Annotated in this window: 51 protein-coding genes (1 of these 51 cut by a window edge); 27 read left to right on the plus strand and 24 right to left on the minus strand. The window is 67.6% G+C overall.

The genetic code is table 11. The features are described from left to right. Window positions 1-855, plus strand: an 855-nt coding sequence (locus tag ACCD11_RS07780) for a helix-turn-helix domain-containing protein (RefSeq protein WP_413313362.1), incomplete at its 5' end; no start/stop codon positions are given. A 25-nt stretch (window positions 856-880) separates the two neighbouring features. On the opposite strand, the gene ACCD11_RS07785 is transcribed toward ACCD11_RS07780, so the two are convergent. The 8 genes from ACCD11_RS07785 to ACCD11_RS07820 form a co-directional block, all read right to left on the minus strand. Continuing rightward, complete coding sequence (locus tag ACCD11_RS07785) at window positions 881-1258, minus strand: nuclear transport factor 2 family protein (RefSeq protein ID WP_007829322.1); 378 nt, start codon at window positions 1256-1258, stop codon at window positions 881-883. Window positions 1259-1350: 92 nt separating this feature from the next. Continuing rightward, window positions 1351-2847, minus strand: coding sequence for a M81 family metallopeptidase (locus ACCD11_RS07790; protein ID WP_413313363.1), 1497 nt, complete (start codon window positions 2845-2847; stop codon window positions 1351-1353). Beyond that, window positions 2844-4100, minus strand: coding sequence for a Zn-dependent hydrolase (locus ACCD11_RS07795; RefSeq protein WP_413313365.1), 1257 nt, complete (start codon window positions 4098-4100; stop codon window positions 2844-2846). The genes ACCD11_RS07790 and ACCD11_RS07795 overlap by 4 nt, the downstream gene beginning before the upstream one ends. A gap of 34 nt (window positions 4101-4134) precedes the next feature. Continuing rightward, window positions 4135-4848: an ABC transporter ATP-binding protein gene (locus tag ACCD11_RS07800; protein WP_007829318.1), complete on the minus strand. Its 714-nt coding sequence runs from the start codon at window positions 4846-4848 to the stop codon at window positions 4135-4137. Further along, window positions 4845-5612, minus strand: a complete 768-nt coding sequence (locus ACCD11_RS07805) for an ABC transporter ATP-binding protein (RefSeq protein ID WP_413313367.1) — start codon at window positions 5610-5612, stop codon at window positions 4845-4847. The genes ACCD11_RS07800 and ACCD11_RS07805 overlap by 4 nt, the downstream gene beginning before the upstream one ends. Beyond that, window positions 5609-6568: a branched-chain amino acid ABC transporter permease gene (locus ACCD11_RS07810; protein ID WP_413313369.1), complete on the minus strand. Its 960-nt coding sequence runs from the start codon at window positions 6566-6568 to the stop codon at window positions 5609-5611. The genes ACCD11_RS07805 and ACCD11_RS07810 overlap by 4 nt, the downstream gene beginning before the upstream one ends. A 5-nt stretch (window positions 6569-6573) precedes the next feature. After that, the gene (locus ACCD11_RS07815) at window positions 6574-7434 is read right to left on the minus strand and encodes a branched-chain amino acid ABC transporter permease (protein WP_007829315.1); all 861 of its coding nucleotides are present in this window, start codon (window positions 7432-7434) and stop codon (window positions 6574-6576) included. A gap of 22 nt (window positions 7435-7456) precedes the next feature. After that, complete coding sequence (locus tag ACCD11_RS07820; RefSeq protein WP_413313370.1) at window positions 7457-8662, minus strand: ABC transporter substrate-binding protein; 1206 nt, start codon at window positions 8660-8662, stop codon at window positions 7457-7459. A 209-nt stretch (window positions 8663-8871) separates the two neighbouring features. On the opposite strand from ACCD11_RS07820, the gene ACCD11_RS07825 reads away from it, so the two are divergent. Continuing rightward, window positions 8872-9636: a FadR/GntR family transcriptional regulator gene (locus ACCD11_RS07825; RefSeq protein WP_413313371.1), complete on the plus strand. Its 765-nt coding sequence runs from the start codon at window positions 8872-8874 to the stop codon at window positions 9634-9636. A gap of 122 nt (window positions 9637-9758) precedes the next feature. Here the strand turns inward: ACCD11_RS07825 and ACCD11_RS07830 are convergent, their stop codons facing one another. After that, the gene (locus ACCD11_RS07830) at window positions 9759-10715 is read right to left on the minus strand and encodes a LysR family transcriptional regulator (protein ID WP_413313373.1); all 957 of its coding nucleotides are present in this window, start codon (window positions 10713-10715) and stop codon (window positions 9759-9761) included. A 106-nt stretch (window positions 10716-10821) separates the two neighbouring features. Between ACCD11_RS07830 and ACCD11_RS07835 the strand changes: the two genes are divergently transcribed. Continuing rightward, a complete protein-coding gene (locus tag ACCD11_RS07835; protein WP_413313375.1) occupies window positions 10822-12177 on the plus strand; it encodes an aspartate aminotransferase family protein in 1356 nt (451 codons plus the stop codon). 54 nt (window positions 12178-12231) lie between these two features. Then, window positions 12232-13671: an MFS transporter gene (locus ACCD11_RS07840; protein WP_413313377.1), complete on the plus strand. Its 1440-nt coding sequence runs from the start codon at window positions 12232-12234 to the stop codon at window positions 13669-13671. A 10-nt stretch (window positions 13672-13681) separates the two neighbouring features. Here the strand turns inward: ACCD11_RS07840 and ACCD11_RS07845 are convergent, their stop codons facing one another. Continuing rightward, entirely contained in the window at window positions 13682-14983 is a 1302-nt protein-coding gene (locus ACCD11_RS07845) for an SUMF1/EgtB/PvdO family nonheme iron enzyme (RefSeq protein ID WP_413313378.1), read from the minus strand. 176 nt (window positions 14984-15159) lie between these two features. Between ACCD11_RS07845 and ACCD11_RS07850 the strand changes: the two genes are divergently transcribed. The 6 genes from ACCD11_RS07850 (at window position 15160) to ACCD11_RS07875 (ending at window position 21378) form a co-directional block, all read left to right on the plus strand. Continuing rightward, window positions 15160-15699 carry a TRAP transporter small permease subunit gene (locus ACCD11_RS07850; protein ID WP_413313379.1) on the plus strand — a complete coding sequence of 180 codons (540 nt, stop codon included), beginning with the start codon at window positions 15160-15162 and terminating at the stop codon, window positions 15697-15699. Between the two features lie 58 nt (window positions 15700-15757). Next, window positions 15758-17299 carry a TRAP transporter large permease gene (locus ACCD11_RS07855; RefSeq protein WP_413313380.1) on the plus strand — a complete coding sequence of 514 codons (1542 nt, stop codon included), beginning with the start codon at window positions 15758-15760 and terminating at the stop codon, window positions 17297-17299. Further along, window positions 17296-17787 carry a hypothetical protein gene (locus tag ACCD11_RS07860; protein WP_413313381.1) on the plus strand — a complete coding sequence of 164 codons (492 nt, stop codon included), beginning with the start codon at window positions 17296-17298 and terminating at the stop codon, window positions 17785-17787. Before ACCD11_RS07855 ends, ACCD11_RS07860 begins: the two co-directional genes overlap by 4 nt. A gap of 213 nt (window positions 17788-18000) precedes the next feature. Next, a complete protein-coding gene (locus tag ACCD11_RS07865; RefSeq protein ID WP_413313383.1) occupies window positions 18001-18783 on the plus strand; it encodes a FadR/GntR family transcriptional regulator in 783 nt (260 codons plus the stop codon). Between the two features lie 118 nt (window positions 18784-18901). Then, window positions 18902-20314 (plus strand): amidase family protein, encoded by a 1413-nt coding sequence (locus ACCD11_RS07870; protein ID WP_413313385.1) that lies wholly within the window; start codon window positions 18902-18904, stop codon window positions 20312-20314. Window positions 20315-20373: 59 nt separating this feature from the next. Next, window positions 20374-21378, plus strand: a complete 1005-nt coding sequence (locus ACCD11_RS07875; protein WP_413313387.1) for a Bug family tripartite tricarboxylate transporter substrate binding protein — start codon at window positions 20374-20376, stop codon at window positions 21376-21378. An 88-nt stretch (window positions 21379-21466) separates the two neighbouring features. On the opposite strand, the gene ACCD11_RS07880 is transcribed toward ACCD11_RS07875, so the two are convergent. The 4 genes from ACCD11_RS07880 to xseB form a co-directional block, all read right to left on the minus strand. Continuing rightward, entirely contained in the window at window positions 21467-22546 is a 1080-nt protein-coding gene (locus ACCD11_RS07880; RefSeq protein WP_413313388.1) for a TRAP transporter substrate-binding protein, read from the minus strand. A gap of 110 nt (window positions 22547-22656) precedes the next feature. Beyond that, window positions 22657-24513, minus strand: a complete 1857-nt coding sequence (gene dxs / locus ACCD11_RS07885; protein WP_007829285.1) for a 1-deoxy-D-xylulose-5-phosphate synthase — start codon at window positions 24511-24513, stop codon at window positions 22657-22659. Between the two features lie 21 nt (window positions 24514-24534). Next, the gene (locus ACCD11_RS07890) at window positions 24535-25455 is read right to left on the minus strand and encodes a polyprenyl synthetase family protein (RefSeq protein WP_413313390.1); all 921 of its coding nucleotides are present in this window, start codon (window positions 25453-25455) and stop codon (window positions 24535-24537) included. Further along, on the minus strand, window positions 25452-25718 hold the full coding sequence (xseB, locus tag ACCD11_RS07895) for an exodeoxyribonuclease VII small subunit (protein WP_413313391.1): 267 nt from the start codon (window positions 25716-25718) through the stop codon (window positions 25452-25454). The genes ACCD11_RS07890 and xseB overlap by 4 nt, the downstream gene beginning before the upstream one ends. 277 nt (window positions 25719-25995) lie before the next feature. On the opposite strand from xseB, the gene ACCD11_RS07900 reads away from it, so the two are divergent. From ACCD11_RS07900 to ACCD11_RS07935, 8 genes are all read left to right on the plus strand, one after another. Continuing rightward, window positions 25996-27135: an aromatic ring-hydroxylating oxygenase subunit alpha gene (locus ACCD11_RS07900; protein WP_007829282.1), complete on the plus strand. Its 1140-nt coding sequence runs from the start codon at window positions 25996-25998 to the stop codon at window positions 27133-27135. 147 nt (window positions 27136-27282) lie between these two features. Next, on the plus strand, window positions 27283-28200 hold the full coding sequence (locus ACCD11_RS07905; RefSeq protein WP_413313528.1) for a DMT family transporter: 918 nt from the start codon (window positions 27283-27285) through the stop codon (window positions 28198-28200). A 40-nt stretch (window positions 28201-28240) separates the two neighbouring features. Then, window positions 28241-29149, plus strand: a complete 909-nt coding sequence (locus tag ACCD11_RS07910) for a sulfurtransferase (protein WP_413313392.1) — start codon at window positions 28241-28243, stop codon at window positions 29147-29149. Continuing rightward, on the plus strand, window positions 29146-29745 hold the full coding sequence (locus tag ACCD11_RS07915; RefSeq protein ID WP_007831140.1) for a DUF2796 domain-containing protein: 600 nt from the start codon (window positions 29146-29148) through the stop codon (window positions 29743-29745). Before ACCD11_RS07910 ends, ACCD11_RS07915 begins: the two co-directional genes overlap by 4 nt. Window positions 29746-29749: 4 nt before the next feature. Continuing rightward, on the plus strand, window positions 29750-30496 hold the full coding sequence (locus ACCD11_RS07920) for an ABC transporter ATP-binding protein (protein WP_042673075.1): 747 nt from the start codon (window positions 29750-29752) through the stop codon (window positions 30494-30496). Then, window positions 30493-31755, plus strand: a complete 1263-nt coding sequence (locus ACCD11_RS07925) for an ABC transporter permease (protein ID WP_413313393.1) — start codon at window positions 30493-30495, stop codon at window positions 31753-31755. The genes ACCD11_RS07920 and ACCD11_RS07925 overlap by 4 nt, the downstream gene beginning before the upstream one ends. A gap of 3 nt (window positions 31756-31758) precedes the next feature. Then, a complete protein-coding gene (locus tag ACCD11_RS07930; protein ID WP_007831145.1) occupies window positions 31759-32394 on the plus strand; it encodes a DUF3299 domain-containing protein in 636 nt (211 codons plus the stop codon). Between the two features lie 167 nt (window positions 32395-32561). Then, window positions 32562-34598 carry a DUF3300 domain-containing protein gene (locus tag ACCD11_RS07935; RefSeq protein ID WP_413313394.1) on the plus strand — a complete coding sequence of 679 codons (2037 nt, stop codon included), beginning with the start codon at window positions 32562-32564 and terminating at the stop codon, window positions 34596-34598. A 42-nt stretch (window positions 34599-34640) separates the two neighbouring features. Here ACCD11_RS07935 and ACCD11_RS07940 read toward each other — a convergent pair whose 3' ends face one another. Together ACCD11_RS07940 and ACCD11_RS07945 are read right to left on the minus strand one after the other, a co-directional pair. Then, window positions 34641-35900: a M20/M25/M40 family metallo-hydrolase gene (locus ACCD11_RS07940; protein ID WP_413313395.1), complete on the minus strand. Its 1260-nt coding sequence runs from the start codon at window positions 35898-35900 to the stop codon at window positions 34641-34643. A gap of 99 nt (window positions 35901-35999) precedes the next feature. Next, window positions 36000-36713, minus strand: coding sequence for a helix-turn-helix domain-containing protein (locus ACCD11_RS07945; protein ID WP_413313396.1), 714 nt, complete (start codon window positions 36711-36713; stop codon window positions 36000-36002). Between the two features lie 202 nt (window positions 36714-36915). Between ACCD11_RS07945 and ACCD11_RS07950 the strand changes: the two genes are divergently transcribed. From ACCD11_RS07950 to ACCD11_RS07985, 8 genes are read left to right on the plus strand one after another with little or no spacing between them, the layout of a single operon-like run. Continuing rightward, complete coding sequence (locus tag ACCD11_RS07950) at window positions 36916-38073, plus strand: NAD(P)/FAD-dependent oxidoreductase (protein WP_413313397.1); 1158 nt, start codon at window positions 36916-36918, stop codon at window positions 38071-38073. Window positions 38074-38124: 51 nt separating this feature from the next. Then, window positions 38125-39576: a M81 family metallopeptidase gene (locus ACCD11_RS07955; RefSeq protein WP_413313398.1), complete on the plus strand. Its 1452-nt coding sequence runs from the start codon at window positions 38125-38127 to the stop codon at window positions 39574-39576. Window positions 39577-39623: 47 nt separating this feature from the next. Continuing rightward, on the plus strand, window positions 39624-41216 hold the full coding sequence (locus ACCD11_RS07960) for an ABC transporter substrate-binding protein (RefSeq protein WP_413313399.1): 1593 nt from the start codon (window positions 39624-39626) through the stop codon (window positions 41214-41216). An 18-nt stretch (window positions 41217-41234) separates the two neighbouring features. Further along, complete coding sequence (locus ACCD11_RS07965; protein WP_007831166.1) at window positions 41235-42170, plus strand: ABC transporter permease; 936 nt, start codon at window positions 41235-41237, stop codon at window positions 42168-42170. 24 nt (window positions 42171-42194) lie between these two features. Next, the gene (locus ACCD11_RS07970) at window positions 42195-43088 is read left to right on the plus strand and encodes an ABC transporter permease (RefSeq protein ID WP_413313530.1); all 894 of its coding nucleotides are present in this window, start codon (window positions 42195-42197) and stop codon (window positions 43086-43088) included. Between the two features lie 10 nt (window positions 43089-43098). After that, complete coding sequence (locus tag ACCD11_RS07975; RefSeq protein ID WP_007831171.1) at window positions 43099-44139, plus strand: ABC transporter ATP-binding protein; 1041 nt, start codon at window positions 43099-43101, stop codon at window positions 44137-44139. Continuing rightward, window positions 44136-45134, plus strand: coding sequence for an ABC transporter ATP-binding protein (locus ACCD11_RS07980; RefSeq protein ID WP_413313400.1), 999 nt, complete (start codon window positions 44136-44138; stop codon window positions 45132-45134). Before ACCD11_RS07975 ends, ACCD11_RS07980 begins: the two co-directional genes overlap by 4 nt. A 16-nt stretch (window positions 45135-45150) precedes the next feature. Further along, window positions 45151-46608: an N-acyl-D-amino-acid deacylase family protein gene (locus ACCD11_RS07985; RefSeq protein ID WP_413313401.1), complete on the plus strand. Its 1458-nt coding sequence runs from the start codon at window positions 45151-45153 to the stop codon at window positions 46606-46608. 10 nt (window positions 46609-46618) lie between these two features. Here ACCD11_RS07985 and ACCD11_RS07990 read toward each other — a convergent pair whose 3' ends face one another. The 5 genes from ACCD11_RS07990 to ACCD11_RS08010 form a co-directional block, all read right to left on the minus strand. Further along, window positions 46619-46831 (minus strand): hypothetical protein, encoded by a 213-nt coding sequence (locus ACCD11_RS07990; protein WP_007831182.1) that lies wholly within the window; start codon window positions 46829-46831, stop codon window positions 46619-46621. Window positions 46832-46949: 118 nt separating this feature from the next. After that, a complete protein-coding gene (locus ACCD11_RS07995) occupies window positions 46950-47840 on the minus strand; it encodes a ZIP family metal transporter (RefSeq protein ID WP_413313402.1) in 891 nt (296 codons plus the stop codon). A gap of 108 nt (window positions 47841-47948) precedes the next feature. Beyond that, entirely contained in the window at window positions 47949-48845 is an 897-nt protein-coding gene (locus ACCD11_RS08000; protein ID WP_413313403.1) for a dienelactone hydrolase family protein, read from the minus strand. A gap of 103 nt (window positions 48846-48948) precedes the next feature. Further along, window positions 48949-49698, minus strand: coding sequence for an aspartate/glutamate racemase family protein (locus ACCD11_RS08005; protein WP_413313404.1), 750 nt, complete (start codon window positions 49696-49698; stop codon window positions 48949-48951). A 111-nt stretch (window positions 49699-49809) separates the two neighbouring features. Continuing rightward, the gene (locus tag ACCD11_RS08010) at window positions 49810-50700 is read right to left on the minus strand and encodes a transporter substrate-binding domain-containing protein (protein ID WP_007831192.1); all 891 of its coding nucleotides are present in this window, start codon (window positions 50698-50700) and stop codon (window positions 49810-49812) included. 186 nt (window positions 50701-50886) lie between these two features. Here ACCD11_RS08010 and ACCD11_RS08015 point away from each other — a divergent pair, with 186 nt between their 5' ends. After that, window positions 50887-52098: a D-amino acid dehydrogenase gene (locus tag ACCD11_RS08015; protein ID WP_413313405.1), complete on the plus strand. Its 1212-nt coding sequence runs from the start codon at window positions 50887-50889 to the stop codon at window positions 52096-52098. Between the two features lies 1 nt (window position 52099). On the opposite strand, the gene ACCD11_RS08020 is transcribed toward ACCD11_RS08015, so the two are convergent. The 3 genes from ACCD11_RS08020 to polA all read right to left on the minus strand — a co-directional run. Continuing rightward, complete coding sequence (locus tag ACCD11_RS08020; RefSeq protein ID WP_007831195.1) at window positions 52100-53002, minus strand: LysR family transcriptional regulator; 903 nt, start codon at window positions 53000-53002, stop codon at window positions 52100-52102. Between the two features lie 125 nt (window positions 53003-53127). After that, complete coding sequence (locus ACCD11_RS08025; protein ID WP_413313407.1) at window positions 53128-54402, minus strand: M20/M25/M40 family metallo-hydrolase; 1275 nt, start codon at window positions 54400-54402, stop codon at window positions 53128-53130. Window positions 54403-54443: 41 nt separating this feature from the next. Then, a protein-coding gene (gene polA / locus ACCD11_RS08030; RefSeq protein WP_413313409.1) for a DNA polymerase I crosses the window boundary here: on the minus strand, window positions 54444-56440 show its 3' portion. 820 nt of this gene lie beyond the right edge of the window; only the last 1997 of its 2817 coding nucleotides appear in the window; its start codon lies beyond the right edge, outside the window; the stop codon is at window positions 54444-54446.

Consider the following 56440-nt stretch of genomic DNA (forward strand, 5'->3'; position numbering starts at 1 on the left):
CCCTACCCCCGAAATTCCCCAACCGCCCCAAATCCCCCCGGAAGCTTCACCCCCGGGGCCACCCGGCCGGGCGGCGTCGCCGCCGCCAGCCGCCATGCGCGCGACATCGCGCGCGTCGGCGTCGACCTGTCGGAACGCGCCATCGGCACCAGCGCGATCGGCACCGCGCTGGCCGAACAGGAATCGGTGTGGCTGCACCGCGGCGAGCATTTCTTCGACGACACCAGCGTCTACAGCTGCGCGGGCGCGCCGCTCTTCGGCCCCCGGGGCGACTGCATCGGCATGCTCGACCTGACCGGCGTGCAGGTGGTCGAGCGCCCGGAGCTGCGCCACCTGGCCACCCTGTCCGCGCGCAGCATCGAGAACATGCTGCTGATCCGCGAGCCCTGCGAGCTGCTGTTGCACCTGGCCTGGCCGGGCAGCCCGAGCAGTGAAGCCACCGAGGGACTGCTGTGCATCGACGCTGGCGGTGGCATCACGGGCGCCAATGCGGCGGCCCGGCAGATGCTGCACCAGCCGCTGGCGCGCTGCGAACACGCATTGAATTTCAACGACCTGTTCGCGCTGCCCCTGCACATGATGTTCGACGCGGCCCGGCGCGGCGACGCGGTGCTCGAAGTGCCGCTCTGGTCGGGCTTGCGGGTGCAGGCGCGGCCCCGGCGCGGCGGCAGCTCCGAGGGTGCTTCCGCATCCAGCACCCGCCCGCGATTGCGCGACGTCGAAACCGAGCTGATCCGCAAAGCGGTGACCGACGCGCGCGGCAACGTGGCGGAAGCCGCGCGGGCACTGGGCATCAGCCGTGCCACGGTCTACCGCAAGCTGTGGCGCGGCCGCTCGGCCGGCATGCCGGACTGAGCGCACAGCGTTCAGCTTTCCTGCTTCAGGCCCCCACGGGTACCTTGTCCAGGAAGCCCGTGACCGAGCGGAGCTTGCCGGCATCCAGCTGGGCGAAGTCGGTGCCCTGGATCATGTCTTCCGCCCCGCTCGGCCCCAGCGTCCACGAGAAGCGCAGATGGTCGCCGTGCGCGTCCGCCTTGCCCAGCAGGTTGAAGCGGAAGCCCGGGTAGCGCTGGTGCACCGCGCCGACCAGCGCGCTGATCTGCTCATGCCCGCTGGCCTGCGCCATCGGGTCCACGTAGTGCGCGTTGGCGGCCCACCCGGCTTCGATCAGCGCGGCGCGGCGCGCGGCGTCGGTTTCGTTCCAGACGGCGATGTAGCGTTGGGCAATCGCGGTGGCATCGTGTGCGGCGGTGTTCATGATGACGATTCCTTTCGAAGGGTTCGGCCCGCAACATCGCGGGGTGAAGGAATGGTCGCGCCGCACGCGATTCGCGTCGATGACGTGGCAGGTTATGCGGCAAGCTCCATCGAGGCGTTCGCATCCAGCGGAAACACCGGCCGGCGCACCTTGCCGAAGGGGAACAGGCCGTATTCCGAACTGGTCACACCCGGGCTGTCGCACTCCACCAGCGCGGCCGACAGCGGCTCGAACACCGGCCGGCAGTACATGCGCGACTTGAGCAGCAGGAAGCGTTCCCTGCGCGGATCGAGCCCCGCGCACTCGAAGACGCCGATGTCCCACGGCTCCTGCGTGCGCTCGGTCACCACGATGCGCGCGGCGCCGATGTCGAACAGCACCGTGCGGCCCATGCTGCTGCGCTGGCCGGTGTAGGTGGGGCCGGTGATCACGTACTCGCCGTTGCCGATGGTGCGCACGGTGCCCGTCAGGCGCACCGGCGTTTTCTTCAACCCGATGCCTTCCAGCGAGACCTTGTTGCCGAGTGCGACTGTCGCCTCCGCACCCTCCCCCGCCGCGATCAGCTCGGCCACCGCTTCGGGGTCGCACAGCGGCCCCACGCCGATGCCGTGCAGCCCTTGCGCAAGCGCTTCCTGCAGCACGTCCATGGTGTCGCAGCTGCCGCCAGACATGCAGTTGTCGCCATGGTCGAGCAGCAGCACCGGACGGGTGGCTCCCTGGGCGATGAGCTTTGCGCGGGCCACCGACTGCGTGAGCGGCTCGCTGCGGTAGATGAAGGCTTCGCGCTCGCTCCACATCTGCATCGCGATGCGGTCGGCCGTGGCCTGCGCGCGTTCGGGCGATTGCGCGTCGACCACGATCACGCTCATGCACGGCGCCTCGATGTCCGACAGCGAGAAGCCCGCCAGGATCGACACCGCGAGCGACTCCGACGATTTCTCGGCTTCGCGCGCCGCCTCGATGGCGCGCTGCATCGCACCGGTGAACGAGGCGCTGCGCAGCGTGTGTGCCATCAGCGGCAGCCGGCGCCAACGCATCGCCGGCCTGCTGCGCCCGGCCAGCAGGTCGAACAGCAGGCGGCCGGCGTGCTCGCCGGTTTCGTACATGTCGATGTGCGGATAGGTCTTGAAGCCGACGATGACGTCCGCATTGCCGACCATCTCGGGCGTGACGTTGGCATGCAGGTCGAGCGCCACGCCGATGGGCACGCCCGGCGCCGCGGCGCGCAGGCGCACGAGCAGGTCGCCTTCGCCGTCGGCACTGTTCTGTGCGACCATCGCACCGTGCAGGTCGAGCAGTATGGCGTCGCAGCCCGGCGCCGCATCGACGATGCACTGCGTGAGCGTGGTGTAGGCCTGCGCGTCGACCGGCCCGCTCGGGTTGGCCGAGGCCGACACCGGCGTGACCAGCGTGGCGCCGGCCTGCTCCGCCAGGTCGATGAAGGCCGACATCGCCGTGCGCATGCCCTTGTTGTCCCGGTAGGCCTGCTCGCCGAAGGTCGGGCCGTCGGGGCCGAAAGCCGCGAGCGGCGTGGGCACGGGCGAGAAGGTGTTGGTCTCGTGGTTGAGACGCGCGATCAGCACCTTCATGACGACGCCACTCCCGCGCTTTGCAGCATGGCCTGCAGCAGCACGTTGCAGCCGGCCTCGAGGTGGTCGGGCTGCGCGTCCTCGATCTCGTTGTGGCTGATGCCGTCGAGGCAGGGCACGAAGATCATGGCCGTGGGGCAGACGCGCGCGAGGTACACGGCGTCGTGGCCGGCACCGCTGATCACGTTCATCCAGCTCATGCCCTGCGCCTGTGCGGCTTCGCGCACGGCGGACACGAGCTTGGGCGTGAAGGGCTGCGGCGGGAAGTAGACGACCTGTTCCACCGACATCTCGACCTTGCCCTTCGTCGCGATGCGCTGCACCGCTTCTTTCAGCTCGGCATCCATGGCCGACAGCACCACGTCGTCGGCCGCGCGCAGGTCCACGCTGAGCTTCACGCGGCCCGGGATCACGTTGCGCGAGTTCGGATAGTTGTCGATCCAGCCGACCGTGCCGCGCGCATGCGGCGCGTGCGCCAGCGCGATACGGTTGACCTCGATCACGAGCTCGGAGGCGGCCAGCAGCGCGTCCTTGCGCAGCTCCATCGGCGTGGGGCCGGCATGCGCTTCCATGCCCTGGACCACCACGTCGTACCAGCGCTGGCCCAGCGCCCCTTCGACCACGCCGATCACGCGCTCGTTGGCTTCGAGCACCGGGCCCTGTTCGATGTGCGCCTCGAAGTACGCGCCCACCGGCGACGCGGCCACCGAAGCAGCCGTGCTGCCTGCATAGCCGATGGCCGCAAGCGCGTCCGACACGCTCACGCCCTCGTGGTCGCGCTGCGCCAGCGCATGCTCGAGCGTGAAGGCGCCGACGAACACGCCGGAGCCCATCATCACGGGCACGAAGCGCGAGCCCTCCTCGTTGGTCCACACGGCCACTTCGAGCGGTGCTTCGGTTTCGATCTTCGCGTCGTTGAGGCTGCGGATCACCTCCAGCCCCGCGAGCACGCCATAGTTGCCGTCGAACTTGCCACCCGTGGGCTGCGTGTCGATGTGGCTGCCGGTGGTGATGGGCGGCAGCACGTTGTTGCGGCCGGCGCGGCGCGCGAAGATGTTGCCGATGGCGTCCACGCGCACTTCGCAACCCGCTTCGCGCATCCAGCGCGTGAACAGGTCGCGGCCCTGGCGGTCGAGGTCGGTCAGCGCGATGCGGCAGACGCCGCCTTTCTCGGTGGCGCCGAGCTGCGCCAGTTCCATCAGCGAGTTCCAGAGCCGCTGGCCGTCGATGCGGAGTTCGGTGTGTGAGTTCATGGCTTTGCGATAAGGAAGAGTGTTGCGGGAAGCCTCAAGCAAGGCCCACGCCCAGATAGCGGTCTTTCACTTCATGGTCGGCCATGAAGTCGGCGTTGCCGGCCTCGTGCACGATCACGCCCTGCTCCACGATGTAGTGGCGGTCGGCCAACTGCACGCAGACTTCGAGGTTCTGCTCGACCAGCAGGATGGCCACGCCGGCCGCCTTGATGGTCTTGAGTTGTGCGACGATCTCCTCCACGATCACCGGCGCCAGGCCTTCGACCGGCTCGTCGAGGATCAGCAGGCGCGGATGGTTCATGAGCGCGCGGCCGATGGCCAGCATCTGCTGCTCGCCGCCCGAAAGCTGCCCGCCGCCGTTGCGCCGCCGCTCCTTCAGCCGCGGAAAGATGCGGTAGATGTCGGCCAGCTGCCAGGGCGATTCGCGCCGCAGGCCGAGCAGCAGGTTTTCTTCCACCGTCAGCAGCTTGAAGATGCCGCGGTGCTCGGGCACCAGGCACACGCCGCGTGCGGCGATGCGGTGCGGCGGCATGTCCGCGATGTCCGCGCCCTGGAAGCGCACGCGTCCACCCGTGGGTGTGACCGCGCCGGCAATGCTCTTGAGCGTGGTCGACTTGCCCGCGCCGTTGCGGCCCAGCAGCGTGACCAGTTCGGCATCGCCAACGCGCATCGAAACGCCCTGCAGCACATGGCTCTTGCCGTAGTGGGCATGCAGCCCCTCGACTTCGAGGATGTTCCTTCCGCTCATGCCTTGCCCCCCGTGATCATGTTGCCGAGATAGGCCGTGCGCACGCGCGCATCGGAGCGGATGTCGCCCGGCAGCCCTTCGGCAAGCACGCGGCCCAGCTGCATCACGGTCACGGTGTCGGAGATGTCCATCACGATGTTCATGTTGTGCTCGATCAGCACCACGGTGTGCTGGTCGCGCAGGCCGCGGATCAGGTGCTTCATGTCGTCGAGGTCGTCGATGCCCATGCCCGAGGTCGGCTCGTCGAGGAAGATGGCCTTAGGCCTGGCGGCCAGCGCCATGCCCACTTCGAGGCGGCGCTGCTGGCCATGCGACAACTCGCTGGCCGGCGTGTTCGCCAGCCGTTCGAGCCCCACGCGCTGCAGCACCTCGTCCACCGTCTGCGTGCAGGCCAGTTCGCCGACCGGCGCGCGCCAGCAGTTCATGGCCTGGCGCGGCGAAACGCCCTGCGCCGCCACGCGCAGGTTCTCGCGCACCGACAGGCTCAGGAACAGCGCCGTGACCTGGAACGAGCGCGCCATGCCGCGCTGCACGCGCCGGTGGTCGGGCTCGCGCGTCACGTCATGGCCGTCGAACAGGATGCGGCCGCCCGTGGTGGTGCCGGTGCCCGTGAGCATGTGGAACAGCGTGGTCTTGCCCGCGCCGTTCGGGCCGATCACCGAGTGCACGGTATTGCGCTTGATCTTCAGGTCGACGCCGCCGAGTGCAGCGAACTTGCCGTAGTGCTTGGTGACGCCGACGGCTTCGATGAGGATGCCCGTCATGCTTTTTCTCCCAGGGCCGCAGGCACTTTGGCGCCAGGCGATGTCTTGCGGAAGATGCGGCGCCACGCGCCCTCGCCCAGCCCCCAGAGCCCGCGCTGCATGCCGATGCTCACGCCGATCAGCAGCAAGCCCAGCAACAACAGCCAGCGCGGCCACAGCGTGGAGAGCCAGTCGGCCAGCAGCACATAGAAGGCCGAGCCCAGCACCGAGGCGAACAGGTTGCCGGTGCCGCCGATCACGGTAATGACGAGGATCATCTCGCTGGTGTGGTACTCGGCGTTCGACAGCGGCGCGATGCCGGTCATCATCGCGTGCAGCCCGCCCGCAAGGCCGGTGACGGCGCCCGAGATCACGAAGGCCAGCAGCTTGAAGCGCTTGAGGTCGTAGCCCACGGCGGCGGCCCGGTCCTCGTTGTCGCGGATGGCCAGCAGCGTGCGGCCGAAGATCGAATCGGTCACGCGCAGCAGCAGGCCGAAGGCGATCAGGAAGATCACCGCGACGAAGGCGTAGTACTTCCACGGCGTGTCCATGAAACCGGGGCGCGGCACGTCGAGCAGGCCGTTGTCGCCGCCCGTGAGGTCGGTGGCGGTGTAGGCGATGAAATAGAACATCTGCGCGAAGGCCAGCGTGAGCATCACGAAGTAGGTGCCGCGCTGGCGGATGGCGACCCAGCCGACCAGCGCCGCGCCAAGCGCGCCCATGGCCACGGCCGCCAGCAGGGCGAGCGGCATCGGCAGGTGCAGGCGCGTGAGCAGGATCGCGATGGTGTAGCTGCCCAGCCCGAAGAAGATGCCCTGCCCGAAGGACAGCAGCCCCGTATAGCCCAGCAGCAGGTTGCAGCCCAGGGCCGCGAGTGCATAGATCAGCACCTCGCTCGCGAGCGAGCCCGAGCGCAGCACCAGCGGCAGGCCCAGCGCGGCGGTCAGTGCCAGAAGGAAAGTGATTTTTCTCGGCATGGCGTTCATCCTTTTCGGCCGAGCAGGCCATGCGGGCGCAGCAGCAGCACGGCCGCCATCGCGATGTAGATCATCAGGCTCGCCCCCGGCGGCCAGATGGTGCTCATGAGGCTTTGCACGATGCCGATGAGCAGCCCGCCCACGAGCGCGCCGCCGAAGCTGCCGAGCCCGCCGATCACCACCACCACGAAGGCGACGCTCAGCGCCTCGACGCCCATGAAGGGCTCGGCCCCGCGGATCGGCGCGGCCAGCACGCCAGCCAGCGCCGCCGTGGCCGCACCCAGCGCGAACACAAGGCTGAACACCCGGAACACGTTGATGCCGAGCAGCGACACCATCTCGGTCGATTCGCTGCCCGCGCGCACCGCGCTGCCCAGGCGCGTGCCTTCGAGCACCCACCACAGCAGCACCGCGAGCACAGCGGTGAAGCCGATCACGAACAGCCGGTACTTGGGATAGACGAAGGCGCCCCACATGACCACGCCCTGCAGCAGGTCGGGCGTGGCCACGCTATTGCCCAGCGGGCCCCAGAACACGATCACGATCTCCTGCACCGCGAGCGCCAGGCCCACCGTCACAAGGATGTGGAACTCGTGCGCCTTGGCGTACACGCGGCGCAGCAGCAGCTTCTCGGCCAGCCAGCCCAGCGCGCCCACGGCGAGCGGCACCACAACCAGCGCGACCCAGAAATCCAGGCCCCACTGCATGGCCTGGTAGCACAGGTAGGCTCCGAGCAGATAGAAAGCGCCGTGTGCAAAGTTCACGAAGCGAAGCAGGCCGAACACGATGGACAAGCCAACGGCCAGCAGGAAATACAGCATGCCGATGCCGATTCCGTTGATGGTCTGGAGCAGGTAGACGGTCATGGGCTCGTTGGCTTGCGTTGCGTCAGGCCAGCTTGCAGCCGCTCTTGTCGATCGGGAGGAACGACTTGCCGGAACTCACCACGTCGACATAGTCCGCTGCATCCTTCATCTTCGACTTGGCCTTGCCCTTGAGCAGGTAGTAGTCCTTGACGACCTGATGGTCGGCCTTGCGGATTTCTTCCGTGCCCGTGAGGCCATCGAACTTCATGCCTTCGAGCGCGGCGATGACGGCCTTCTGGTCCACCGAGCCCGCCTTCACGATGCCGTCGATCAGGATCTTGGTGCAGATGTACGAGCCCGCCAGGCTGTAGTTGGGCACGATCTTGAGCTTGTCGGCCGTGCGCTTCACGAGGTCCTTGTTGAGCGCGGTGTCGGCCGTGTGCCAGTACTGCGCACCGAAGTACACGCCGTCGCACAGGTCGGCGCCCAGCTCGTCGAACTGCTCGAGCCCCGAGGCCCAGGCGATGAGGATCGTCATGTTCTTGTGCATGCCGAAGCTCACTGCCTGTCGCAGCGCGGCCGACGACTGCGCACCGAAGTTCAGCAGCAGCAGCACGTCGGGCTTGGCCGCCATCGCGTTGGTGAGGTAGCCGCTGAACTCCTTCTCGTTGAGCGAGTGGTAGCTGTTGCCCACGTGCTCGATGCCCTTCTCCTGGAAGATGTTCTTGGCCGCGCCCAGCAGGCCCTCGCCGAACACGTACTGCGGCGTGATGGTGTACCAGCGCTTGGCCTTGGGCATCGACGAGATCAGCGGGCGCACCGTCTGCTCGATGGCGCCGAAGGTGGGCACCGACCAGCGGAAGGTGGCGGGGTTGCAGTCCTTGCCGGTGATCTCGTCGGCGCCCGCGGTGGTGATGAACAGGCCGCCGGCCTTCTCGGCCTCCTTGCCCATGGCCAGCGCTTCGGACGACAGGATGCCGCCCGCGAAGAACTTCGCGCCCTGCTGCTGCGAGGCTTCCTGCACCTTGCGCACAGCGGTCGCCGGCTTGCCTTCGGTGTCGAGCACCGTGTAGGCCAGCGGACGCTTCAGCACGCTGCCGTATTGCTCGATGGCCAGCTTCATGCCCAGGTCGGCGAACTTGCCATTGGCAGCGAACGCGCCCGACATGGGCACCGGGCAGCCGAAGCGGATCGCATCGGCCGATTGGGCGAAGGCGGCGCGACCGGCCAGGAGCGAGGCGGGAGCGGCCGAGAGGGCGGCGAGTTGAAGAAGTTGTCTGCGTTGCATGGAGGAACTCCGGTCGTAGTGAAGAGGAGAAAAGAAGCGAGGGAGAGCAGGCGCCGGCAAATTTAAGCGGATAAATAGGATTAATATGCTGGTAAAAACCCGCTAGCAAGCCCTGTGCCCAAAACCAGACCACCCCTCTGCATCACGCCGTTTAAGATCGCGCGCTGTTGCGCATCCCGCGCATCTCCCGATGGGCATGGAGCGTTTCAATGAGAGTGGGAGAGAACCGTCCCAAGCGGCAGAAGCTCTCGGACGTCATCGTCGAGGACGTCAAGCGCTGGATCGTGGCGGAGCGCAAGCAGCCCGGCGACCGGCTACCGAACGAGAAGGAATTGATCGAGCTCTTCGGCTATTCGAAGAGCACGGTGCGCGAGGCACTGAAGGCGCTGGAGGTGCGCGGGCTCATCGCCATCCGCACCGGCCCCGGCGGCGGCGCGTACCTGCAGCAGGTGTCGGTCGAGCATGCCTCGGAGCCGCTGCGCAACTTCCTGCACTTCCATCACCTCGACGGGCATCACATCTACCAGCTGCGCAAGGTGCTGGAGCCCGAGCTGGCGGTGAGCGTAATCGGCAAGCTGACGCCCTCGCAGTTCGAACGGCTCGAAGAAAACGTGCGCCTTTGCACCATCGAGCCCGCCAACGAGGACGAATTGCGCACGCAGCGCGAAGCCGAACTGGCCTTTCACACCATGCTGGCCGAGGCCTGCCCCAATCCGGTGCTGTCCTTCATGTGCCGCTTCCTGAACGACCTGCTGCGCGACCTCGTGGTCTATAAGAAGGCGCTGGACCATCACCACTTCGGCGAGACGAACGTCGACTACCACACGCAACTGCTGGCCGCCTACCGGCGCGAAGATGCCGACGAAGTGCGGCGCCTGATGACCGAACACATGGTCGATGCCGAACAGCACATGCACGAGATGGAGGCGCACATCGGGGCGAAGCATCTGTTGCTGCCGAGCGGGCAGCGTTAAATTTTTCAGGGCGCGTGCACAGGCCGCCGGTACTCCCCTCCGCGAATGTCCCCCGGCCTTTGGCCTCCTCCTTTAGCTTGTGCCGGCCTATCAACCAGTGCTCTGAACGATCCCGCGCCGCTTCAGGCATGGGCCTTTTCCAGACACGCCTGAAACGCCAATACCGCCCGTGACGGTTTCGGCGACCGCCGCAGCAGGCTCACGAACCGGCACGCGTAATTGAAGCGCGCCGGCAGCACCGCCTTCATGAGCCCGCGCTGCTCGAACGCCTGCGCATAGTGGTCGGGCAGGAAGCCGAGGAAGCGCCCCGAGAGGATCAGCGTCGCGATCGCCTCCTGGTCGAAGCCGGTGGCCTTGCGCGACAGCTTGGCGCGGTGGCTCAGCTCCATGTTGGGCGAGTGGTAGCCCAGCCCCGCGAAATGATGCGCGCCAAGCTTCGACCAGGTGAGCTTGGCATGCGGGCTGTCGAACAGCGGATGGCCCCTGCCGCAGTAAAGCAGCATCGTCTCGTCGAACAGGTCCGCATACACGAGGCTCTTCGAAGTCCGGTGCGCCGGGATGATGCCGATCTGGAAGTTGCCCTCCAGCACGCCCTGCTCGATCGCGTTGATCGAACCCACATGCACCGCCAGGCTCACCTCCGGCGCGATCTCGGTGAAGCGCGCGATTGCCTCGCCGATGCGCGCCTTCGGGTTGGTCGCGGTCTTGTCGAACAAGGCCACGTCCAGTTGTCCGCCCATGCGGTTGTGGATGTCGTCGATGCTTCCGCGGAAGGCATCGACCGAGGCCAGTAGCCGCAGCGTCTCGTCGTACACGCGCTGCCCCTCGGCCGTGAGCGCGAAGCCCGCCCGGCCGCGCCGGCACAGCACCAGGCCGAGCCGCGTTTCCAGGTCTTTCACATGGCGGCTCACGGTGGAGGTGCCGATGTTCAGCTCCAGTTCGGCCGCGGCCATGCCGCCGCAATCGACCACGCTCTTGAACACCTTGAGCAGCCGCAGGTCCATGTCGCTGAGCTGCCCCAGAACGGCGCGGCTGCGGGTGCTCCGGGCACTGTTCTGGGCCTTCTCTTTTACTTGCATGAACTGTCAAGTGAACATTGATATTGCGCCATTCTCCACACTGAAGGCTCTGCGAACAATCGGCACATCCCATCACCCCCGGAGCCCGCCCCGTGCGGGAAGCGCCATGACCCTCGCCACGCCCGCCATCGAACCGACGCCCGCCCTGCGCACCGACGCCGCCTGGCTCGACGCGCACTGGATGCCCTACACCGGCAACCGCAACTTCAAGGCCGATCCGCGGATCATCGTGGAGGCCAAGGGCGCCTACTTCACCGACGCCGACGGCCGCAAGATCTTCGACGGCCTCTCGGGCCTGTGGTGCTCGGGCCTCGGCCACGGCCGCCCCGAGATCACCGAAGCGGTGAGCCGCCAGATCGCGAAGCTCGACTACTCGCCCGCCTTCCAGTTCGGCCACCCGCTCTCGTTCGAGCTGGCCAACAAGATCAAGGAGCTCACGCCCGCCGGCCTCGACTACGTGTTCTTCACCGGCTCGGGCTCCGAAGCCGCCGACACCTCGCTGAAGATGGCGCGTGCCTACTGGCGCACCAAGGGCCAGGCAAGCAAGACGCGCCTGATCGGCCGCGAGAAGGGCTACCACGGCGTCAACTTCGGCGGCATCTCGGTCGGCGGCATCGCAGCCAACCGCAAGCTGTTCGGCCAGGGCGTCGAGGCCGACCACCTGCCGCACACGCAGCTCGCATCGAACGCCTTCACGCGCGGCATGGCCGAGAACGGCGCCGAGCTGGCCGACCGCCTGCTCGACCTGATCGCGCTGCACGACGCCTCGAACATCGCGGCAGTGATCGTCGAACCCTTCGCGGGCTCGGCCGGCGTGGTGATTCCGCCCAAGGGCTACCTGAAGCGCCTGCGCGACATCTGCACCGCGAACAACATCCTGCTGATCTTCGACGAGGTCATCACCGGCTTCGGCCGCTGCGGCGCGCTCACGGGCGCCGAAGCCTTCGGCGTGACGCCCGACATCATGAACATCGCCAAGCAGGTCACCAACGGCGCACAACCGATGGGCGCGGTGGTCGCCAACAAAGAGATCTACGACACCTTCATGGCCGCCGGCGGCCCCGACTACATGCTCGAGTTCCCGCACGGCTACACCTACGGCGCACACCCGGTGGCCTGCGCCGCGGGCATCGCCGCGCTCGACGTGCTGCAGAAGGAAGACATGATCGGCCGCGTGCAGGCGCTGGCGCCGCACTTCGAGAACGCGGTGCACAGCCTCAAGGGCAGCAAGCACGTCGCCGACATCCGCAACTACGGCCTCGCCGCGGGCATCACCATCGCCGCGCTGCCGGGCGAACCCGCGCGCCGTCCGTACGAGATCGCGATGAACTGCTGGAAGAAGGGCTTCTACGTGCGCTACGGCGGCGACACGATCCAGCTCGCGCCACCTTTCATTGCGGAGAAGGCGGAGATCGATCGAATGGTCAACGCACTGGCCGACGCGCTGGCCGAGACGGCCTGATCGGAGGCCGGGTCCTACAGGCGGCGCGCCGGCCGCCTTCCAATAATCGGCGCAATGACGGCATTGCGCAGCGATATCCCTGCCCGCCTCGACCGCCTGCCGTGGTCGCGCTGGCATTGGCGCGTGGTGATCGCACTGGGCGTGGCCTGGGTGCTCGACGGGCTCGAAGTCACGCTCGTGGGCTCCATCGGCGCGGTGCTGGAGCGGCCCGACACGCTCGGGCTCACGGCCGGCGAGATCGGCCTCTCGGGCTCGGTGTACGTGGCAGGTGCGGTGCTCGGCGCCCTGCTCTTCGGGCGGCTCACCGACCGGCTCGGACGCAAGAAGCTGTTTCTCGTCACGCTGGTGGTCTACACCGTCGGCACGCTGGCCACCGCGTTCTCTCCCGACTTCGCCTTCTTCGCGCTGTGCCGCTTCGTCACGGGGCTTGGCATCGGCGGCGAATACGCGGCCATCAATTCGGCCATCGACGAGCTGATTCCGGCGCGCGTGCGCGGGCGCGTCAACCTCGCGATCAACGGCAGCTTCTGGATCGGCGCGGCGCTGGGCGCGGCGCTGAGCCTCGTGCTGCTCGACGCGCGCGTGATCGGCCCGGTGTGGGGCTGGCGCGCAGGCTTCGCGCTGGGCGCGGTGCTGGCTGTGGCGATCCTGCTGGTGCGGCGCCACGTTCCAGAGAGCCCGCGCTGGCTCGTTGCGCACGGGCGGGCCGATGAAGCCAGGCGCATCGTCGAGCGAATCGAGGCCGAGGTCGAGGCGCAGCACGGACCGCTGCCCGCGCCGCAAGGCCATGTGAACTACACGGCCGCGCGCCCCAACAGCCCGCCGATGCGGGAAGTGGCGCGCGTGCTGCTCAGGCGCTATCCGCAGCGCAGCGTGGTCGCATTGGCGCTGATGATCTCGCAGGCCTTCTTCTACAACGCGATCTTCTTCACCTATGCGCTGGTGCTCACGCGCTTCTATGGGGTGCCCGAAGGTGACGTGGCGCTCTACATCTTTCCGTTCGCACTGGGCAACGTGCTCGGGCCGCTGCTGCTGGGGCCGCTGTTCGACAGCGTGGGACGGCGACGGATGATCGCGCTGACCTATGTGCTCGCGGGCGTCGGCCTCGCGCTCACGGGCTGGGCTTTCATGATGGGCTGGCTCGATGCGCGCAGCCAGGCGATGTGCTGGTCGGCGGTGTTCTTCCTGGCTTCGGCGGCGGCGAGCTCGGCGTACCTCACGGTGAGCGAGGTGTTTCCGCTCGAGATGCGGGCCATCGCCATCGCGATCTTCTATGCGGTCGGCATGGGCGCGGGCGGCTTCGCTGCGCCGCTGCTGTTCGGCCTGCTGATCGAGACCGGCAGCCGGGGTGCGGTGATGGTGGGCTACGGCATCGGGGCGGCGCTGGTCATCGTCGCGGGGCTGCTGGCCCTGCGCCATGCGGTCGACGCAGAGCGCAAGCCGCTGGAGGAGGTGGCACCGCCGCTGTCGTCCGAAGCCGGCGGCGAACGCTGACCATCAGTCTCTACAGCGCGCAGGTGCGAAAGCCGACGAAGCCGTCGTCGCGATGAGGCAGCGCAAAGCCGCGGCGGCGCGGCGAACGCAGGCGCGCACGCGTCGCGAACGAAGCCCCGCGCAGCACGCGCGCGCGGCCGAAGGCTGCCGCAGGATCGAATTCGCCTCCCGCGCTCCACGGGTCGGGCCGGTAGCCCGGCCACGGCTGCAGGGTGCCCGCCGTCCATTCATGCACGTCGGCCCAACGGAAGCCGCGCCGCGCGGCCGTGTGCGCCGCGATCTCCCATTCGACCTCGGTCGCGATGCGACGTCCGGCCCAGCGTGCCCAGGCATCGGCCTCCCACCAGCTCAGGTGCACCGCACTGTGGTGGCCGGCCGCGCGCACCGTCGCGCCGAAGCGCTGCTGCAGCACCGAACCGCCGGTGCCGCTGCGTGCTCCGCCGATCTGTTCGACGTGGCGAGGCCCGCGTCGGCCCTCGGCCTGCGCAGCCAGCCAGCGCCAGCCTTCGCCGTGCCACAGCTCCTCGCGGTCGTAGCCGCCGTCATCGACGAATTCGATGTACTGGTTCCAGGTGACGGGCTGTGCGTCGATCTCGAACTCGGGCACGTCGACGCGATGCGCTCCTCGCTCCTGCGCGAAGGCGAAGCCGCTCTCGGGCATGCCCAGCTCCCAGCGCGTGGCCGGCAGCAGCAGCGGCTCGCGCGTGACGGCGATGGGCGCCTGCTCGAAGCCCAGCGGCAGCCCCAGCGTCTGCGCCATCACCACGAACTGCTCGCCGCGCAGGTCTTCGTGGAACAGCGCGAGGCGATAGAAATACAGGCCGGCATCGGTCTCGGCCGCGTTGTCGAGCAGCTCGAGAGTGCTCTCCAGCGTTTCGAGCAGGTAGGCCTTGGTCTGCGCGAGGTCCGGCAGGTCGGGTGTCCAGCGCCGCTGCGGCGCACTCTGCGCGGGATTCCACCAGCCGTCGGCATCAGGGTCGATGGCCGCAAGGCGCGTGGGCCGCACCGGACAGTCGGCTCCGAAAGCGCGCTGGGTGTTGCGCCCGATCCACCATTCGGCGAACCAGCCGATGTGGCCGGCCAGCCAGACCGGCGGCAGCACGCCCTCTTCCTCGAGCATCGGCGGCGCGGCAAGCGCCTCGGCGCCCAGCACCTGCTCGTACAGCGACAGCAGGTGCAGCGTGTGGTTGCGCGCATCGATCAGCGCCAGGGACAACAGCTCCCGGCCGGCGCGGCACATGTCAGGAGAATCGATCGAATGGGGCAGGCCCATGGCGCCCGAAGGCGTCGAAGGCGGAAGGCGCGAAGACATGGGCGATTATGGCGACCGGGGCGTCCCCCCACGTCCCGGACGAGACCCGTATTCCGGGTAAACCCCGCCCCCCGCGTCAAGGCAATACAAAGGTTCACCGAGGTAACATCTCGGGCTTTGCGCGGCCCCCACCAGGGGCAGGCGTTTCACCTTTGGGCTTCGCGGGAGACACCCCCTTGTCTGCATTCCTCAAATTCGCGACCGGCATGGACTGGGTCAGCGAAAAGCTCGGCAAGATCGCCGGCTACGCCGTTCTGGCGGCCTCGCTGATTTCAGCCGGCAATGCGCTCATCCGCTACGGCCTGGACTTCAGCAAGAACTCCTGGCTCGAAATCCAGTGGTACCTTTTCGCAGCCACCGTGATGCTCGGGGCACCTGTCGTGCTGCGCTTCAACGAGCATGTGCGCGTGGACATCATCTACGGCAAGCTCAAGGGCCACGGCCCGGTGTATGTCGACCTGTTCGGCCTCATATTCTTCCTGCTGCCGGTGATGGGCCTGTTCACCTACCTCACCTGGCCCTTCTTCTGGAACATGTGGGTCACGGGCGAGATGTCGGGCAACATCGGCGGCCTGGTCCGCTGGCCCGCCGCGCTGCTGATGCCCGTGGGCTTCGCCGCGATGTTCCTGCAGGGCGTTGCGGAAATCATCAAGCGCATTGCCTACCTGCGCGGCCTGATCACGATGGACACGCACTACGAGAAGCCGGTGCAGTGACGAGCGCCCTGCGCCCCCTTCCGGCCTCGCCCTCTCCCGCACCGCAGGACAAGTAGAAATGCACATGGAAAATTTCGCCCCGATCATGTTCGCGGGGCTCGTGGTGATCATGCTGATCGGCTTCCCGGTCGCGTTCTCGCTCTCGGCCCTCGGCCTGATCTGCGGCTTCTTCGCCATCGAGATGGGCTGGTTTCCGGCCGGCTTCATGGCCAACCTGCCGCTGAACGTCTTCGGCATCCTGGCGAACGAAACGCTGCTCGCGATTCCGTTCTTCACCCTGATGGGAGCGGTACTGGAGAAATGCGGATTGGCCGAGGACATGCTCGACTCGATGGGCCAGCTCTTCGGCCCCGTGCGCGGCGGCCTCGGCTACTCGGTGATCATCGTGGGCTTCATCCTCGGCGCCATCACCGGCACGGTGGCCGGCCAGGTGATCGCCATGGCGATGATCTCGCTGCCGATCATGATGCGCTACGGCTACGACATGCGCTACTCGACCGGCGTGCTCGCCGCCTCGGGCACCATCACGCAGCTGGTGCCGCCCTCGCTGGTGCTGATCGTCATGGCCGACCAACTCGGCACCGACGTGGGCCAGATGTACAAGGGCGCCTGGGGTCCGTCGATCCTGCAGGTTCTGATCTTCGCGATCTACACCTTCATGGTCGGCCGCATCCGCCCGCACTTCGTGCCGGGCCTGCCAACCAGCGCGCGCACGCTGAACGGCTGGGCGCTGTGGGGCAAGTGCCTGCGCGGCATCATTCCCTCGGCCATCCTGATCTTCGCGGTGCTCGGTTCGATGGGCGGCCTGCCGTTCATGGACAAGGCCATCGCCACGCCGACCGAGGCCGGTGCGATGGGCGCGGTGGGCTCGCTCATCCTCGCGCTGATCCATCGTCGCCTGAACTGGGAGCTGCTGAAGGGCGCGATGGAAGGCACCATGCGCCTCACGGCGATGGTGGTGTTCATCCTGATCGGCTCGCGCGTGTTCTCGCTGGTGTTCCAGGGCGTCGACGGCGCCAAGTGGATCGAGCACATGCTGTCAGGCCTGCCGGGTGGTCAGGTGGGCTTCCTGATCGCGGTGAACTTCTTCGTCTTCTTCCTCGCGTTCTTCCTCGACTTCTTCGAGATCGCGTTCATCATCCTGCCGCTGCTGGGCCCCGTGGCCCACAAGCTGGGCATCGACATGGTGTGGTTCGGCGTGCTGCTGTGCGTGAACATGCAGACCTCGTTCATGCACCCGCCGTTCGGCTTCGCGCTCTTCTACTTGCGGGGCATCGCGGACACGCTGTTCAAGAACGGGGCGCTGCCCAGGAAGGTGGACTCGCGCGACATCTATCTCGGCGCCGTGCCGTGGGTGCTGATGCAGCTGCTGCTGGTGGCCATCGTGATCTTCTTCCCGCAGACGGTCACCGTGTTCCTCGAGAAGGAAAAGGTCGTCGACATCGACAAGGTCAACCTCGACATGCCGGCGGACGAGCAGGCCAATTCGCCCGACAACAACAACGGCGTGAACATGGAAGACCCGTTCGGCAACGAGAAGAAGACGCCGGAAGAAACGCCGGCACCGCCGCCGGCTTCCGGCGAAGCCACCAAGCCGTGAGCATCGGCGACGGCAGCAGCAGCGCCCCGCTGGAGAGCGCCGCCTTCCCGCCGCTGCTGCGCACATTGGCAGTGGTGCTCGTGGTGGACATCTTCGCCTTCGCGCTGTGGAGCCTGCCTTCGCTGCGCACCACCACCTGGTCCACCAGCGCCCTGGTGGTGTTCGGCATCGCGGTGCTGTGCGTGGTGTGGGTCGGCTACTGGATCGTCTACAGCCGCACCCGCCTCGAAGACGACGTGCTCATCCAGACCTGGCTCTGGGACAAGCGCGTGAGCGCGCAAGACGTGGCGCAGCTCAAGCTGGTGCACATCCGCATGCTCGAACGGGTGATCGCGCCGCGCCTGCTGGTGCGCCGGCGCTACGGCGGCATCACGTGGTTCCATGCCTGCGATCCGCAGGTGCTGATCGCATTCGGCGAACGCGTGGCGAAGCGGGCCGTGCCGGCTGCTCCATCCACGCCGCCTCCGGCGGAAGCCGGCGCGCCCTGAGCCCGGCCCCCTAACCCCCTGAAACGAGCCGCCATGGCTGGAGCAGTTGCCCGGCCATGGCGGCTCGTTTGCATCTGTCTGCACCGTCGGCCCGACGCGCCGACCCGCTCCCTTCAACACCGCCGCACGCATTCCCGACGGCGTGTGCGGGCGAACCCGGTTGACAGTATTTGATGGATTTGTGATATTTATGATCATAAATCTCCACACGCCATGCCACCCAAGCTCAACCCCCCTCTGACACGCGACAAGCGCGTGAAACGCTCCGACCAGGTCGTCAACGGCATCAAGCGCTGGATCGTCCAGACCCAGCAGCAGGTCGGCGGCAAGCTGCCGCAAGAAAAAGAACTGATCGAGCAGATGGGCGTCTCGCGCGGCACGGTGCGCGAGGCGCTGGCCGCGCTGCAGGTGCAGGGGCTGGTGGCCATCAGCACTGGGCCCAACGGCGGCGCCACGCTCACGCAGACCTCGTACGACCAGTGTCTGGAAGCGGTGTCCAACTTCCTGTACTTCCAGCCCGTCGACATCACCACGCTGTATGCGCTGCGCCGCGTGGTCGAGCCCGAACTGGCCGCCAACGTGGCCACTCGCCTGGACGAAGCAGACCTGGCCGAGCTCGAGGCGCTGATCGGCCACAGCCATCCGGCGCACGGAGGCAGCGAAGACTGGAACGAGCGCCGCGAGGCCGACCTGCTGTTCCATGACCGGTTGATCGACGCCTGCAGCAGCCCCTTCCTGGGGCTGGTCTGCCGCCTGCTCAACGACGTCATCCGGCGGGTGATCATCGTGCGCCACGCGCTGCCGGAGTTCGATCGTTTCGACGAAGAAATCATGCACAGCCACACCGATCTGCTGGACGCGCTGCGCGCCCGCGATCCCGAGCGCGCGCGCGAAATCATGCGGGTACACATGGAGCACGCCGAAGCACTGGCCCTTGAAGCCGAGTCCCGCGTCGACCGGGGCAGCCTGCTGATGAGCAACAGCACGAGCGGCTGACCTCGACGGCGGCGCGGACCACCGCGACCGCAGCCACATCACTCCCCTTCTTTTTTCATCCCGGTCGCGCCGGGGTGCGGGGTTTCCTTTGCCTGAATTTTCTGGAGCCTGAACACACATGATGAATCCGCAACAAGCGCTCTGGCAGCTGGGCGCCGTCGACATTGCCGCCGCCGTGCGCCGGCGCGATGTGTCCTGTCGCGAGGTCACGGCCAGCGTGCTGGCACGCATCGCGCAACTCAACCCGCAGACCAATGCCCTGGCGGAAGTGCTGGCCGAGGAAGCATTGACCGCCGCCAATGCCGCCGACCAGCGCACGCACCGCGGCGATGAGCTGGGCCCGCTGCACGGCGTGCCGGTCAGCATCAAGATCAATGCAGACCAGGCCGGCCACGCGACGACCAACGGCGTGGTGCCGCTGCGCGACCACATCGCCCACGAAGACTCGCCGGTGGTGGCGCATTGGCGCAAGGCCGGCGCCATCATCGTCGGGCGCAGCAACACGGCCACCTACTCGTCGCGCTGGTTCACCGACAACGGCTTGCACGGGCGCACGCTGAACCCGTGGGATGCAGCCATCACTCCGGGAGGCTCCAGCGGCGGCGCGGCGTCCGCGGTGGCCAGCGGCATGGGCGCACTGGCGCACGGCAACGACATCGGCGGCTCCATTCGCTACCCGGCCTATGCCTGCGGCGTGCTCGGGCTGCGTCCCACGGTCGGCCGTGTGCCCGCCTACAACCCGAGTGCGACGGCCGAGCGGGGCATCACGCCGCAACTCATGTCGGTGCAAGGACCGCTGGCGCGCAACCTGGCCGACCTGCGCCTGGGCTACGAGGCAATGGCACGAGGCGATGCGCGCGACCCCAACTGGGTGCCGGTGCCGCACGAGCTGCCCCGGCCCGCGGGCCCGATCCGGGTGGCGCTGTTCAGGCGTTCGCCCGGCATTCCCGTCGACCCGGCCGTCACCGCGGCATTGAACGATGCCGCGCGCTGGCTGCAGCAAGCCGGCTACGAGGTGGTCGAGGCCGAACTGCCTTTCTTCAACGAGGCGGCCGCCCTGTGGCGCACGCTGACGGTCGATGACAGCCGCCGCAACATCATCGCGGGCGTCGAGCAGCACGGCGACGAAACCATGCAGCGAAGCCAGCGGCATCTGTTGGCCGGCATGCCCGAGACCGATCGCGACGGCTTTCTCGATGCGCTGGCGCGGCGCCAGACCTTGGTTCGCAGCTGGTCGGTCTTTCTGCAATCGCATCCGCTGGTGCTGATGCCGGTGTCATGGCAGCGCCCCTGCCCGCAAGACGAAGACGCCGGCACGCTGGAACAGGCGCGTGCGCTGATCGATGCCCAGAGCCCGCTGCTGGCGACCGCCGCGCTGGGCATGCCCGGCCTCTCGGTGCCCACCGGCATGGCGGGTGGCGTGCCCATCGGCGTGCAACTGCTGGCCTGGCGCTTTCGCGAGGACCTGCTGCTCGAAGCAGGCCAGGTGCTTGAAAGCGCCGCGCAGTTTTTGCCCTTCACCACTCGCTGATTCCTTTCCATCCTCGTCCCTCGTCCCCGCTCTCCCTCACTTCCATCAGGAGCTTTCCCATGAGTCAACACAACCCCGCTTCCGCGGCCCCGCTTTCGCGTCGCACCCTGCTGGCAGGTGCCGCCATGGGCATGGGCCTGGGCTGCATGCTGCCGGCGGCGGCGCAGGCGCAAACCGTCAATCGCATCATCGTGCCGTTCCCGGCCGGCGGCCCGGCCGACTTCATGGGCCGCCTGCTGGCGGAAAAACTGAAGGACGAACTCGGCCGCACCGTCATGATCGACAACCGCCCCGGGGCCGGCACCCGCCTGGCGGCCGAGGTGTTGAAGAACGCGCCGGCCGACGGGGCCACCGTGCTGCTCGCGCCAGTGGACCCGATGTTCATCGGCCCGGCGATCTACGCCAACATGCGCTTCAATCCGGCCACCGATTTCAAACCGATCACCGACGTGACCGGCGTTCAGTTCGGCATTGCTGTCAGCGCAGCGTCGCCGATCAAGACACTGGCCCAGTTCGTCCAGACCGCCAAGGCAAACCCGGACCACGGCTCGATCGGCATCACCACGGTGGGTTCGCTGCTGCACTTCCTGGCCATGGACTTCGTGGCCGTGTCGCGCTCGGGCTCCACGCTGGTGCCTTACCGCGGCGGTGCACCGATGGTCACTGAGCTTCTCGGCGGCCAGGTGAGCTCGGGCATGGACGCCACGACCACGCTCACCGAATACCACCGCGCCGGAAAGCTTCGCGTGCTGGCCGTTGCCGGCGACAAGCGCGCCGACAGCCTGCCCGATGTGCCCACCTTCGCCGAAGCTGGGTACCCGACGTTGGTGGCCTCGTCGCGCTACGTGCTCTACGCCCACGCCAACATGGCGCCCGCCACCATCGCCCAATGGAACCAGGCCGTGCGCAAGGTACTGGCCATGCCCGACGTGCGCGACAAGCTGGGCCGCGTGGGCTACGACCTGCTGCCCGGTGGCTCCACCGAAGAGGTCGTCCGCTACACCGACGCATTGGCCGCGCGCTGGCTGCCGATCATCAAGGCTTCGGGCTACAAGGGCGACTGAACAAGGCCACGCGCTTCGAGAAGCGCAGACGAAAAAAAACCCCGCCGAACCCGGCGGGGCTTTTTTGCATGCGAATGCGAAGGCGCGCTTACAGCTTCTGCTGCTGCATGAAGCGGTCGAACGTGCCTTCCGTGTAGCGGAACCAGGCGTTCTGGTCAGCCAGGAATTTCGACCAGTCGCTGTAGATCTTCTTCCACTCGGGGTTGCTGTTGTTCAGGTCCGAGTAGATCTGCTGGGCCGACTTGAAGGCGGCGTTCATCACGTCCTGCGAGAACGGGCGCAGCTTGGTGCCCGAGCCTACGAGCTGCTTCAGCGCGATAGGGTTCTTGGCGTCGTACTTGGCCGTCATCGTGATGTTGGCGTGCGCGGCAGCAGCCTCGACGACCGCCTTGTAGTCGGCCGACAGGCCTTCCCATGCCTTGGTGTTGATGTAGAAGTCGAGCTCGGGGCCGCCTTCCCACCAGCCGGGGTAGTAGTAGAACGGGGCGATCTTGTTGAAGCCCAGCTTCTGGTCGTCGTACGGGCCGACCCATTCGAGGCCGTCCAGCGTGCCCTTTTCGAGCGCCGGGTACAGGTCGGCGCCGGGGATCGATTGCGGGATCACGCCGAAGGGCTCGAGCACCTTGCCTGCGAACGGGTTGGTGCGGAACTTCAGGCCCTTCAGGTCGGCAACCGACTTGATTTCCTTGCGGAACCAGCCGCCCATCTGCGCGCCCGTGTTGCCGCCCGGCAGGTTGATGATGTTGTACTTGGCGTAGAACGCACGCATCAGCTTCAGGCCGTTGCCTTCGTACATCCATGCGTTCTGCTGGCGGGTATTCATGCCGAAAGGCACGGCGCAGCCGAGGCAGAAGGTCGGGTCCTTGCCGTAGAAGTAGTACGGGGCCGTGTGGGCCATTTCGACCGAGGCGTTCTGCACGCCGTCGACCACGCCGAACGCGGGCATCAGCTCGCCACCCGCGTGCACGGAAATCTGGAACTTGCCGCCCGTCATGTCGCTGACGCTCTTCGCGAACACTTCGGCGGTGCCGAAGATGGTGTCCAGCGACTTGGGAAAACTCGACGCCAGGCGCCAGCGAACGGTGGCCTGCGCGTGAACCGCGGGTGCGATGCCGGCGGCCAGAACGCCCGCGATGCCGGCGTTTTTGATGAGGGAACGACGATCCATTGATAGCTCTCCGAGTTCTTGGAATAAAACAAAACGCGGCTTGTGGCCGCGTCGGGGACTGTGTAAGTCTTCTTGATTGTAAAAACGCGCTTACAGGGCTCGGCGGGGGTTTACCCTGCGCCCGAAATGAAGCGCTCGCGGATCGAGGCTTCGATGCCGGGCGCGTCGAGCCCGATGCTCGCCAGCAGCTTCGCCGGATCGCCGTGTTCGATGAAGCGGTCGGGCAAGCCGAGCTGCAGCACCGGTTTCTGGATGTTGGCAGCCTGCAGCGCCTCGAGCACCGCACTGCCCGCGCCGCCCATGGTGGCGCCCTCTTCCAGCGTGACGATGGCGTCGTGCGTGCCCGCGACCTTCAGCAGCAGTTCGACATCGAGCGGCTTGGCCCAGCGCATGTTGACCACCGTGGCGTCGAGCGGCTCGGCCGCAGCAAGCGCGGGATACAGCAGCGTGCCGAACGCGAGGATGGCGATGCGCCTACCTTCGCGGCGGATCTCGCCCTTGCCGAAGGGCAAGGCCTCGAGCGTGAGATGCGGCGCAGCGCCGGCGCCCGCTCCGCGCGGATAGCGCACGGCCACCGGATGGTTCTGCTCGTAGGCGCTGGTCAGCAGCTGGCGGCATTCGCGCTCGTCGGCCGGGCAGGCAATGCTCATGTTCGGAATGCAGCGCAGGAACGGAATGTCGTACGCGCCCGCGTGCGTGGCGCCGTCCGCGCCCACGAGGCCCGCGCGGTCGAGCGCGAACACCACCGGCAGGTTCTGGATCGCCACGTCGTGGATCAGTTGGTCGTACGCGCGCTGCAGGAAGGTCGAGTAGATCGCGACCACAGGCTTGAGCCCCTCGCAGGCCAGGCCGGCCGCGAAAGTCACGGCGTGCTGTTCGGCGATGCCGACGTCGTAGTAGCGGTCGGGAAAGCGCTTCTCGAACTCCACGAGTCCCGAGCCTTCGCGCATCGCGGGCGTTATGCCCACCAGCCGGCCATCGGCGGCGGCGGTGTCGCACAGCCACTGGCCGAACACCTGGGTGAATGTCTGCTTCACCACCGCAGCGGACTTGACCAGCCCCACCTGCGGATCGAACTTGCCGGGGCCGTGGTAGGCGACAGGATCGGCCTCCGCGAGCTTGTAGCCCTGCCCCTTCTTCGTGACCACGTGCAGGAACTGCGGGCCCTCGAGGTGCTTGAGGTTCTCGAGCGTGGGCACCAGCGAGTCGAGGTCGTGGCCGTCGATCGGGCCCACGTAGTTGAAGCCGAACTGCTCGAACAGCGTGGCCGGCACGACCATGCCCTTGGCATGCTGCTCCAGCCGCTTGGCCAGCTCGAACAGCGGCGGCGCGTTGCGCAGCACGCTCTTGCCGACGCTCTTGGCCGCGGCGTAGAAGTTGCCGCTCATCAGCTGCGCGAGGTAGCGGTTGAGCGCGCCCACGGGCGGGCTGATCGACATGTCGTTGTCGTTCAGGATGACGAGCAGCTTGCAGTCGCACACGCCCGCGTTGTTCAGCGCCTCGAAGGCCATGCCGGCCGTGAGCGCGCCGTCGCCGATGATGGCCACGGCATGGCGGTCTTCGCCCTTCTGCTTGGCGGCCATGGCCATGCCGAGCGCGGCGGAGATGCTGGTCGACGAATGAGCGGTGCCGAAGGTGTCGTACTCGCTCTCGGTGCGCTGAGGAAAGCCCGAGATGCCGCCGATCTGCCTGAGCGTGGGCATGCGCTCACGCCGGCCCGTGAGGATCTTGTGCGGGTAGGTCTGGTGGCCCACGTCCCACACCAGCCGGTCGTGCGGCGTGTTGAACACGTGGTGCAGCGCGACGGTGAGTTCGACCGTGCCGAGGTTGGAGCTCAGGTGGCCGCCGGTGCGCGAGACGTTGTCGAGCACGCAGGCGCGCACCTCGTCGGACAGTTGGCGCAGCTGGGCCCGGTCGTATTTGCGGATCGGCGAGGGGTCGTGGAGTGTGGGAAGCAGCGGAGCCATGGGAAGGTTTGTACTTTTCTCTCAGCGATCACGATCGACCACCATGTGGGCCAAAGCGCGCAGCGCTGCGGTGTCGGGCAGGCCGCTGCGGGCCAGCGCGGCCAGCGCGTCGGCCAACAGCTGGCGGGCCTGGGCGCGCGCGCCGTCGAGGCCCAGAAGGGACACGTAGGTGGGCTTGTCGGCAGCGGCATCCTTGCCGGCGGTCTTGCCCAGGGTGTGCGAGTCGGCCGTGACGTCGAGGATGTCGTCGACCACCTGGAACGCCAGGCCGATGGCCGCGCCATAGTCGCGCAGCGCGGCCAGTGCCGAGCCGGCGAGGGAGCCGCAGGCAGCGCCCATCTCGACGCTGCCCTGCAGCAGCGCGCCGGTCTTCAGGCGGTGCATTTCGCGCAGCTGTGCTTCATTCAACGCAATGCCGACGCTGGCCAGGTCGATGGCCTGGCCGCCGGCCATGCCCTGGCTGCCCGCGGCCCGGGCAAGCAGTCGGCACAGCTGGGCCTGGGTGGCAGCGGGAATCTCGTCGCCGTCGGGCGTGAGCAGTTCGAAGGCCAGGGCCTGCAGCGCATCGCCGGCCAGCAGGGCATCGGCCTCGCCGAATTTCACGTGCACGGTGGGCTTGCCGCGGCGCAGCACGTCGTTGTCCATGCACGGCAAGTCGTCGTGCACCAGCGAATAGGCGTGGATCAGCTCGGTGGCGCAGGCCGCGCGCAGGGCGGCGGCCCGGTTGCCGCCGACGGCCTCGCTGGCCGCGAGCACCAGCAAGGGCCGCAGGCGCTTGCCGCCATCGAGCACGGCATAGCGCATGGCATCGCCGAGCAGTACGGGCGCATCGACGCCGACCCAGCGCGACAAGGCCGCTTCGACGTTCGCCAGATGGGGGTCGCTCCAGCCGGCGAGCGTGCGGGCGTCCCAATGGCTGGAATTCAGCGCGGCGGCGCTCATTCAGGCGTCCAGACCTTGAGGCTGCCCGAATCGAGCACCTTGATCTGGTCTTCGACCGCCTGCAGCTTGTCGCGGCAGAAGGCGAGCAGCACCGCTCCGCGCTGGTAGCTCACGAGCAGCTGGTCGAGGGGCAGCTGGCCCGATTCGAGTTCCGCCACCAGTTGCTCCAGTTCCTGGAGTCCGGCTTCGTAACTGGCAGGCAGCGGGCCGGTATCGGGCGTTGCCGCCGGGCTGGACGAGGAAGGGGGAGGCACCTTGGGCATGCAAGCGAAACGTGGGTGAAACCGGGCATTTTAGGACTGGGAGCAGAACAACCGTGCGGCCGTTCCTCCAGACGAGCCGCGCCCCCCCCTCGAGCGGTGCCCGATTGCATGCGGCCAAGCCGGGTGAAGAGCCGGGGGACAAAAAATGCCCCCGGGTACAATGCGAACTTCTCTCGTTGGCGACGTCAACACACTCTTCGGGCCGTCGAGCCTCCCGGACGGCGCCTTTCCGTTCTTTCCTTTTTTTCTCCCTGTGGGGAGCTTGGTCAGGTCCTCCATGTCTGATTTAAGTCTTCAACTGCAGCAGGCCGCGAGCCAACTTCCAGTTTCCGCGTATTTCGACGAGGCACTCTATGCCCGCGAAATGCAGAACCTTTTTTCGCGAGGGCCCCGCTATGTCGGCCATCGCCTGGCCGTGCCCGAAATGGGCGACTTCCACACCTTGCCGCAGGAGCACCAGGGCCGTGCGCTGGTTCACACACCCAAGGGCGTGGAGCTGATCTCCAACGTCTGCCGCCACCGCCAGGCCCTGATCCTCCAGGGCCGGGGCCGGCTCGACAACCAGGCCGGCGGCAACATCGTCTGCCCGCTGCACCGCTGGACCTACGCCGCAAGCGATTCGCGCACCACCGGCACGCTGATCGGCGCCCCGCATTTCGAGCAGGACCCCTGCCTGAACCTGCACAACTACCCGCTGACCGAATGGAACGGCCTTCTGTTCGAGAAGAACCCGGATGGCTCAGGCCCTGACGTGGCGGCTGACATGGCCGGCCTCGGGCCGCAGGCCGATCTCGATTTCAGCGGCTATGCGCTCGACCGCGTCGAACTGCACGAGTGCAACTACAACTGGAAGACCTTCATCGAGGTCTACCTCGAGGACTACCACGTTGGCCCGTTCCATCCGGGACTGGGCAGCTTCGTCACCTGCGACGACCTGCGCTGGGAGTTCAAGCCCCGCTATTCGGTGCAGACGGTGGGCGTGGCCAACCGCCTGGGCCGCGCGGGCAGCCCGATCTACCAGAAGTGGCAGGAGCAGCTGCTCAAGTACCGCGACGGCAAGCCGCCGAAGTACGGCGCCATCTGGCTCACCTACTACCCGCATGTGATGGTCGAGTGGTATCCGCACGTGCTCACGGTGTCTACCCTGCACCCCGTGAGCCCGACGAAGACGCTCAACATGGTCGAATTCTTCTACCCCGAGGAAATCGTCGCGTTCGAGCGCGAGTTCGTCGAAGCCCAGCAGGCCGCCTACATGGAAACCTGCGTGGAAGACGACGAGATCGCCGAGCGCATGGACGCCGGCCGCCGCGCGCTGATGCTGCGCGGCGACAACGAAACGGGCCCTTACCAGAGCCCGATGGAAGACGGCATGCAGCAGTTCCACGAGTGGTATCGCAGCGCGATGCAGAACGCCTGAGTCGATGACAGCCGCATCGACGGGTGTGATGGAAACACCGCGGAACCGGCTTTGCCGGGCCGCTGGTGTTGCCCCCGGCGAGGGGGCAGGAGAAGCGACACGAAGTGCGCGAAGCCTGGGGGAGAGTAGATAGTGCAAGCGCTCTGGATGGTGCTCGGCGCCTTTTTGTTCGCCACGATGAGCGTTGTCGTCAAGGTGGCCTCGGCGTGGTTCAACAGCGGCGAGATGGTGCTGGGCCGCGGCCTCATCGGCATCGTCTTCCTCTGGCTCCTGGCCCGCAACCGCAGCGTCTCCCTGGCCACCCGCTACCCCGGCATGCACGCCTGGCGCAGCACCATCGGCGTGGTCTCGCTGGGCGCGTGGTTCTATGCCATCGCCCACATGCCGCTGGCCACCGCCGTCACGCTCAACTACATGAGCAGCGTGTGGGTCGCGGCCTTCCTCGTCGGCGGTTCGTTGCTGGCGTGGGTGCCGGTGCCCGGGCGCGACGGGCGCGTGGAACGCCCGCCGCTGCAGGGCGCGCTGGTGCTGACCGTGCTGGCGGGTTTCGCGGGCGTGGTGCTGATGCTCAAGCCCAGCGTCAACGCCAACGAAGGCTTCGCGGGCATGCTGGGCCTGCTGTCGGGCCTCACGGCCGCCTTTGCCTACATGCAGGTGGTGGCGCTGTCGCGCATCGGCGAGCCCGAACTTCGCACGGTCTTCTACTTCGCGGTGGGCTCGGCCGTGGCCGGTGGCATTGCCACGGCGACCACCGGGTTTTCGGACGGCGGTGCATGGACGTGGCAGCATGCGCTGTGGCTGCTGCCCATTGGCTTGCTGGCCGCCCTCGGACAACTCTGCATGACCCGCGCCTACGCAACCGCCAAGACCGCAGCCGGTACGCTGGTGGTGGCCAACCTGCAGTATTCGGGCATCGTGTTTGCTGCGTTCTACAGCGTGGTGCTGTTCAACGACCGCATCGATGCCACCGGCTGGGCCGGGATGGCGCTCATCATCGCGAGCGGCATTGCCGCAACCGTGTTGCGACAGCGGGCGGTGCCCAAGGCGCCGGCCGAAGAGCACTGAACGACATAAATACATTCTCGATTTCGAAGGAGCACACGCCATGTACACCACCCTCATCTCCGTCGAACAACTCCAGCAATTGCAAGCGGGCGACACGCCCTTGATGGTGTTCGACTGCAGCTTCGACCTCATGAAGCCCGAAGCGGGCGCGCAGCAGTACGCCGCCGCCCACATTCCGGGCGCCCTGTACGCCAACCTCGACACCGACCTCAGCGCCAGGCACGGCGTCCCGGGTGCACACGGCGAGGTGGTGGTGGCGCAGGAAGACGGCGTGCCCGCATCGGGCGGGCGCCACCCGCTGCCCAGCCGCGAAAAGTTCGCGGCGTGGCTGTCGAGCATCGGCTTCGCCAACGGCATGCAGGCCGTGGTGTACGACCGCAACGGCGCCAACTACTGTGGCCGCCTGTGGTGGATGCTCAAGTGGATGGGCCACGAGGCTGTGGCCGTGCTCGACGGCGGCCTGCAGGCCTGGCAGGCCGCGGGCGGCGAAGTCACCGACCGCGAGGAGCCCGCGCGCTTCCAGTCGAACTTCGTCGCGGGCGAACCCATCGCGAAGCTCGTGACCACCGACACCGTGGTGCGCCGGCTCGGCCAGCCTGACCAGAACCTGATCGATGCACGCGCCGGCGCACGTTACCGCGGCGAGGTGGAACCTCTGGACCCGATTGCCGGTCACATCCCCGGGGCCCTCAACCGGCCCTTCGCCGACAACCTCGGCCCCGACGGCAAATTCAAGCCGGCATCGCAATTGCGTGCCGAGTTCGAAGCGCTGCTCGCGGGACGCGACGCGGCGACCGTCGTCCACCATTGCGGCAGCGGCGTGAGCGCCGTGCCGAATCTGCTCGCCATGCAGATCGCGGGGTTCGGGACGACCGCGCTCTATGCCGGCAGCTGGAGCGAGTGGAGCAACACGCCGGGGCTGCCGACCCGGCAAGGCGCTGAACCATGACATTGATGACGACGAGTCGACCATTCCGGAGCTTCCAACGCACCGCGGGACTCGCAATCGCCGCCGCGCTCTTCGCGGCGGCCCCGTTCCTCCCGGCACAGGCCCAGCAGCAGCACGCCCACGTACACGGCCAGCTCAAGCTCGACGTGGCCGTCGACGGCCCCACGGTGGTGATCGACATGGAGTCGCCCCTGGACAACATCATCGGCTTCGAACGCGCACCCAAGACCGATGCCGAGAAGAAGCTCGTCGAAGAGGCCGTCGCCCAGCTGCGTGCGGCCGACAAGCTCTTCATCGTCGACCCCGCCGCCAACTGCAAGCTCGGACCGGTCGACCTGCGCTCAGGCGCGCTGGGCCTGGGCAACCCCGACCCCGCCGAGCCCGTCGGCCACGCCGACCTCGACGCCACTTTCTCCTTCAACTGCACCAACGCGGCCGCCGCGAAGTTCATCGACCTCAACCTGTTCGGTGCATTCAAAGGCTTGCGCCAGATCGACTCGCAGATTGCCACGGCGCAGGGACAGTTCAAGCGCCAGCTGAAGCGCCCTGCCGGTGCGCAAGCCGCCCAGCCCGTCCGCCTGAGCTGGGGCAAGTAAGGCTGTGAGTACCTCCCTGCAGGCCGAGCCGTCGCCCTTGCGCGTCGTGCTCGCAGCCGAAGCATTGCGCTTCGCATGGCCCCGCGTGAAGAAACCGTGCATCGACATCGAGGCCTTTCGCATCACCGCGGGCGAATCGGTGTTCCTGCACGGCCCGAGCGGCTGCGGCAAGAGCACGCTGCTGTCGCTGCTGGCCGGCGTGCTGGTGGCCGACGAAGGCCGGGTCACGCTGCTCGGACACGACTGGTCGAAGCTCTCGGGCGCCGCACGCGACCGCAGCCGCGTGGCCCATGTGGGCTACATCTTCCAGCAGTTCAACCTGCTGCCGTACCTGAGCGTGATCGACAACGTGCTGCTGCCCTGCCGCTTCTCGCAGCGGCGCGAGGCGAACGCATCGCGCAACGGCAGCTCGCGCGACGAGGCCGAGCACCTGCTCGACCAGATGGGCCTCGACCGCAACCTGTGGAAGCGCCAGGCCGTTCAGCTGTCGGTCGGGCAGCAGCAGCGCGTGGCCGCCGCGCGCGCACTCATCGGCCAGCCCGAGGTGGTGATTGCCGACGAGCCCACCTCCGCGCTCGACGAAGACCGGCGCGAAGCCTTCCTCGACGTGCTGCTGACGGCCTGCGCCGAGCACCACAGCGCGCTGGTGTTCGTGAGCCACGACCAGCGCATCGCGCAGCGCTTCGCGCGGCATGTGCTGCTGCCCGAGATCAACCGTGCGGCCACCAGCGCGATGGCGGTGGACGCATGAAGGCACTCTTCTCCATTGCATGGCACAGCGCCTGGAACCGGCGCTTCACGCTCGCGCTCACCGTGTTCTCGATCGCACTGTCGACCTTTCTTCTTCTGGGTGTCGAACGCATCCGCACCGAGCTGCGCGAGAACTTCTCATCGTCCGTCTCGGGCACCGACCTGATCGTAGGCGCGCGCACCGGCTCGACGCAGTTGCTGCTGTACTCGGTGTTCCGCATCGGCGCGGCCACCAACAACATCTCGTGGAAGAGCGTGCAGGCCCTGTCCGCGCACCCGGGTGTCGACTGGGTGGTGCCGCTGTCGCTCGGCGATTCGCACCGCGGCTTCGCGGTGCTGGCCACGTCCACCGACTACTTCACGCACTTCCGCTACGGCGACAGGCAGACGCTGAAGCTGCGCGAAGGCAAGCCCTTCAGCGAGCTGTTCGATGCGGTGGTGGGCGCCGAAGTGGCCGACAAGCTCGGCTACCGCGTGGGCCAGAAGATCACCCTCGCCCACGGCAGCGGCGAACTCAACGTGGCCGAGCATGCGGACAAGCCCTTCACCGTGGTGGGCGTGCTCGCGCGCACCGGCACGCCGGTCGACCGCACGGTGCACATCGGCCTCGCCGCGATGGAGGCCATCCACCTCGAATGGGTGGGCGGCGCGCCGATGCCGGGCGTGCACATTCCGGCCGAGCAGGTACGCAAGTTCGACCTCACGCCCAAGAACGTGACGGCCGCGCTGGTGGGCCTGAAGAACCGCGCCGCGGTGTTCGGCGTGCAGCGATGGATCTCGACCTATACCGGCGAACCGCTGATGGCCATCCTGCCCGGCGTGGCGCTCGACGAGTTGTGGAGCGTGATCGGCATCGGCGAGAACGCGCTGCTGCTGATGTCCGCGCTGGTCGCTCTGGTCAGCCTCGCGGGGCTGGTCTCGGTGGTGATGGCCGGCCTCAACGAACGCCGCCGCGAACTCGCCGTGCTGCGCGCCGTGGGCGCTGGCCTGCGCCATGTGCTGGCGCTGCTCGCGCTCGAAGGCGCGATGGTCACCGTGCTCGGCGTGGCCTTCGGCGTGGTGATGGCTGTGCTGGGCATCACCCTGCTCTCGCCATGGCTGCAGTCGCAGTTCGGACTGACACTGAGCCTCTCGGAACCTACACTGAACGAATGGCTGCTGATGGCAAGCCTGCTGACGGCCGGATGGCTGGCAAGCCTCTTGCCCGGCATCCGCGCCTACCGCCTCTCCCTTGCCGACGGCCTCTCACCGAGAATTTGAATCATGCCCATCGCACACACGACGTCCAAAAGCAAAGCTTTCATCCGGCTTTCGATGCTGCTCGCAGGCACCGGCCTTGCCGCCGCCGCCTGGGCCGTGGAGCCTGCACCCAAGGACACCACCGCCACCAACCCGCTGGGTGGCAAGGCAACGCCAGCCGCGCCCAAGGCCGTGCCGGGCCAGCCGCGCCAGATCACCTGGGAAGAACTGGTGCCCAAGGACTGGGACCCGGCGAAGGAATTCAAGGGCATGGACCTGAGCGCGCTCGACGACGGCGACCCGCGCGCCAACGAGATGCTCATGAAGATGCAGGAGGTGTCGAACAACGCGCCGACCAATCCCGCGATGAACGGCACCGAAGTCAGGATCCCCGGCTTCATCGTGCCGCTCGAGGAAGCCAAGGGCGAAGTCACCGAGTTCCTGCTGGTGCCTTACTTCGGCGCCTGCATCCACACGCCGCCGCCGCCGGCCAACCAGATCCTGCACGTGGTGCCGCAGAAGGGCGCCAAGTTCCGCGCCATGGACACGGTATGGGTCACCGGCAAGCTGCAGACCCTGCGCAACGATTCGATGATGGGCGTGAGCGGCTATCACGTGAGTGCCACCAGCGTCACCAAGTACACGGGCGGCGCCAAGTAGCCGCAGCTAGGCAGCGGCCTCCTGGCCGTGTGGTTCTGCGCCGACAGGCTTGACCGCGCAGAACCGACACAGACCGTTGCATCCGGGGCGCAGGCTTTGTCATCGCCTGCCGCCGCGCACCGTTGAAAGAGTTCCGGGCCGACGCCGGCGCCCACATGGAACTCCAGATGACAAAAACCCATCGCCCGACGGTCCCGCGGCTCCTGACGATTTCGGTGTGCATCGGCGCACTCGCCATCGCAGGCTGCGACAAGCCAACCAGCACGCCGACCGCTGCCGTCGACCCCGCCGCATCGTCCATTCCCGCGCCGTCGGTGCCGCAGAACAACGCGCCTGCAGCCGTGCCAGTGGCCTATGTGCCACCCTCGGCCGACCAGCTCTACCAGATGGTCGCGCCCATTGCGCTGTACCCCGACAAGCTGGTCGCGCAGATCCTGGCCGGCGCCACCTACCCCGAGCAGATCACCGCCGCGCACGACTGGCTCGCGCAGAACCGCGGCCTCAAGGCCGGACCGCTGGCCGATGCAGCCAACCAGCAGCCCTGGGACCCTAGCGTGAAGTCGCTCACCGCCTTCCGCAGCGTGGTCGACCAGATGGCCGCCAACATCCCGTGGACCGAGTCGCTGGGCAAGGCCTACTACAACGACCCGACCGACGTGATGAACGCGATCCAGGTCATGCGGCAACGCGCGGCCAAGGCCGGCCGGCTCAAGAACAACGACAAGCTGCGCGTGGTCAGCGCGGCGACGCCACAGAACTACGCGCCCGTGCCCGATTCACAAGCCGCGTACTACAGCGGCCCCGCGGTGATCGAACCGCCGCCGCAATACATCACCATCGAGCCCGTGCAGCCCGACGTGGTGTATGTGCCGGCCTATGACCCGCAGGTGATCTACGGCACGCCGCAGCCGGTGTACCCCGGCTATGCGTATGCGCCGCCGGTCGAGGTGGCGCCGGGCTACAGCCAGGGCCAGATGATTACGGCCGGCGTGCTCGCGTTCGGCGCCGGCGTGGTGGTCGGTGCGGCGCTGGAGCGGCACGACTGGGGCTGGCATTCGTGGAACGTGAACTGGGGCGCGCCGGGTTGGCGCGCCCGAGACCGCGGCGCACCGCCGCCCCCGGCCTACCGCCCGGCCGTGGTCTACAACAACAACACCTACATCTCGCGCTCGACCACGGTGGTCAACAACGTGAACAACGTGCGCACCGTCTACAACAACAACGGCGGCGCACCGCGCGGGCTGCCGGCCGGCGCCGCGGCACCCAACTTCGCGACCGCTCCGGGCTTCGCGCCGCAGCAGCAACAGCAGATGCAGCAACAAGCCGCGCTGACCCAGCAGCAGCAGCAACAACAGCAGGCCCGCCAGCAGGAGGCCCTGCTTCGCCAGCAGCAGATGCAGCAACAGGCGCAGCAGCGCTCGCAGCAGCAGGCGCAACAACAACAGGCGCAGCAGCTTCACGCGCAGCAACTGCAGCAACAGCAGCAGGGGCGGCAAGCACAGCTTCAGCAACAGCAGCAGGACCAATTGCGTCGACAACAAGCGCAGCAGGCAGAACAACAGGCGCATCAGCAGCAGCACCCGCCGGCGCGCCTCGCGGGCCAACCGCCGGGAGCACAGCAGCAGCAGCAGCAGGCGCAGTTGGAGCAGTCAAGACGCCAGCAGATGCAGCAACAACAGCAGGCACAACAGCAAGCGCGAGCGCAGCAGCAGGCCCAGTTGCAGCAACAGCAACAGCAACAACAGGCACAGGTCCAGCACCAACGGGAGCAGCAGCAACAGGCGCAGAACCAGGCGCGCCAGCAGCGGCAGGCACAGATGGAGCAAATGCGTCAGCAGCAGGCGCAACAGCAAGCCGCGCACCAGCAACAGCAGCAACAACAGGCCCAGATCCAGCACCAACGGGAACAGCAGCAACAGGCGCAGAACCAAGCGCGCCAGCAGCAGCAGGCACAGATGGAACAGATGCGCCAGCAACAGGCGCAACAGCAAGCCGCGCACCAGCAACAGCAGCAACAGGCGATGCAGATGCAACAGCAACGCCAACAACAACAGGCGCAGCAACAGCAGGCAGCGCAGCAGCACGCCCAGCAACAGGCGCAACAGCAACAACAGCGCGTGGCGGCGGCAGCGGCAGCAGCAGCAGCAGCGGCCCATCGCCCGCCCCGTCACGGCGAACCAGGGCAGCCGCAAGAGCGTCCCTGAGCGGCGAGCCGGCTAACGCATGCCGGCTCTTTTCAGAACCTGTCAGTTCTTGCCGATTTCGGTCAGCAGCCGCGTGACGAGGTAGATGCGCGGCACGATCGAATCGACTTCGATGTACTCGTCGCGTGCGTGATAGCCGAAGCCCGCGAGGCCGAAGCTCTCGACCACCGTTGCCTTGCCCGAACGGCCCGCGTAGCCCGCATCGGTGCCGCCGCCGGTCATCGGCGTCAGCGCGAGCTCGCGGTCGATTTCCTTGTAGATGGCCTGCGCCTTCTCGGCCAGCGCGCGGCCCTTGTCGCCCGCGATGAAGGCCGGGCGGCCCACTTCCACCTTCACCGTGGTCTCGGTGTCGGGAATCAGCTTGCCGGCGGCGATCTTGGCCTGCAGCGCTTCGTTGAGCTTCTTCTCGGCGCCCGGCTGCGTGATGCGGATGTCGCCCAGCGCCTGCGCCTTCTCGGTGATCTGGTTGATGGGGCCGGTGGCGCGTGCCACGGTCCAATTGAGCGTCACGCCGGGAATGTCCTTGGCGAGGTCCTTGGTCTGCAGCATCTGGTACGACAGTTCGTACAGCGCGTTGCGGCCCAGTTCGGGCGCGGCACCGGCATGCGCGGCGCGGCCCTTCACCTCCATCGTTGCCTGTGCGATGCCGGCCGCGCCCAGGAGCAGCGACTCGCCCTTGGCCACCGATTTCGCCACCGTCGGTTCAAAAGACAGCACCGTGTCGTGCTGGTCGGCCATGGTGGCGATCAGTTCGCCGGAGCCGACCGAGCCCACTTCCTCGTCGGGATTCATCAGCACGGTGAGCGTGTCGTAGTCGCGCCAGCCGGCGTCGGCCAGGATCTTCAGCGACGCCAGCATCACCGCGAGGCCGCCCTTGTCGTCGGCGATGCCGGGGCCGTAGATGCGGTTGCCGTCGACCTTGTAGGGCTGGCTGTTCAGGATGCCGGGCGCGTACACCGTGTCCATGTGACCCTGCAGCATGATCTTGCGCTTGCCCGTGCCCTTGAGGGTGCCGATGACGAGGTCGGCGCCCGCGCCGGCCGTGGCCTTGCGGCGCTCGGTCTTGAAGCCGGCGGCCTTCAACCGCCCTTCCACCACGTCAGCCATCTTGAGCAGGCCGTCGACGTTGAGGCTGCCCGATTCGATCAGCACCATCTCCTTGAGGTTGTCGATCACGGCGGGCTGCGCCTTCTCGGCGGCGGCGAGCAGCTTGGCGTCGGGTGCGGCGTGCGCAGCGCCGAGCACCAGGCTGCAAGCCACGGCAATCGAGCAGCGAGCGAAGAAGGAAGAACGCATGGTCATGATGTTCGGTTTCCGAGTGAATGGCGACGGCAAGCATAGCGGGGCAAGGCGCCGGCCGCGCGCAAATCGGAGACACCCGGCGCCGCGCGAGAACGCTACTCAGCGCTTGGCCCGAGCCGCGGTCTTCTTCGCGGCCCCGGTCTTGCGAGGCGCCTTCAACGCAGGCGCCTCGCGCGCAGATTGCATGTGCCCGCTCTCGCCGATGGTCATGCCCACGATGCGCGCAAGCTGGCGGCTCACGCTGATATAGGCGTGGCCCAGGCGGCTGTCGAAGTACAGCGAGTCGCCCTTGGCCATGCGCACCACCTCGCCGTTGTCGAAGTGCACCTCGATCTCGCCCGACAGCACATAGGCGAACTCCTCGCCGCCGTGCCGCACGAAGTCTTCCGGGCCGTGGATCTTTCGCGCATGCACCGTGCCGACGATGGGGCTCATCTGCTTGCCCGCCGCGGTGGTGCCGAGGAACTCGTAGGCGATGGAAAGCCCCTTGTAGACCACGCCCTTGCCCGCGCGCGTGACCACCGGCCCGTCGAGCTGCGCGGGCTTGACGCCGGCACCGGCGAACATGGCGTTCATGTCCATGTCGAGAGCGCGGCCCAGCGCCGTGAAGTTCTCGTAGCCCAGCGCGAGCTGTCCGCGCTCGGCGCGCGAGATGGTGGTGATCGACACGCCCGAGCGCTCGGCCAGCTGAGCCAGCGTCCAGCCGAAGCGCTTGCGTGCAGTGCGCAGGCGGTTGCCGAAGGTGGCGCGGTCCAGCGTGGGCGGCTCGTCCCCGGGCTTCGCTCCCGTCTTGGTCCCTGTGTGTGGATTCACGCTTGGCTTTCTCCTGTGGTGCCGGAGATTCTGCCAGCCGGGGCGCGCGCCATCCATGCCAACCCGCGTGACGCAGGCGCGAAAGTTGCGTATACGCAAATTGCGTGAACGCAAATTTCACCAGCACGGTGCATCATGGTTTCCCCTTGGCATCTCTGAATTAATTTGCGTATCCGCAAATTTCTTCCTACACTTTTCGTCGATGACTTCCAGCACTGCAGAGCCCATCGTGGCTGACTTCCTCGTGATCGGCGGCGGCATCGCCGGGGCCTCGGTGGCCCACTGGCTCGCGCCGCACGCCCGCGTGATCCTTCTCGAACGCGAATCGCAACCCGGCTACCACTCCACCGGCCGCTCCGCCGCCCTCTTCATGGAAAGCTACGGCACCGCGCAGGTGCGTGCCCTCACCATGGCGAGCCGGGCCTTCCTCGAACACCCGCCCGAAGGCTTCAGCGAGCACCCGCTGCTCACGCCCCGCGGCGCGATGATGGTCGCGGGCGCCGACCACATGGCCGAGCTCGAAGCCCACTGGCAGGTGCTGCGCGACATGAACACCGGCGCCTCGCGCCTGAGCGGCGAAGAGGCGCGCGAGATGGTGCCGGCCTTGCGTCCCGAGCAGGTGCAAGGCGCCGTCTACGAGCCTGATGCGTCCGACATGGACGTGCACGCCATTCACCAGGGCTATCTGCGCGGCATGCGGCGCGCGGGCGGCAAGCTCGTGTGCGATGCGGGCGTGACGGCCATTCAACGTGTGGGCGACCGCTGGCGAATGGAAGCCGGCGGCGCGATGTACGAAGCGCCCGTGGTGCTCAACGCGGCCGGTGCATGGGTCGACACCATCGCCCGCATGGCCGGCGTGCCGCCGCTGGGCATCGAGCCGCGCCGGCGCTCGGCGTTCATCTTCGCGCCACCCGATGGCCAGAGCGTGGCTCACTGGCCGATGGTGTTCGGCGCCGACGAGGGCTGGTACATCAAGCCCGACGCCGGCATGCTGCTCGGCTCGCCGGCCAATGCCGATCCGGTCGAGCCGCAGGACGTGCAGCCGGAGGAGATGGACATCGCCATCGCCATGCATCGCATCGAGGAAGCGACCACCCTCGCCATCCGCCGCCCCACGCGCACCTGGGCCGGCCTGCGTTCCTTCGTGGCCGACGGCGATCTCGTCGGCGGCTTCGAACCCGGCGTGCCCGGCTTCTTCTGGGTGGCTGCGCAGGGTGGCTACGGCATCCAGACATCGGCCGCCATGGGCGAGGCCTGCGCCGCGCTGGCGCGCGGGCTGCCGCTGCCAGAGCGCATCGCCTCCTTCGGGCTCACGGCGGAAATGCTGGGCCCGCAGCGGTTGCGCACGGCCGCGGGCTGAGCCCGGCCCGCCTCCGACAACAAACACAAACCCACCCCACGAGGTCCGACCATGCGCGTCTTCAGTGCTTCCCTTGCCACCGAAACCAACACCTTCGGTCCGATGCCGACAGGCCTCGCCTCCTTCAAGGACCGTGGCTACTTCCCCGCCGGCAAGCACCCCGAGGCGATGACGCTGTTCTCGGGCCCGCTGTGGGCCGCACGCATGCGCGGCGCCGACAAGGGCTGGACGCTGTTCGAAGGCATGGTGGCCGGCGCGCAGCCCAGCGGCACGACCACGCGCCACGCCTACGAGACGCTGCGCGACGAGCTGCTCGACGACCTGCGCGCGGTGCTGCCGGTCGACATGGTGCTGCTCGGCCTGCACGGCGCGATGGTGGCCGACGGCTACGACGACTGCGAGGGCGACCTGCTGGCGCGCGTGCGGCAGATCGTCGGGCCCGACGTGGTGATCGGCGCGGAGCTCGACCCGCACAACCACCTCACGCCGCAGATGATCTCCAACGCGAACGTGATGATCTCCTTCAAGGAGTACCCGCACACCGACGTGCTCGAACGCGGGCTGGAGCTGGTCGACATCTGCGCCGCCACGGTCGAGGGCAAGGTGCGGCCGGTGCCCGCGGTGGTCGACTGCGACATGATCGTCACGGTCCACACCTCGCGCCAGCCGGCGCGCGGCTTCGTCGAGCGCATGCAGTCGCTCGAGGGCAAGGACGGCGTGCTCTCGATCTCGCTCACGCACGGCTTCTCGTGGGGCGACGTGCCCGAGATGGGCACCAAGGTGCTGGTCTACACCGACGGCGACAAGGCGAAGGCCGACCTGCTGGCGCGCCAGCTCGCCGACGAGGTCATCGCGATGCGCGACGGTCTCACCGTCAACTACCCAGGCATCGATGCATCGCTGGACGAGGCCCTGGCCTTCGACAGCGGCCCGGTGGTCATCTCCGACGGCGCCGACAACCCCGGCGGCGGCGCGGCCAGCGACTCCACCTTCATCCTGCGCCGCATGGTCGAGCGCGGCATCACCAATGCGGCGCTGGGCCCGCTGTGGGACCCGATAGCGGTGCGCATCGCCTTCGACGCGGGCGTGGGCGCGAAGCTGCCGATGCGCCTCGGCGGCAAGATCAGCCCGCTGTCGGGCGACCCTCTCGATGTCGAATGCACCGTGAAGGCGCTCAAGCACGACCTGGTGATGACCGGCCTGGCCGGCACGCCCACGCTGATGGGCGACAGCGCGCTGGTCGAGGCCAACGGCATCGACATCGTGCTGATCACGCTGCGCAACCAGGCGATGGGCACCGACCTCTTCACGCAGCTGGGCTGCGACCTCGCCGCCAAGAAGATCATCGTCGTGAAGTCTTCCCAGCATTTCTACGCGTCGTATTCCAAGGTGGCGAAGCACGTCATCTACGCAGGCGCACCGGGCGCCGTCACGCTCGACCTGAACACGCTGCCGTATCGCAAGGCCCGCCTGCCGAAATGGCCGATCGGCGTCGCGGCCTGAGCCCTTCCTTCTTTTTTTTGCTGCCTGCCCTCACCGGAGAACCGACGATGAAACGACGGACGCTTGGCGCTCTCGCCGCCCTGGCCCTTTCCACCGCCTTCGCGGCGAGCCTTCCCGCACATGCCCAGACGCCGCAGCCCAAGACGCTGAAGGTGGTGGCGCATGCCGACCTGAAGATCCTCGACCCGACCTTCACCACCGCCTACATCTCGCGCAACTTCGGCTACATGGTCTACGACACGCTCTTCGCGCAGGACGCGAACGGCAAGCCGCAGCCGCAGATGGTGGAGAAGTACACCGCCTCGAAGGACGGCAAGCAGTGGAGCTTCACGCTGCGCCCCAACCTCAAGTTCTCCGACGGCAGCGCCGTCACCTCGGCCGACGCGGTCGCCTCGTTGCAACGCTGGGCCGCACGCGACAGCCTCGGCCGCGCCATGACGGCCAGCGGTGCCGAGTGGAAGGCCACCGACGCGCGCAGCTTCACGCTCACGCTCAACGAGCCCTTCGGGATGGTGCTCGACGCGCTGGCCAAGCCCTCGGGCTTTCCGCCGGTGGTCCTGCCCGAGCGGCTGGCGAAGATGCCGGCCACCGCGCCGCTGACCGAAGTGCTGGGCTCCGGCCCCTTCATCTTCAAGCGCGACGAATGGGTGCCGGGCAACAAGGCGGTGTTCGTGCGCAACCCCAACTACGTGGCGCGCAGCGAGCCGCCGAGCGGCCTGGCCGGCAGCAAGAAGAGCAGCTTCGATCGCGTCGAGTGGCTCTACCTGCCTGACGCCAACAGCGCTGTGGCCGCCCTCAAGCGCGGCGAGGTCGACATCATCGAGCAGCTGCCGCCCGACTACATCACGCCGCTGCGCACCGACACGGGCGTGAAGATCGGCTCCGGCGGCGCCTACCAGGGCTTCCTGGTGATGAACCAGCTGCATCCGCCCTTCAACAACCCGAAGGTGCGCCAGGCGCTGCTGCAGGCCGTGAGCCAGGAGCGCTTCATGGCGGCCATGGGCTTCCCGCTGGACATGCGCATGGCCTACTGCGCCACCTGGTTCATCTGCGGCAGCCCCAACGACACCGCGGCCGGCGCCGAGCCCTACCGCAAGGCCGACGTCGCCAAGGCCAAGAAGATGCTCGCCGACGCCGGCTACAAGGGCGAGAAGGTGGTGCTGCTGGTACCCAGCGACGTGCCCTACCTGAACGCCGAGGCGCTGATGGCCGCGCAGACGATGAAGAGCATCGGCCTGAACGTCGACGCCCAGACCATGGACTGGGCCTCCATCGGCGCGCGCCGCGCCAAGCGCGACGCTGGCGATGCCGGCGGCTGGAACATGTACGTCACCGTGGCCGGCGAGTTCGATGCCAACTCGCCCATCAGCAATGCCTACCTGAGCGCGGCCTGCGGCAACACCCTGCCCGGCTGGCCCTGCGACAAGCAGCTGGACGAGCTGCGCACCGCATGGCTGAAGGAGACCGTGCCCGCCAAGCGCAAGGAACTGCTCGACGCGTTCCAGGCCCGCGCGTATGAAGCCGTGCCGTACATCAATGCGGGCCAGTACTCGGCCGCCTTCGCCGCGCGCACCAGCCTGAAGGGGCTGGACGAGCTGTGGTCCGGCATGCCGACAGTCTGGGCGCTCGACAGGCAATAAGGATTCGAGGGCACCGCCATGGGCTACATCGTTCGACGCTTCATCGCGACCCTGCCCGTCATGGCGGTGGTGGCCGTGGTGGTGTTCCTGCTGATCCATCTTTCGCCGGGCGACCCGGCCGCGCTCATCGCGGGCGACCTCGCCACCACGGAAGACATCGAGAAGCTGCGCGCCGCGCTGGGCCTGAACCTGCCGCTGTGGCAGCAGTTCGGGCTGTGGATCGGCAAGCTCTTCACCGGTGACCTGGGCACCTCGATCTTCACGCAGATGCCGGTCACGCAGCTGCTGGGGCAGCGGCTGGAGCCCACCGTGTCGATCGCGGCGCTGACCATGCTCATCACGCTGGTGGTCTCGGTGCCGCTGGGCACGCTCGCGGCCTACCGCGCGGGCAGCTGGATCGACCGGCTGGTGATGCTGTTCGCGGTGCTGGCCTTCTCGGTGCCGGTGTTCCTCGTGGGCTACCTGCTGGTCTACAGCTTCGCGATCCAGCTGCCGTGGTTTCCGGTGCAGGGCTACGTGCGCTTCGCCGAAGGCCCGGGCGAGTGGCTGCGCTCGCTGGTGCTGCCCTGCGTGAACCTGGCGCTGGTCTACATCGCGCTGGTGACGCGCATGACGCGCGCCACCGTGCTCGAGGTGCTGCACGAGGACTACATCCGCACCGCCCGCGCCAAGGGCCTGGGCGTACTGCCGGTGCTGGGCCACGCGCTGCGCAACGCGGCCATTCCCATCGCCACCACCGTGGGCGCGGGCATCGCGCTGCTGATCGGCGGCGTGGTGGTCACCGAGACGGTGTTCGCCATTCCGGGCGTAGGTCGGCTGGTGATCGACTCGGTGCAGCGCCACGACTACCCGGTGATCCAGAGCGTGCTGCTGCTGTCGGCCGGGGTGTACGTGCTGATCAACCTGCTGATCGACCTGAGCTACCGCCTGTTCGATCCGCGCATCCAGTACTGAACAAACATGTCCACGGTCCTCCCCATGAGCGAGATCGACGCGCCCGCCCCCACGGTGCCGGATGCACACGGCGACACCCCCTTCGTGCCGCCGCGCTGGCGCTGGGCGCGCAAACACCCGACGCTGATCATCGGCGCACTGCTGCTGATCCTGATGGCAGCCCTCTCCATCGGCGCCCCCTGGGTCGCCACGCACGACCCGCAGGACATCGACCCTCTGATGCGCATGCAGCCGCCGTCGGGCGAGCACTGGTTCGGCACCGACGCGCTCGGCCGCGACGTGTTCAGCCGCGCCGTGTGGGGCGGACAGGTGTCGATGATCGTGGGTGCCACGGTCGCGGTGCTGGCCACTTTCTTCGGTGTCGTGCTCGGGCTGGTGTCGGGCTTCGTGCGCTGGGCGGACGGTCCGATCATGCGGGTGATGGACGGGCTCATGGCCATCCCCGGCATCCTGCTGGCCATCGCGCTGATGGCCGTGACGCGCGCCAGCCTGACGACGGTGATCGTCGCCATCACCGTGCCCGAGATTCCGCGCGTGGTGCGGCTGGTGCGTTCGCTCGCGCTCACGCTGCGCGAACAGCTGTATGTGGAGGCCGCGCACGCGGTCGGCACGCGGCTGCCGATGATCCTGCTGCGCCACGTGCTGCCGAACATCGTGGCGCCGCTGGTGGTGCAGGCCACCTTCGTGGCGGCGGCGGCGGTGCTGACCGAGGCGGCGCTGTCGTTCCTCGGCGTGGGCGTGCCGTCGCAGACGCCGAGCTGGGGCAACATGATGGCCGAGGGCCGCAACTTCGTGGCGGTGGCGTTCCACATCATCCTGTACCCGGGCCTGCTGCTGGCGGCCACGGTGCTGGCCATCAACCTGCTCGGCGACGGCCTGCGCGATGCGCTGGACCCGCGCCTGGCGCGGCAACTGTGAAGGGCATGCCATGACGATCACCATGTCCCACACCGCACTTGCCCCCGGCGAGCCGCTGCTCGAAGTCGACAACCTGCGCACCCATTTCCACACGCTGGCGGGCGTAGTGCGCTCGGTCGACGGGGTTTCGTACACCGTGCGCGCGGGCCGCACGCTCGGCGTGGTCGGCGAATCGGGCTGCGGCAAGAGCGTGACCGCGCTGTCGATCCTGCGGCTGGTGCCGACGCCGCCGGGCCGCCACATGGGCGCCGTGCGGCTGCGCGGCACCGACCTGATGCAGCTCAGCGAACGCGAGATGCGGCAGATCCGCGGCAACCGCATCTCGATGATCTTTCAGGAGCCGATGACATCGCTGAACCCGGTGCTCACCGTGGGCCGGCAGATCGCCGAGACGGTGCAGCTGCACCAGAAGGCCAGTCGCGCCGACGCCATGAAGCGCGCGGTCGAGATGCTGCGCGTGGTGCAGATCCCCGAGCCCGAGCGCCGCGTGAACGAGTACCCGCACCAGCTTTCGGGCGGCATGCGCCAGCGCGTGATGATCGCGCTGGCCCTGGCCTGCAACCCAGAGGTGCTGATCGCCGACGAGCCGACGACCGCCCTGGACGTGACCATCCAGGCGCAGATCCTCGACCTCATCAAGCGGCTGCAGAAGGAGCTGGGCATGGGCGTGGTGATGATCACGCACGACCTTGGCGTGGTGGCCGAGAGCTGCGACCGCGTGGTGGTCATGTACGCCGGAAAGAAGGTGGAAGAAGCCGACGTCATCGACCTGTTCGACCGCCCGCTGCATCCCTACACCCGCGCACTGATGGCCTCGATGCCCGCGATGAACACCGCGAGCACGCGACTGACCGAGATTCCGGGACTGGTGCCGGCCGCGCACGAGCTGGGCCGGGGCTGCGCGTTCGCCGCGCGCTGCAGCCACGCGCGTGAACGCTGCCGCACCGAAACGCCGAAGCTGGTGCCGCAGGAGGGCGACCACGTGGTGGCCTGCTTCGCCGTCGAGGAACACTGGGCACAACCGGCCGGCGCCGAGGAGATGGCCGCATGACGACAGCAGCAACAACGACCGCACCGCTGCTGCAGGTGCGCAACCTGCGCAAGCACTACACCACGCCCAAGCGCTGGCTGCGGCCGGCCCGGCCGCCGATCCAGGCGGTGGATGGCGTTTCGTTCGACGTCGCTCGCGGCGAAACGCTATCGCTCGTGGGCGAATCGGGCTGCGGCAAGACGACCACGGCCAAATCGGTGCTGCGGCTGGTGGAGCCCAGCGCGGGCTCGGTGCAGCTCGAAGGCGAGGAGCTGCTGACGCTTTCCTCGAACGAGATGCGCATGCGCCGGCGGCAGCTGCAGATCATCTTCCAGGACCCGTACGCCTCGCTGAACCCGCGCCTGACGGCCGGCGATATCGTGGCCGAGCCCATGCGCAACTTCGGCACGGGCGCGGCGGCCGAGCGGCGCGAACGGGTGCAGTGGCTGTTCTCGCGCGTGGGCCTTCGGCCGGAAGCGGCGAAGAAATTTCCGCACGAGTTCTCGGGCGGGCAACGCCAGCGCCTGGGCATCGCGCGGGCGCTGGCGCTGAACCCGAAGCTGATCGTGTGCGACGAGCCGGTGTCGGCGCTCGACGTGTCGGTGCAGGCTCAGGTCGTCAACCTGCTGATGGACCTGCAGGCCGAGTTCGGCATCGCATATCTCTTCGTCGCGCACGACCTTGCGGTGGTGCGCCACATCAGCCATCGCGTGGCGGTGATGTACCTCGGCCACATCGTGGAGATCGCCGACCGGGACACGCTGTTCTCGGCGCCCCTGCATCCGTATACCGAGATTCTCCTGTCAGCCGTGCCGGTGCCCAACCCGCGCACGCCGGCGCGGCGCATGCTGCTGCAGGGCGATCCGCCGAGCCCGGCGAACCCGCCTTCGGGCTGCCGCTTCCACACCCGCTGCCCGATGGCGCAGGCGGTGTGCAAGGAGAAGGCGCCCGAGCTGGGCGAGCGGCCGTCGTCGTCCGCGAACGGAAGCCATCTGGTCGCTTGCCATTTCCGCTGAAGAAAGGATTTCTCCCGTGTCCGAAAAGCTCCCTCACTACGAACTTCTGATCCGCGGCGGCACCGTGATCGACGGCACCAAGGCGCCGCGCTTCGATGCAGACATCGGCATCGTCGGCGACCGCATCGTCGCCATCGGCAAGCTCGCGGGCCACACGGCGGAACAGACGATCGACGCCACCGGCCGCATCGTCGCCCCGGGCTTCATCGACTCGCATACGCACGACGACCAGGCTGTGCTGTCTCAGGCGCAGATGCCCTTCAAGGTGTCGCAGGGCGTGACCACGGTGGTGGCGGGCAACTGCGGCATCAGCGCCGCGCCGCTGCGCGTGGACATGGACCTGCCCATGCCGCTGAGCCTGCTCGAGTCGCCCGCGGAAGGCCGCTTCACGAGCTTCGCCGCGTACCTCGACGCGCTGCGCGCCACGCCATCGTCGGTGAACGTGGCCGCGATGGTCGGCCACTCGACCCTGCGCGCCGTGGCCATGGCCGACCTCGACCGCCCCGCGAACGACAGCGAGATCGCAGCCATGCAGGCGCTGGTCGAAGAAGCGATGCAGGCCGGCGCCATCGGCATGTCGACCGGCACCTTCTACCCGCCCGCCGTGAAGGCGACGACCGAGGAAATCATCGAGGTTGGCCGCCCGCTCACCGCACGCAAGGCGCTGTACGTGACGCACATGCGCGATGAGAGCGACCGCGTGATGGAGTCGCTCGAAGAGACTTTCCACATCGGCCGCGCGCTCGACATCCCGGTGGTGGTGTCGCATCACAAGGTGCAGAACACGCACAACTTCGGCAAGACGAAAGTCACGCTGCCCTTCATCAAGGAGGCGATGCAGCACCAGTGCATCGGGCTCGACTGCTATCCGTACACGGCGGGTTCCACCATGATCCGCACCGACCGCGGGATGATGGAAGGCCGCGTGCTCATCGCGTCGAGCGTGCCGCATCCCGAGTGCGCGGGCCGCGACCTGAAGGACATCGCCGCCGAATGGGGCGTGTCGGGCGAAGAGGCGGCGAAACGGCTGCAGCCCGGCAGCGCCATCTACTTCATGATGGACGAGGACGACGTGCAGCGCATCCTCGCCTTCGACGAGACCATGATCGGCTCCGACGGCATTCCGCTGGGCGAGAAGCCGCATCCGCGCCTGTGGGGCACCTTCCCACGCGTGCTTGGCCACTACAGCCGCGATGTCGGCCTGTTCCCGCTGGAGACGGCGGTGTGGAAGATGACCGGGCTCACGGCCCGCAACTTCGGCCTGCACGAGCGCGGCACGCTGAAGCCGGGGCACCACGCCGATGTGATGATCTTCAACGCCGCGACGGTGCGCGACACAGCGAACTACGAAACGCCGACGCGGGCGGCCGAAGGCATCGACGCGGTGATCGTGAACGGCGCCGTGACCTGGCGCGCCGGCGTGCACAGCGGGGCACGCAACGGACAGGTAATCACGCGGCGCGACGCAGCCTGAGCGAGCGAGGTCAGTCGGGCGCGTTCATGACGCGATCGAATTCCTCGTCGGCCGGCACGTTGTCTGCATCGAGCTCGCTCGCATCGGTGAGGTCGATACCCGTTTCCTCCGACAGGTCGTCGGACACGTCGGCATCCTGCTCCTCGAAGTCATCGGCGGGCATGTCGTCCTCGTCGTCTTCGGCGGGCGCAGCGGATCGCGCGGTGGCGTCGATGGTGTTCATGATCGGTTCCTCGGCAGATTTCTGACAGCCCCCCTATGGTGCGCCTGTTTCGACCGTTGCGGTTCATCCGGCGCGCAGCATCGGTGTCGGGAAGTTTCCTGCAGGAGCTGGAGGACCGTCAGTCCTTGTGCACGTGGCCGTGCTCCCCGTGGCCCGGGTCGTCGCGGCCATGGTCGTGCCCTTGCTCGCCGTGTGCCAGCCGGCTCACGAGTGTGACCAGCACGATGCCCGCGGCCAGCCACAGGATCTGCGCGGCGGTCTGGCGCGCTGGCAGGCGCTTTTGCAGTTGCGGAATCAGGTCGGCCAGCGCCACGTAGACAAAACTACTACCAGCCAGCACCAGGAAGTACGGCAGCCAGCTGTGCAGCTGATCGACCAGCCACCAGCCCGCGATGCCGCCCAGCGCGGTCATGGTGCCGGCCAGCGACACCTTCACCAGCGCTGCGCGCTGGTTGGCCGAACTCTGGCGCAGCACGACGAGGTCGCCGATGTGATGCGGAACTTCGTGCGCCAGCACCGCGATGGCGGCGACCAGGCCAAGGCGCAGGTCGGCGGCGAAGGCCGAGGCGATCAGGATGCCGTCGCCGAAGCAGTGCACGCTGTCCCCCGTGAGCACGGCCCACCCGCCGGTGCGGGGCCCGTGGTCGTGTGCATGAGCGTGCGAGTGCTCGTGGCCATGGTCGTGGCCGTCGTGCCCGCCCTTCTCCTCGCCATGGTGATGCTCATGCCCGTGGTGCCACAGCTCGGCCTTGTCGAGCAGGAAGAAGAACACCAGCCCGAACAGCAGCACGGCGAACAGCAGCGCCGGCTCGATGCGGCTTTCGAAGGCTTCGGGCAGCAGGTGCATGAAGGCAGTGGCCAGCAGCGCGCCGGCCGCCAGGCTCAGCAGGTGCTGCGGGTTCACGCCGCCCGACCCGCTGCGCACACCCACCTTCAACAACAGGGCCGCGAGCCAGACGCTCCCGATACCGGCAACCAGGGTCGCCGCGATGATGACTATCAAATTCATAGCTGGGCTTGCGCAAGAAGAGCGGCCGTCAGGGCCGCATACCGTTCATAAAAAGAGAAAGGCCGTCACGCGGACGGCCTTCGGCGGGGTGGCTACAAGGCGCCGTCTTCAGGCGACGCCATTGGCTTTGAACCAGGCCGTGGCGCGTTGCCAGCCGTCTTCCGCCGCGCTCTTGACATAGCTCGGGCGGTAGTCGGCGTGGAATGCATGGCCTGCTTCGGGATACACGACGAAGCTCGACGCCTTGGCCGCCGGGGTTCCGGTGGCCAGAGCTGCTTTCATCTTATCAACCGTGTCAAGAGGGATGCCCTGGTCTTTTCCACCGTACAGGCCGAGCACCGGCGCCTGCAGGCCGGCGGCGATGTCGATCGGGTGCTTCGGCGTCAGTACGCTGGCCTGCCCGGCCAGCCGGCCGTACCAGGCCACGCCCGCCTTGACCTTGCCGGTGGCGGCATAGAGCCAGACGATGCGACCGCCCCAGCAGAAGCCGGTGATGCCGGCCTTGCCGGTGTCGCCGCCGTTGGCCCTGGCATAGGCCAGCGCGCCGTCGAGGTCGGCCATGACCTGCGCGTCGGGCACCTTGGTGACGATGTCGGCCTGCAGCTTCGGAATGTCGGTGTAACCGCGCGGGTCGCCCTGGCGCGCATACAGCTCGGGAGCGATGGCCATGTAGCCGAGTTGGGCGAAGCGGCGGCAGGTGTCGGCGATGTACTCGTGCACGCCGAAGATTTCCTGGATCACCAGGATCACCGGCAGGCCGGTCTTGCCTTCTGGCGCGGCCGCGTAGGCGGGCACCTCGAAGCCGTTGACGGTGTACTTGATGGGGCCGGCCTTCAGGCCTTCGGCCGTGGTGCTGATGGCGGTCTGCGCCATCACCGGCAACACGGCAGCCGCGTAGCCCACGCCGATGGCGGCCTTGAGCGCGGTGCGGCGCGTGGCGCCCTGCCCGGTGCTCTCGCCGGGGCGAAGCGAATCGAAGTCGGAACGGCTGTCGTCGAGGGACATGGGAAGGGCTCCAGTTGAATCGTCGAACAATGGGGCGTGGCGCCATGGAAAACGCACGCCGCAATGTAGGCGAAATCGGCCCTGCCCCTCCAAGCCCTGAAATTCAGTGGGGTTGGTGCGACGCGTACGCCCGGCGCGCCAGCGCAGCGGCCAGCACCTGCGCGGGATCGACCAGGTCCAGCCCGGCCACGGCCGCAGAGCCTTGCAGCCCCAGCGGCACCTCGGTGCAGCCCATGATGATGGTGACGGGGCCGTGGCGTTCGGCGAGCTTCAGGGCCACCTCGGAGAAGCACTGCTCGGCGAGCGGCATGTTGCCGGCCTTCACGCCGTCGAAGATGCCCCGCATGATGGTCCGGCGCTCCTCGGGCAGCGGCACGTGGCAGCCCAGGCCCGCGTCGGCCAGCGCCTGTTCGTAGAGCCGCACGCGGTAGGTGCCTTCGGTGGCCATCAGCGCCACGCCGGCCGCGCCCTGCTCGGCCACGTGGCGCGCCGTTTCGCGCGCCATGTGCAGCAGCTCGACCTGCGGAAAACGCTCCTGCAGGTTGGCGTGCCAGGCATGCGCGGTGTTGCATGCAATGGCGACGGCCCTGCTGCCCAGCGCGGCCAGGCGGCCCAGCGCCTGCAGCATCGGTTCGAGCGGCTGATGCGCGCCCTGCTCGGCCGAAGCCAGCGCGTCGGTGCGGTCGGGCACCGGCACCTGCGCGAGCCAGTGCTCGGGAAAGGCCTGGTCGCGCACCGGCTCGCCGCGCGAGCGCATCTGCTGCGCGCAGGCCTGCACGAAGAGCCGCACGAAGTCGGCGCCCGCCGCGGGGCCCATGCCCCCCAAGATGCCTACAACGTTCGTCGAAGCCATGATCTTTCTCTTTTCAGGAATACCGCGGAACCGGCTTTGCCGGGCAGCTGGTATTGCCCCCGGTAGGGGGTTGGCAAAGCGGCACGAAGTGCGCGCAGCCTGGGGGCGAGCTCAAGTAGCGGGCTTGTCGCTGAGGGCCTTCAGGTTTTCCTTCAGCTGCGGGCTCATCGGCAGGTTCAGCGGCACGTTCTTCGGCGGGATCGGCTGCATGAACCACTTGTTGTAGAGCTTCTCGAACTCGCCGCTCTTCATCATGCCGGCGAAGGTGTCGTCCACCAGCTTCTTGAAGGCCGGGTCGTCCTTGGGCAGCATGCAGGCATAGGGCTCGACCTGCAGCGGCTCGCCCACCACCTCGAAGTCGGCCGGCGTCTTGGAATTGGCGATCAGGCCGAACAGCAGGATGTCGTCCATGGCGAAGGCCACGGCGCGGTCGCTTTCCACCAGCAGGAACGAATCGGCGTGGTCCTTGCCGAGCACGATGTCCATGCCGAGGTTCTTCTCGGTGTTGTACTTGCGCATGACCAGCGCGTTGGTGGTGCCGGTGGTGCTCGCCACGGTCTTCTTCGCGAGGTCGGCGTAGTCCTTGATCTTCGAGGACTTCTTCACCAGCAGGCGCGTACCGGTATAGAAGTGATTGATGGCAAAGGCCACGTCCTTGCCGCGTGCGGAGTTGTTGGTGGTGGAGCCGCACTCCAGGTCGACGGTGCCGTTGGTGATCAGCGGAATGCGGTTTTGCGAAGTGACGGGCATCAGCGCGACCTGCAGGTTGGGCTTGTTCAGCTTCTTCTTCACTGCTTCGACCACAGCGTTGGAGAGCTCCACCGAAAACCCGATCGGCTTGTTGGGACCATCGAGATAGCTGAAGGGCACCGACGACTCGCGGTAGGCGAGCGTGATCTTGCCGGACTCGGCGATCTTGGCGAGCGTGTCGGCGGCCTGCGCGCCCGTGGCGGTGAAAAGCACCGCAGCGGCCATCGAAGCCATCAGGACGGAAAGTTTCATTCGAGCCCTCATTCGGTTGGATTGAACAGGCGGCCAGTGTAGGAAGGAGTGACGCAAAACGACAATTCCAATTGAAATCCGACCCATGCCCAAAGGTTATGGGCGAGGCTTCTTTTGGCATTTCCGGCTGGGGCCGCGTCCTCCTACAGTCTTGGCTCTGATCTCAACCTCCGGAAAGTTGCCTCCATGCATGTGTGTGTGCTCGGTGCCGGCATCGTGGGCCTGGCCACCGCCTGGCAGCTCGAACGCCAGGGCCATCAGGTCACCGTGATCGACCGTGCCGGCCCCGGCGCAGGTGCAAGCGGCGGCAACGGCGCGCAGCTCAGCTATTCGTACGTGCAGCCGCTGGCCGATCCGTCGATCTGGAAGCAGTTGCCCAAGCTGCTGCTGTCGCCCACCTCGCCGCTGAAGCTGCGGCCGCAACTCGATCCGCTGCAGTGGCGCTGGGGCATGGCCTTTCTTGCCGCCTGCAACGCACAGACGTCGCGCGACACGACGGCCAGGCTGCTGGCGCTGGCCGCATCGAGCCGCACCGGGTTCGAGGCGATGCAGGCCGACATCGCGCCCGACTGCGATTTCTCGGCCACCGGGAAACTGGTGCTGTACGGCAACTCGGCGTCGCTCGAGGGTGCACGCGCGCAGCTTGAACTGCAGCGTGCCATGGGGAGCGAACAGCGGTTGGTGACGCCCGACGAATGCATCGCCATCGAGCCCGCGCTCGCCGGCTACCGCGGCCAGATGGCGGGCGCCGTCTACACGCCGAGCGAATGTGCAGCCGACTGCCTCAAGGTGTGCGCCGAGCTGATGCGCGCACTGAGTGCGCGCGGCGTGCGTTTCATGCTCGGCGCCGACGTGAGCGGCTTTGCGCGCAGCGAAGACCGCATCGCCGCGGCACGGACCAGCAACGGCGACGTGGAAGCCGATGCTTTCGTGATGGCGCTGGGCTCGGCCTCGCACAAGCTCGGCCGCGCACTCGGCGCCTACCTGCCGGTGTACCCGCTCAAGGGCTACAGCATCACGGTCGACGTCGATCCGGCGCCCGGCGCCGCCCCGCATGTGAACGTGACCGACAGCGCACGCAAGGTGGTGTTCGCGCGCATCGGCTCACGCCTGCGCGTGGCGGGCATGGCCGAGCTCGTGGGACACGACGCGAGCATTCCGGCCACGCGCATCGAGACGCTGTCAGCCGCAACCCGCGCCCTCTTTCCGCATGCGAGCCGGCTGGAAGAACTGCATCCCTGGACGGGCATGCGGCCCGCCACGCCGACGGGGCTGCCGATCATCGGGCGGCTGCCGAGCGCACCGTCGAACATGCTGTTCAACACGGGCCATGGCGCGCTGGGGTTCACGCTGGCGTTCGGCTCGGCGCTGCAGATCGCACAGGACTTGCAGGCCTGAACTAGATGTTTTCCTGAATCGCCTGCTGCATGCAGCGGGTGATGCCGCGCACCGCCACCGAATCGGGCCGTGCCGCGAAGCGCAGCGCGCGAATCGGCACCGGAATATGCGGCTCCAGCGTCAGCACGTCGACCTTCTCGCGGTCCGCCGAGCGCGCCGTGCAGCCATCGACCAGCGCCACACCGATGCCATGGTGCGCCATGGCCAGCGCCGCGTGATAGGTCTGCACCGTGACCACCGCCTGCTGGAAGCCCACGCCCGCCTGCCGGCAGGCCTGGCTCAGGCTGGTGCCGACGGGGTCGCGGCTGTCGAGGCCGATCACCGGGCGGTTGACGAGGTCGTGCAGCGCCACCGACCCGTTGCGCACCAGCGCGCGCGGCAGCATGCCCTTGGGCGCGACGCACACCATGCGGCTGTCGGCCAGCGTCTCCTGCGTGAGCGAGGGATGCACGGCGGGGCTGAAGGCGAAGCCCACGTCGGCCTCCTGCAGCAGCAGCGCCGACATGATCTGCGGCGAGTGCAGCGACTCGACGGTGATCGCATAGCCCGGATGCTTTTCGCGAAACGCCTTGAGTGCGCGCGGCAGGATGTCGTAGCTCAGCGCCAGCACGCTGAGGATGCGCAACTCGCCCGTGTCGCCCGCGGTGCGCAGGTTGGCCGCCAGCCGCTGCACCTCGTCGAGCTGCGCGAACAGCCGCTCGATGTGCGGGTACAGCGTGAGGGCCTCGGTGGTCGGCGTGAGCCGGCCCTTGGCGCGCTGGAACAGCGGAAAGCCCAGTTGCAGCTCGGCATGCTGCAGCGTGCGGCTGACCGCCGGTTGCGTGATGTTGATGAGCCGCGCGGCCGCGCTCACGCTGCCCGTGAGCATGATCGCGTTGAAGACCTCGATGTGACGCAGGCGCATGCTGAATCAGCGGCTCGATGACTTGTTCGCGAAGCACCGTGGAACCGGCTTCGCCGGGCCACCGGTGTTGCCCCCTGCAGGGGGTGGGCGAAGCGACACGAAGTGCGCGAAGACTGGGGGCGGGTTCATTTCGCGCGCGCGATATCCATGACCATGCGGGTGCCGAGGTACAGGCGCGGTTCGATCGAATCGATCAGCACGTATTCGGCATCGGCCGAGTGCGCGCCGAAGCCCTGCAGGCCGAAGCGCTCGATGACGGGCGCCTTGGTCTTCAGCGCCGCGAAGGCCGCGTCGGTGCCGCCGCCGGCGGCCTTGTCGTCGGCGCCCAGCGGCCGGCCGAGCTCGTCCTTGTAGATCTGCTGCGCATGGCGGGCCAGGGCGCGCGAGGCGTCGGTGGCTTCGAGCGGCGGACGGCGGCGCTCGAACTTCAGCTCGACCTTGGCCTCGGGAATGAGCTGCTTCTTCACGCGCTCGTTCACCTGCTGCTCGATGCGGTCGTAGTCGCTGACCTTCAGCACGCGCACATCGGCACCCGCTGTGGCGCTGGCCGGAATCACATTGCGGTTGCTGCCCGACTTGGAGATGGTCCAGTTCATCTTCAGTCCGGTGGCCGGATCGGACAGGTCGCGCATCTGCAGGATCTGGTGCGACAGCTCGTACAGCGCGTTCACGCCCAGCTCGGGTGCCGAGCCCGCGTGCGAGGCCTTGCCCGTGACGTGCAGCGTGACCGAGGCGATGCCCGCCGTGGCGAGCGAAAGCTTGTCTTCCTTCACATAGGCGCCTTCGAAGGACAGCACCGCATCGTGCTCGGCGCCCATGCGCGTGATGAGCGCGCGCGCGCCGGGCGAACTGATTTCCTCGTCGCCGTTGATCAGCACGGTGAGCGTGCCGTACTCCTTGAATTTCATTGCCTGCAGCATCGACACGATGTGCGTGATGACCGCCACGCCCTGCTTGTCGTCGGCAATGCCCAGGCCGTAGGCCTTGTCGCCTTCGATGCGGAACGGCTGCTTGTCGAGCATGCCCACGGTGTAGACCGTGTCCATGTGCGCGATCAGCAGGATCTTCTTCTTGCCCGTGCCCTTGAAGGTGGCGCGCACCACGCGGCCGATCTTCTCGGGCGTGTCTTCCATGCGGTAGGCCTCGGCGCTCGGATCGATCAGTTCGACCTCGCCGCCCAGCGCATTGAACTTCGCGGCGACGAGGTCGGAGATCTTCTCGAGCCCGTCGAGGTCGCGACTGCCCGATTCGACGGAGACCAGCTCCTTGAGCGTGTCGAGCAGCGCGGGCTTTTCCTTGGCGGCGAGCGCGGCGATGCGGGCGTCGGGCGCGGCAAAGGCGCAGCCCAGGAAGGCCGCGCAGGCGGCGGCGAGCAGGAATTGGCGATGCGGGAATTTCATGTGCTTGTGTGCTTCCTTCGTTGTCTCTTTTTCAGTACGCCTCAATGCGCCTTGTCCCAGTTGGGACCGACGCCGATCTCGGCCAGCAGCGGTACCTTCAGCGCGGCCACGCCGGCCATGAGACGAGGGATTTCGGTGCGCACCCATTCGATCTCCGCCTCGGGTACTTCGAACACCAGTTCGTCGTGCACCTGCATGATCATCCTGGTGCCGCGCTTCTCTTCGTCAAGCACGTTCTGTACCTTCACCATGCTGAGCTTGATGAGGTCGGCCGCCGTGCCCTGCATCGGCGCATTGATGGCCGCGCGCTCGGCGCCGCCGCGACGCGGGCCGTTGGGCGAGTTGATCTCGGGCAGATACAGGCGGCGGCCGAACACGGTTTCCACATAGCCCTGCTCCTTGGCGAGCGCCTTGGTCTCGTCCATGTAGGCCTTCACGCCCGGGTAGCGCGCGAAGTAGCGCTCGATGTATGAGGCCGCGGCCTTGGTCTCGATGCCGAGGTTCTTTGCCAGGCCGAAGCTGCTCATGCCGTAGATCAGCCCGAAGTTGATGACCTTGGCATAGCGGCGCTGCTCGCTCGACACTTGGTCTGGCGTGGAGCCGAACACCTCCGCGGCCGTGGCGCGGTGCACGTCGATGCCTTCGGTGAAGGCGCGCAGCAGCGACTCGTCGCCGCTGATGTGGGCCATGATGCGCAGCTCGATCTGCGAGTAGTCGGCGCTGGCGATCACGCTGCCGGCGGGCGCCACGAAGGCCTCGCGCACGCGGCGGCCTTCGGGCGTGCGGATCGGGATGTTCTGCAGGTTGGGGTCGTTGCTGCTCAGGCGGCCCGTTACGGCCACGGCCTGCGCGTAGTGCGTGTGCACGCGGCCGGTGCGCGGGTTGGCGAGCTGGCCGAGCTTGTCGGTGTAGGTGCCCTTGAGCTTCGACAGGCCGCGGTGCTCGAGGATCTTGGCCGGCAGCGGGTAATCCTCGGCCAGTTTCTCGAGCACTTCCTCGTCGGTGCTGGGTGCGCCGCTCGGCGTCTTCTTGACCACGGGCAGGCCCAGCTTGGTGAAGAAGATCTCGCCGATCTGCTTGGGGGAACCGAGGTTGAAGGGCTGGCCCGCGATGTCGTAGGCCTCCTGCTCGAGCGCCATGATGCGCGTGCCGAGTTCGTGGCTCTGTGCGGCGAGCGTGGGTGCGTCGATCAGCACGCCGTTGCGCTCGACGCGGTAGAGCGCCTCGCTCGAATCCATTTCGAGCTGGTAGACGAAGCGCAGCTTTTCGTTCCTCTCCAGCTGGGGCCACAGCGTGTTGTGCACGTCGAGCGTCTGGTCGCTGTCCTCGCACGAATACTCGGCGGCCTTGGCGATGTCGACCTGGCTGAACGGGATCTGGTGCGCGCCCTTGCCGCACAGGTCTTCGTACGAAATGCCGCTGCGGCCGAGGTGGCGCTCGGCCAGGCTGGACAGGCCGTGCGGCTTGTGCACTTCGAGCACATAGCTCTGCAGCATGGTGTCGTGCGCATAGCCCTGCACCTCGATGCCGTGGTTGGCGAACACATGGCGGTCGTACTTGATGTGCTGGCCGAGCTTCTTCTTCGCGCCGTTCTCGAGCCAGGGCTTGAGCCTGGCAAGCACCTCGTCGATGGGCAGCTGCTCCGGCGCATCGGGGTAGTTGTGGGTCAGCGGGATGTAGGCCGCTTCGCCGGGCGTGACGCTGAAGCTCACGCCGACGATCTGCGCGACCATCTCGTCGAGCGAAGTGGTTTCGGTGTCGATGGCCGCGAGTTCGGCGGCTTCGAGCTTCGCGAGCCAGGCGTCGAACTGCGCCCAGGTCGTGATCGTGTCGTACTTGAGGTTGCTTGCGGGGGAAGCGGCCTCCAGAGCTTCGAGCCCGGAGGGTTCGTCGAACAGGCCGCCCTGGTCGCTATCGGCCCGGGAGGCAGCCTTCTTCTTGAGGCTCTCCTCGATCAGCTCGGGCGGCACTTCCTGCGCTTCGAGCGCCTTGACCAGGCTCTTGAAGCCGAACTTCTCGTAGAAGGGCTTGAGCTCGG

Origin of the sequence: Variovorax sp. Varisp36, from assembly GCF_047304235.1 — a bacterium.
Lineage (GTDB): Bacteria > Pseudomonadota > Gammaproteobacteria > Burkholderiales > Burkholderiaceae_C > Variovorax.

Excerpts from the sequence above, each read along its gene's own strand:
- ACCD11_RS07785 (WP_007829322.1), bottom strand. The coding sequence starts at position 1,258 with ATGAACACCGCCGCACACGATGCCACCGCGATTGCCCAACGCTACATC.
- ACCD11_RS07790 (WP_413313363.1), bottom strand. The coding sequence starts at position 2,847 with ATGAAGGTGCTGATCGCGCGTCTCAACCACGAGACCAACACCTTCTCG.
- ACCD11_RS07795 (WP_413313365.1), bottom strand. The coding sequence starts at position 4,100 with ATGAACTCACACACCGAACTCCGCATCGACGGCCAGCGGCTCTGGAAC.
- ACCD11_RS07800 (WP_007829318.1), bottom strand. The coding sequence starts at position 4,848 with ATGAGCGGAAGGAACATCCTCGAAGTCGAGGGGCTGCATGCCCACTAC.
- ACCD11_RS07805 (WP_413313367.1), bottom strand. The coding sequence starts at position 5,612 with ATGACGGGCATCCTCATCGAAGCCGTCGGCGTCACCAAGCACTACGGC.
- ACCD11_RS07810 (WP_413313369.1), bottom strand. The coding sequence starts at position 6,568 with ATGCCGAGAAAAATCACTTTCCTTCTGGCACTGACCGCCGCGCTGGGC.
- ACCD11_RS07815 (WP_007829315.1), bottom strand. The coding sequence starts at position 7,434 with ATGACCGTCTACCTGCTCCAGACCATCAACGGAATCGGCATCGGCATG.
- ACCD11_RS07820 (WP_413313370.1), bottom strand. The coding sequence starts at position 8,662 with ATGCAACGCAGACAACTTCTTCAACTCGCCGCCCTCTCGGCCGCTCCC.
- ACCD11_RS07825 (WP_413313371.1), top strand. The coding sequence starts at position 8,872 with ATGAGAGTGGGAGAGAACCGTCCCAAGCGGCAGAAGCTCTCGGACGTC.
- ACCD11_RS07830 (WP_413313373.1), bottom strand. The coding sequence starts at position 10,715 with ATGCAAGTAAAAGAGAAGGCCCAGAACAGTGCCCGGAGCACCCGCAGC.
- ACCD11_RS07835 (WP_413313375.1), top strand. The coding sequence starts at position 10,822 with ATGACCCTCGCCACGCCCGCCATCGAACCGACGCCCGCCCTGCGCACC.
- ACCD11_RS07840 (WP_413313377.1), top strand. The coding sequence starts at position 12,232 with ATGACGGCATTGCGCAGCGATATCCCTGCCCGCCTCGACCGCCTGCCG.
- ACCD11_RS07845 (WP_413313378.1), bottom strand. The coding sequence starts at position 14,983 with ATGTCTTCGCGCCTTCCGCCTTCGACGCCTTCGGGCGCCATGGGCCTG.
- ACCD11_RS07855 (WP_413313380.1), top strand. The coding sequence starts at position 15,758 with ATGCACATGGAAAATTTCGCCCCGATCATGTTCGCGGGGCTCGTGGTG.
- ACCD11_RS07865 (WP_413313383.1), top strand. The coding sequence starts at position 18,001 with ATGCCACCCAAGCTCAACCCCCCTCTGACACGCGACAAGCGCGTGAAA.
- ACCD11_RS07870 (WP_413313385.1), top strand. The coding sequence starts at position 18,902 with ATGATGAATCCGCAACAAGCGCTCTGGCAGCTGGGCGCCGTCGACATT.
- ACCD11_RS07875 (WP_413313387.1), top strand. The coding sequence starts at position 20,374 with ATGAGTCAACACAACCCCGCTTCCGCGGCCCCGCTTTCGCGTCGCACC.
- ACCD11_RS07880 (WP_413313388.1), bottom strand. The coding sequence starts at position 22,546 with ATGGATCGTCGTTCCCTCATCAAAAACGCCGGCATCGCGGGCGTTCTG.
- dxs (WP_007829285.1), bottom strand. The coding sequence starts at position 24,513 with ATGGCTCCGCTGCTTCCCACACTCCACGACCCCTCGCCGATCCGCAAA.
- ACCD11_RS07890 (WP_413313390.1), bottom strand. The coding sequence starts at position 25,455 with ATGAGCGCCGCCGCGCTGAATTCCAGCCATTGGGACGCCCGCACGCTC.
- xseB (WP_413313391.1), bottom strand. The coding sequence starts at position 25,718 with ATGCCCAAGGTGCCTCCCCCTTCCTCGTCCAGCCCGGCGGCAACGCCC.
- ACCD11_RS07900 (WP_007829282.1), top strand. The coding sequence starts at position 25,996 with ATGTCTGATTTAAGTCTTCAACTGCAGCAGGCCGCGAGCCAACTTCCA.
- ACCD11_RS07905 (WP_413313528.1), top strand. The coding sequence starts at position 27,283 with ATGGTGCTCGGCGCCTTTTTGTTCGCCACGATGAGCGTTGTCGTCAAG.
- ACCD11_RS07910 (WP_413313392.1), top strand. The coding sequence starts at position 28,241 with ATGTACACCACCCTCATCTCCGTCGAACAACTCCAGCAATTGCAAGCG.
- ACCD11_RS07915 (WP_007831140.1), top strand. The coding sequence starts at position 29,146 with ATGACATTGATGACGACGAGTCGACCATTCCGGAGCTTCCAACGCACC.
- ACCD11_RS07925 (WP_413313393.1), top strand. The coding sequence starts at position 30,493 with ATGAAGGCACTCTTCTCCATTGCATGGCACAGCGCCTGGAACCGGCGC.
- ACCD11_RS07930 (WP_007831145.1), top strand. The coding sequence starts at position 31,759 with ATGCCCATCGCACACACGACGTCCAAAAGCAAAGCTTTCATCCGGCTT.
- ACCD11_RS07935 (WP_413313394.1), top strand. The coding sequence starts at position 32,562 with ATGACAAAAACCCATCGCCCGACGGTCCCGCGGCTCCTGACGATTTCG.
- ACCD11_RS07940 (WP_413313395.1), bottom strand. The coding sequence starts at position 35,900 with ATGACCATGCGTTCTTCCTTCTTCGCTCGCTGCTCGATTGCCGTGGCT.
- ACCD11_RS07950 (WP_413313397.1), top strand. The coding sequence starts at position 36,916 with ATGACTTCCAGCACTGCAGAGCCCATCGTGGCTGACTTCCTCGTGATC.
- ACCD11_RS07955 (WP_413313398.1), top strand. The coding sequence starts at position 38,125 with ATGCGCGTCTTCAGTGCTTCCCTTGCCACCGAAACCAACACCTTCGGT.
- ACCD11_RS07960 (WP_413313399.1), top strand. The coding sequence starts at position 39,624 with ATGAAACGACGGACGCTTGGCGCTCTCGCCGCCCTGGCCCTTTCCACC.
- ACCD11_RS07965 (WP_007831166.1), top strand. The coding sequence starts at position 41,235 with ATGGGCTACATCGTTCGACGCTTCATCGCGACCCTGCCCGTCATGGCG.
- ACCD11_RS07970 (WP_413313530.1), top strand. The coding sequence starts at position 42,195 with ATGAGCGAGATCGACGCGCCCGCCCCCACGGTGCCGGATGCACACGGC.
- ACCD11_RS07975 (WP_007831171.1), top strand. The coding sequence starts at position 43,099 with ATGACGATCACCATGTCCCACACCGCACTTGCCCCCGGCGAGCCGCTG.
- ACCD11_RS07980 (WP_413313400.1), top strand. The coding sequence starts at position 44,136 with ATGACGACAGCAGCAACAACGACCGCACCGCTGCTGCAGGTGCGCAAC.
- ACCD11_RS07990 (WP_007831182.1), bottom strand. The coding sequence starts at position 46,831 with ATGAACACCATCGACGCCACCGCGCGATCCGCTGCGCCCGCCGAAGAC.
- ACCD11_RS07995 (WP_413313402.1), bottom strand. The coding sequence starts at position 47,840 with ATGAATTTGATAGTCATCATCGCGGCGACCCTGGTTGCCGGTATCGGG.
- ACCD11_RS08000 (WP_413313403.1), bottom strand. The coding sequence starts at position 48,845 with ATGTCCCTCGACGACAGCCGTTCCGACTTCGATTCGCTTCGCCCCGGC.
- ACCD11_RS08005 (WP_413313404.1), bottom strand. The coding sequence starts at position 49,698 with ATGGCTTCGACGAACGTTGTAGGCATCTTGGGGGGCATGGGCCCCGCG.
- ACCD11_RS08010 (WP_007831192.1), bottom strand. The coding sequence starts at position 50,700 with ATGAAACTTTCCGTCCTGATGGCTTCGATGGCCGCTGCGGTGCTTTTC.
- ACCD11_RS08015 (WP_413313405.1), top strand. The coding sequence starts at position 50,887 with ATGCATGTGTGTGTGCTCGGTGCCGGCATCGTGGGCCTGGCCACCGCC.
- ACCD11_RS08020 (WP_007831195.1), bottom strand. The coding sequence starts at position 53,002 with ATGCGCCTGCGTCACATCGAGGTCTTCAACGCGATCATGCTCACGGGC.
- ACCD11_RS08025 (WP_413313407.1), bottom strand. The coding sequence starts at position 54,402 with ATGAAATTCCCGCATCGCCAATTCCTGCTCGCCGCCGCCTGCGCGGCC.